Origin of the sequence: Sorangium sp. So ce281 (genome assembly GCF_051527395.1) — a bacterium.
In the GTDB taxonomy this organism is placed as follows: domain Bacteria; phylum Myxococcota_A; class Polyangia; order Polyangiales; family Polyangiaceae; genus Sorangium; species Sorangium cellulosum_B.
This window is the reverse complement of sequence record NZ_CP150322.1, coordinates 12,085,946-12,142,715: the sequence shown is the minus strand read 5'-3', so window position 1 is coordinate 12,142,715 and position 56,770 is coordinate 12,085,946. Positions and strand designations below refer to the sequence as shown.

At 71.1% G+C, this 56,770-nt stretch carries 51 protein-coding genes (2 of these 51 cut by a window edge); 27 read left to right on the top strand and 24 right to left on the bottom strand.

The window, feature by feature from the left end:
- From WMF27_RS46585 to WMF27_RS46565, 5 genes are all read right to left on the bottom strand, one after another.
- Positions 1-569 carry the 5' portion of an NAD(P)-dependent oxidoreductase gene (locus tag WMF27_RS46585; RefSeq protein ID WP_437762423.1) on the bottom strand. The gene continues 73 nt to the left of window position 1, outside the view, so the window shows 569 of its 642 coding nt (coding positions 1-569); its start codon is at positions 567-569; its stop codon lies off the left edge, out of view.
- A gap of 102 nt (positions 570-671) precedes the next feature.
- Positions 672-1,445, bottom strand: coding sequence for an endonuclease/exonuclease/phosphatase family protein (locus tag WMF27_RS46580; RefSeq protein ID WP_437762424.1), 774 nt, complete (start codon positions 1,443-1,445; stop codon positions 672-674).
- A gap of 194 nt (positions 1,446-1,639) precedes the next feature.
- Entirely contained in the window at positions 1,640-2,206 is a 567-nt protein-coding gene (locus WMF27_RS46575) for a cytochrome c maturation protein CcmE (RefSeq protein WP_437762425.1), read from the bottom strand.
- 288 nt (positions 2,207-2,494) lie between these two features.
- Positions 2,495-4,066 (bottom strand): RNA polymerase sigma factor, encoded by a 1,572-nt coding sequence (locus WMF27_RS46570; protein ID WP_437762426.1) that lies wholly within the window; start codon positions 4,064-4,066, stop codon positions 2,495-2,497.
- A gap of 106 nt (positions 4,067-4,172) precedes the next feature.
- Positions 4,173-4,826 carry a sigma-70 family RNA polymerase sigma factor gene (locus WMF27_RS46565; RefSeq protein ID WP_437762427.1) on the bottom strand — a complete coding sequence of 218 codons (654 nt, stop codon included), beginning with the start codon at positions 4,824-4,826 and terminating at the stop codon, positions 4,173-4,175.
- 481 nt (positions 4,827-5,307) lie between these two features.
- Here WMF27_RS46565 and WMF27_RS46560 point away from each other — a divergent pair, with 481 nt between their 5' ends.
- Entirely contained in the window at positions 5,308-6,396 is a 1,089-nt protein-coding gene (locus WMF27_RS46560) for a hypothetical protein (protein ID WP_437762428.1), read from the top strand.
- 157 nt (positions 6,397-6,553) lie between these two features.
- On the opposite strand, the gene WMF27_RS46555 is transcribed toward WMF27_RS46560, so the two are convergent.
- Positions 6,554-7,630 carry a hypothetical protein gene (locus WMF27_RS46555; RefSeq protein ID WP_437762429.1) on the bottom strand — a complete coding sequence of 359 codons (1,077 nt, stop codon included), beginning with the start codon at positions 7,628-7,630 and terminating at the stop codon, positions 6,554-6,556.
- Between the two features lie 250 nt (positions 7,631-7,880).
- The gene (locus tag WMF27_RS46550) at positions 7,881-8,654 is read right to left on the bottom strand and encodes a phosphoenolpyruvate--protein phosphotransferase (protein ID WP_437762430.1); all 774 of its coding nucleotides are present in this window, start codon (positions 8,652-8,654) and stop codon (positions 7,881-7,883) included.
- Between the two features lie 518 nt (positions 8,655-9,172).
- Between WMF27_RS46550 and WMF27_RS46545 the strand changes: the two genes are divergently transcribed.
- Positions 9,173-9,517: a hypothetical protein gene (locus tag WMF27_RS46545; RefSeq protein WP_437762431.1), complete on the top strand. Its 345-nt coding sequence runs from the start codon at positions 9,173-9,175 to the stop codon at positions 9,515-9,517.
- Here the strand turns inward: WMF27_RS46545 and WMF27_RS46540 are convergent.
- Complete coding sequence (locus WMF27_RS46540) at positions 9,508-10,056, bottom strand: DUF2726 domain-containing protein (protein WP_437762432.1); 549 nt, start codon at positions 10,054-10,056, stop codon at positions 9,508-9,510. The genes WMF27_RS46545 and WMF27_RS46540 overlap by 10 nt on opposite strands.
- Before the next feature lie 145 nt (positions 10,057-10,201).
- On the bottom strand, positions 10,202-10,471 hold the full coding sequence (locus WMF27_RS46535) for a hypothetical protein (protein ID WP_437762433.1): 270 nt from the start codon (positions 10,469-10,471) through the stop codon (positions 10,202-10,204).
- A gap of 229 nt (positions 10,472-10,700) precedes the next feature.
- On the opposite strand from WMF27_RS46535, the gene WMF27_RS46530 reads away from it, so the two are divergent.
- Positions 10,701-14,099: a hypothetical protein gene (locus tag WMF27_RS46530; RefSeq protein ID WP_437762434.1), complete on the top strand. Its 3,399-nt coding sequence runs from the start codon at positions 10,701-10,703 to the stop codon at positions 14,097-14,099.
- Here WMF27_RS46530 and WMF27_RS46525 read toward each other — a convergent pair.
- Positions 14,067-14,246 carry a hypothetical protein gene (locus tag WMF27_RS46525; RefSeq protein ID WP_437762435.1) on the bottom strand — a complete coding sequence of 60 codons (180 nt, stop codon included), beginning with the start codon at positions 14,244-14,246 and terminating at the stop codon, positions 14,067-14,069. The genes WMF27_RS46530 and WMF27_RS46525 overlap by 33 nt on opposite strands.
- A gap of 95 nt (positions 14,247-14,341) precedes the next feature.
- On the opposite strand from WMF27_RS46525, the gene WMF27_RS46520 reads away from it, so the two are divergent.
- Positions 14,342-15,505, top strand: coding sequence for an acyl-CoA dehydrogenase family protein (locus WMF27_RS46520; protein ID WP_437762436.1), 1,164 nt, complete (start codon positions 14,342-14,344; stop codon positions 15,503-15,505).
- Between the two features lie 235 nt (positions 15,506-15,740).
- A complete protein-coding gene (locus tag WMF27_RS46515; protein WP_437762437.1) occupies positions 15,741-16,931 on the top strand; it encodes a glycosyltransferase in 1,191 nt (396 codons plus the stop codon).
- A 105-nt stretch (positions 16,932-17,036) separates the two neighbouring features.
- Here WMF27_RS46515 and WMF27_RS46510 read toward each other — a convergent pair whose 3' ends face one another.
- Both WMF27_RS46510 and WMF27_RS46505 read right to left on the bottom strand, forming a co-directional pair.
- Positions 17,037-19,205: a VWA domain-containing protein gene (locus WMF27_RS46510; RefSeq protein ID WP_437762438.1), complete on the bottom strand. Its 2,169-nt coding sequence runs from the start codon at positions 19,203-19,205 to the stop codon at positions 17,037-17,039.
- A gap of 251 nt (positions 19,206-19,456) precedes the next feature.
- Complete coding sequence (locus WMF27_RS46505) at positions 19,457-19,651, bottom strand: DUF5522 domain-containing protein (RefSeq protein WP_437762439.1); 195 nt, start codon at positions 19,649-19,651, stop codon at positions 19,457-19,459.
- Positions 19,652-19,802: 151 nt separating this feature from the next.
- On the opposite strand from WMF27_RS46505, the gene WMF27_RS46500 reads away from it, so the two are divergent.
- A complete protein-coding gene (locus WMF27_RS46500) occupies positions 19,803-21,755 on the top strand; it encodes a hypothetical protein (RefSeq protein WP_437762440.1) in 1,953 nt (650 codons plus the stop codon).
- Between the two features lie 38 nt (positions 21,756-21,793).
- Here WMF27_RS46500 and efp read toward each other — a convergent pair whose 3' ends face one another.
- Complete coding sequence (gene efp, locus WMF27_RS46495) at positions 21,794-22,354, bottom strand: elongation factor P (protein ID WP_437762441.1); 561 nt, start codon at positions 22,352-22,354, stop codon at positions 21,794-21,796.
- A gap of 151 nt (positions 22,355-22,505) precedes the next feature.
- Here efp and WMF27_RS46490 point away from each other — a divergent pair, with 151 nt between their 5' ends.
- On the top strand, positions 22,506-23,366 hold the full coding sequence (locus WMF27_RS46490) for a tetratricopeptide repeat protein (RefSeq protein ID WP_437762442.1): 861 nt from the start codon (positions 22,506-22,508) through the stop codon (positions 23,364-23,366).
- A 67-nt stretch (positions 23,367-23,433) separates the two neighbouring features.
- Here the strand turns inward: WMF27_RS46490 and WMF27_RS46485 are convergent, their stop codons facing one another.
- Together WMF27_RS46485 and htpG are read right to left on the bottom strand one after the other, a co-directional pair.
- Positions 23,434-24,456: a hypothetical protein gene (locus WMF27_RS46485; protein ID WP_437762443.1), complete on the bottom strand. Its 1,023-nt coding sequence runs from the start codon at positions 24,454-24,456 to the stop codon at positions 23,434-23,436.
- Positions 24,457-24,540: 84 nt separating this feature from the next.
- Positions 24,541-26,529, bottom strand: a complete 1,989-nt coding sequence (gene htpG / locus WMF27_RS46480; RefSeq protein ID WP_437762444.1) for a molecular chaperone HtpG — start codon at positions 26,527-26,529, stop codon at positions 24,541-24,543.
- Positions 26,530-26,917: 388 nt separating this feature from the next.
- Here htpG and WMF27_RS46475 point away from each other — a divergent pair, with 388 nt between their 5' ends.
- The 3 genes from WMF27_RS46475 (at position 26,918) to hisN (ending at position 30,023) form a co-directional block, all read left to right on the top strand.
- Positions 26,918-28,003, top strand: a complete 1,086-nt coding sequence (locus WMF27_RS46475) for a hypothetical protein (RefSeq protein WP_437762445.1) — start codon at positions 26,918-26,920, stop codon at positions 28,001-28,003.
- A gap of 105 nt (positions 28,004-28,108) precedes the next feature.
- Positions 28,109-29,107, top strand: a complete 999-nt coding sequence (locus WMF27_RS46470; RefSeq protein ID WP_437762446.1) for an alpha/beta hydrolase — start codon at positions 28,109-28,111, stop codon at positions 29,105-29,107.
- Between the two features lie 118 nt (positions 29,108-29,225).
- Positions 29,226-30,023: a histidinol-phosphatase gene (hisN, locus tag WMF27_RS46465; protein ID WP_437762447.1), complete on the top strand. Its 798-nt coding sequence runs from the start codon at positions 29,226-29,228 to the stop codon at positions 30,021-30,023.
- An 18-nt stretch (positions 30,024-30,041) separates the two neighbouring features.
- On the opposite strand, the gene WMF27_RS46460 is transcribed toward hisN, so the two are convergent.
- On the bottom strand, positions 30,042-30,752 hold the full coding sequence (locus tag WMF27_RS46460) for a TetR/AcrR family transcriptional regulator (RefSeq protein WP_437762448.1): 711 nt from the start codon (positions 30,750-30,752) through the stop codon (positions 30,042-30,044).
- 129 nt (positions 30,753-30,881) lie between these two features.
- On the opposite strand from WMF27_RS46460, the gene WMF27_RS46455 reads away from it, so the two are divergent.
- Positions 30,882-31,517, top strand: a complete 636-nt coding sequence (locus WMF27_RS46455; RefSeq protein WP_437762449.1) for a hypothetical protein — start codon at positions 30,882-30,884, stop codon at positions 31,515-31,517.
- 377 nt (positions 31,518-31,894) lie between these two features.
- Positions 31,895-32,323, top strand: a complete 429-nt coding sequence (locus WMF27_RS46450; RefSeq protein WP_437762450.1) for a hypothetical protein — start codon at positions 31,895-31,897, stop codon at positions 32,321-32,323.
- A 25-nt stretch (positions 32,324-32,348) separates the two neighbouring features.
- Here the strand turns inward: WMF27_RS46450 and WMF27_RS46445 are convergent, their stop codons facing one another.
- From WMF27_RS46445 to WMF27_RS46410, 8 genes are all read right to left on the bottom strand, one after another.
- The gene (locus WMF27_RS46445; protein ID WP_437943690.1) at positions 32,349-33,095 is read right to left on the bottom strand and encodes a hypothetical protein; all 747 of its coding nucleotides are present in this window, start codon (positions 33,093-33,095) and stop codon (positions 32,349-32,351) included.
- Between the two features lie 10 nt (positions 33,096-33,105).
- Complete coding sequence (locus WMF27_RS46440) at positions 33,106-33,447, bottom strand: hypothetical protein (protein ID WP_437762452.1); 342 nt, start codon at positions 33,445-33,447, stop codon at positions 33,106-33,108.
- A gap of 226 nt (positions 33,448-33,673) precedes the next feature.
- Positions 33,674-35,731 carry a type VI secretion system Vgr family protein gene (locus tag WMF27_RS46435; RefSeq protein ID WP_437762453.1) on the bottom strand — a complete coding sequence of 686 codons (2,058 nt, stop codon included), beginning with the start codon at positions 35,729-35,731 and terminating at the stop codon, positions 33,674-33,676.
- A gap of 4 nt (positions 35,732-35,735) precedes the next feature.
- On the bottom strand, positions 35,736-36,665 hold the full coding sequence (locus WMF27_RS46430; protein WP_437762454.1) for a DUF4123 domain-containing protein: 930 nt from the start codon (positions 36,663-36,665) through the stop codon (positions 35,736-35,738).
- Positions 36,665-37,054, bottom strand: a complete 390-nt coding sequence (locus WMF27_RS46425; protein ID WP_437762455.1) for a PAAR domain-containing protein — start codon at positions 37,052-37,054, stop codon at positions 36,665-36,667. Before WMF27_RS46425 ends, WMF27_RS46430 begins: the two co-directional genes overlap by 1 nt.
- 58 nt (positions 37,055-37,112) lie before the next feature.
- Positions 37,113-39,191, bottom strand: coding sequence for a type VI secretion system Vgr family protein (locus WMF27_RS46420; protein ID WP_437762456.1), 2,079 nt, complete (start codon positions 39,189-39,191; stop codon positions 37,113-37,115).
- Between the two features lie 268 nt (positions 39,192-39,459).
- On the bottom strand, positions 39,460-40,071 hold the full coding sequence (locus WMF27_RS46415; protein ID WP_437762457.1) for a hypothetical protein: 612 nt from the start codon (positions 40,069-40,071) through the stop codon (positions 39,460-39,462).
- A gap of 37 nt (positions 40,072-40,108) precedes the next feature.
- Entirely contained in the window at positions 40,109-42,559 is a 2,451-nt protein-coding gene (locus tag WMF27_RS46410) for a DUF2169 domain-containing protein (protein ID WP_437762458.1), read from the bottom strand.
- 359 nt (positions 42,560-42,918) lie between these two features.
- On the opposite strand from WMF27_RS46410, the gene WMF27_RS46405 reads away from it, so the two are divergent.
- The 15 genes from WMF27_RS46405 to WMF27_RS46335 form a co-directional block, all read left to right on the top strand.
- Positions 42,919-43,302, top strand: a complete 384-nt coding sequence (locus tag WMF27_RS46405; protein WP_437762459.1) for a (2Fe-2S) ferredoxin domain-containing protein — start codon at positions 42,919-42,921, stop codon at positions 43,300-43,302.
- Positions 43,302-43,760: a hypothetical protein gene (locus tag WMF27_RS46400; protein ID WP_437762460.1), complete on the top strand. Its 459-nt coding sequence runs from the start codon at positions 43,302-43,304 to the stop codon at positions 43,758-43,760. The genes WMF27_RS46405 and WMF27_RS46400 overlap by 1 nt, the downstream gene beginning before the upstream one ends.
- A 5-nt stretch (positions 43,761-43,765) precedes the next feature.
- Positions 43,766-44,332 carry an isochorismatase family protein gene (locus WMF27_RS46395; RefSeq protein ID WP_437762461.1) on the top strand — a complete coding sequence of 189 codons (567 nt, stop codon included), beginning with the start codon at positions 43,766-43,768 and terminating at the stop codon, positions 44,330-44,332.
- A 130-nt stretch (positions 44,333-44,462) separates the two neighbouring features.
- Positions 44,463-45,869: a sigma-54-dependent transcriptional regulator gene (locus WMF27_RS46390; RefSeq protein WP_437762462.1), complete on the top strand. Its 1,407-nt coding sequence runs from the start codon at positions 44,463-44,465 to the stop codon at positions 45,867-45,869.
- Positions 45,870-46,074: 205 nt separating this feature from the next.
- The gene (gene gspC, locus WMF27_RS46385) at positions 46,075-47,049 is read left to right on the top strand and encodes a type II secretion system protein GspC (RefSeq protein ID WP_437762463.1); all 975 of its coding nucleotides are present in this window, start codon (positions 46,075-46,077) and stop codon (positions 47,047-47,049) included.
- A 41-nt stretch (positions 47,050-47,090) separates the two neighbouring features.
- Positions 47,091-47,390, top strand: coding sequence for a hypothetical protein (locus WMF27_RS46380; protein ID WP_437762464.1), 300 nt, complete (start codon positions 47,091-47,093; stop codon positions 47,388-47,390).
- An 82-nt stretch (positions 47,391-47,472) separates the two neighbouring features.
- Complete coding sequence (gene gspD, locus WMF27_RS46375; RefSeq protein WP_437762465.1) at positions 47,473-50,043, top strand: type II secretion system secretin GspD; 2,571 nt, start codon at positions 47,473-47,475, stop codon at positions 50,041-50,043.
- On the top strand, positions 50,040-51,815 hold the full coding sequence (gene gspE / locus WMF27_RS46370) for a type II secretion system ATPase GspE (RefSeq protein ID WP_437762466.1): 1,776 nt from the start codon (positions 50,040-50,042) through the stop codon (positions 51,813-51,815). The genes gspD and gspE overlap by 4 nt, the downstream gene beginning before the upstream one ends.
- Before the next feature lie 8 nt (positions 51,816-51,823).
- A complete protein-coding gene (gene gspF, locus WMF27_RS46365; protein ID WP_437762467.1) occupies positions 51,824-53,050 on the top strand; it encodes a type II secretion system inner membrane protein GspF in 1,227 nt (408 codons plus the stop codon).
- Positions 53,051-53,056: 6 nt separating this feature from the next.
- Positions 53,057-53,470, top strand: a complete 414-nt coding sequence (locus WMF27_RS46360) for a type II secretion system protein GspG (protein ID WP_437762468.1) — start codon at positions 53,057-53,059, stop codon at positions 53,468-53,470.
- Positions 53,471-53,473: 3 nt separating this feature from the next.
- Entirely contained in the window at positions 53,474-53,923 is a 450-nt protein-coding gene (locus tag WMF27_RS46355) for a type II secretion system protein (RefSeq protein ID WP_437762469.1), read from the top strand.
- A 24-nt stretch (positions 53,924-53,947) separates the two neighbouring features.
- On the top strand, positions 53,948-54,646 hold the full coding sequence (locus WMF27_RS46350; RefSeq protein ID WP_437762470.1) for a pilus assembly FimT family protein: 699 nt from the start codon (positions 53,948-53,950) through the stop codon (positions 54,644-54,646).
- A complete protein-coding gene (locus WMF27_RS46345; RefSeq protein WP_437762471.1) occupies positions 54,646-55,305 on the top strand; it encodes a type IV pilus modification PilV family protein in 660 nt (219 codons plus the stop codon). Before WMF27_RS46350 ends, WMF27_RS46345 begins: the two co-directional genes overlap by 1 nt.
- Positions 55,306-55,361: 56 nt before the next feature.
- Positions 55,362-56,027, top strand: a complete 666-nt coding sequence (locus WMF27_RS46340) for a type II secretion system protein GspJ (protein ID WP_437762472.1) — start codon at positions 55,362-55,364, stop codon at positions 56,025-56,027.
- Positions 56,024-56,770, top strand: partial view of a general secretion pathway protein GspK gene (locus WMF27_RS46335; RefSeq protein ID WP_437762473.1) — the 5' portion only. Its footprint extends 777 nt past the window's final position; 747 of the gene's 1,524 nt are visible here — the first part of the coding sequence; its start codon is at positions 56,024-56,026; its stop codon lies beyond the right edge, outside the window. Before WMF27_RS46340 ends, WMF27_RS46335 begins: the two co-directional genes overlap by 4 nt.

The window sequence follows — 56,770 nt, the reverse complement described above, 5'->3', positions numbered from 1 at the left end:
TCCTCGCGCGAGATCGTGGGGCCGCCGAAGAGGTAGCCCTCCGGCGGCGAGGGGTCGACTTCGGCGCGGCACTCCTTGGTGAGCCGCCCGTCGGTGAGCTTGGGGACGCGCACGACGGTCCAGGCCACATCGCTCCGGCGGAGGGCCTCTTCCATGCGCAGCATGTCGGAATACCTGTTGCGGAGCATCGGCTTGACCAGGAGCCGGAACCAGAGCGCAGGCTGCTGCTCCTCGCCGATGCCCGCGGCGGTGACGGCGATCAGGCGGCGGACGCCGTGCTCCTTCATCGCGCGCAGGACGTGGACGATGCCGTCCGAGTAGACGCGCGTCGGGCCCAGGCCGCGCGACCCCAGGGCCGAGAGGACGGCGTCGTGGCCGGACACGGCGCGCGACACCTGCTCGGCATCCATGATGTCGCCGCGGAGCGCGCGCAGCCGCTCGTGGTGCGGGACAGGGATGGTGGCGGGCGTGCGCGCGAATGCCGAGACCTCGTGTCCAGCCTCCAGCGCCTGACGGATCAACGCGGCGCCGGTGCCGCCGGTCGCCCCCAGGATCAGCAGCCTGCTCATGTGCCGCCAGCCTACCCGGTCCGCCGCAGCGGGTACAATTTGCGCGCGAATGCCTCACCCATCGAGATCTGCTGGAGATCCGGGCGAGCGGGGACTCGCCCTTCAGGCGCCGAGCCGCAGCCACGCGGCCACACCGTGGTGATCCGAGCCGGAGAACGGCGCCCGCTCGCAGCGCGTGATCGCCCACCCTTCGCCCGGTTGAACGAAGACATAATCGATGCGACGCAGCGGCAGGCCCGCGGGCCAGGTGCCGCCCGCCTTGCCGGGGTGCGCCTGTGTCCAGGCGTCGCGCCAGGAGCCGTTTCCGGCGCTCGCCTGGAGATAACAGACCGCCTCCTCGCTGGGGAGCGCGTTGAAGTCGCCCATCAGCACGGCGCCTTGGCTCCCCGACTTCTGGCGCTCGCGCGCGGCGAAGCCCACGAGCTCGCGCACGGTGCGCGCCCGCGCGCGCTTCGACAGCGAGAGGTGCGTGACGAGCACGTCGACCACCGCGCCGGCGTGGCGGATCGCGGCGCGCAAGACGACGCGCTGGCTGTCGCGCTCGAACGGATCGTCGCGATCGAGCGTGAGCGCCTCCACGGAGTGGTCGAGCACCTCGATGTCCTCCCGACAGAGCAGCGCGACCCCCTCGCACTCGCCGCTCGCGGCGACCCTGCCCGGCGCGAACCAGGCCCGGTATCCGCCGGCGAGCCGCGAGAGCTCCCCGGCCTGGCCGAGGTCGCCGCTCGCCGCCGGCGCGTGCACCTCCTGGAGCCCGAGGAGGCAAGGGCGCAGATCGCCGATGAGCCTGGCAAGCATCGTCCGGCGCCGCTCCCAGAGGGCGACTCCCCCCCAGATGTTCTGCGTCAGGACGACGAGATCGCGATCGTGGCTCAAATGCCTCCTCCTCGGGCGTCGGTCCGGGGATGTCTCTTAACCAGCTCGTCGAGGAGGCTCAAGGTCCCGCGAGCGAGCCAGTCGGCGGCCTGACGGGGAGCGGGGAGCGGGATCCGGGCGTGTCGGCGCCGCGCGCGGCGGCGCCTTCGGGCGTGTCGGCGCCGCGCGCGGCGGCGCCTTCGGGCGGGGAGCGCTCAGTTGAGCGAGAGCGGGCCCGCGCCGGGCTGGGCGCCGCCCTTCATCTCGTGCGAGTTGGGATCGTACTTCGAGGTGCACTTGGCCATCACGAGGCTCGCCTCGAAGTCGCCGCCCTGCGAGAGCGCGCCCTCGACGGTCACCTGGACGCCGCCGCTCGGGACGTCGCGGAAGGTGTCGGGGATGACGCACTGGGCGTAGCGCACGGGCAGCGCCGCCTGCGTGCCGTGGATCTGGAAGCGGTACTCGCAGGGCGAATCGCGCTTGACCAGCGTGCCGGGCACGAGCTCGCCCTCGACCCGGACCTTGCGGCCGGCGAGCTTGTCCTTCGACGCGAGCAGCTGGTCGACCGGCGTCGCGTAGACGGCCGCTTCCTTGAAGCCGACAAGGAACAGGGCGACGAGCGCGCCCACCATGACGAGCAGCGTCGCCAGCAGGCCGAGGCTGCGCGACGGGCGCGCCTTTGGCGCCGGGCTCGTCGCGGCCGGCTTCACCACCGCGGGCGTATCCTGCTGCTCTGCGAGAGACAGCGCCTGGGCCAACTCGTCGTCCAGCTTCTTGCTCATCGTGGATCCTTCACGCACAGGCTAGCCCGCGCCCCACGGCCGGTCGAGCACCACCTGCACGACCTCGGGCCCGGCCGGCGGCGTCCTCGGGCCGCGGCGGACAGCCCGACCGGAGATCTCCCTCGCGAGCGGACCCGACGAACCCGTGCGCCCGCTCGCGGAGGGTCGAAGCGTCGGCCGTGTCGTCGGACGCGAAGGCCATGCGCGGGCCGCCCGGCCCCCGACGCCCCTGCCGCGCGCGCCCAAGACGCCCCTGCCGCGCGCGCCCAAGAGGACGCTGCGTGGGCTTCATGGGCTGTTCAATGCCGCCTCGATGGCGGGGAGAAACACGGCGTGAGGGAACGCCGCGCGGAACCGCTCGGCCAGCGCGCGGGCGTCCGCTCGCCGCCCGGCCTGGACGAGGGCCTGGATGGCCAGCGCCTCGCGCAGCTCGGCTCTCGGGCTGCGCGGGTAATTCCGCTCGTGCAAAGCCAGCACGTCGAGCGCCTCTGTCGCCTTCCCTTCGCTGAGCGCAAGGCCGGCGCTGCTGAGCAAGGCGCTCTCCCCGGTCGTGTCGTGTTCGCTGGGCGGAGCCGCCTTGCGAGAGGGGGCGCGCGACGGCGCCGCGGCCGTCATCGCCACGGCCGTCGGGGGTCCAGCGTTCACGAGGGTGTCGGCCACGGCGAGCCCGCCTGCGGCGCTCTCACCGCGCCCGGCCCCGGCGCGCTCGGCTCGCTCGGACGCTGCGCCTTCGACCTCGGCGCGGACGGACACCACGGGCGCCACAGCAGGCGCCGGGAGCGTGGCATAGACCAGGCCGGCGCCCACCCCGGCTCCCCCGAGGAACAGCGCCGCGCATGCCTTGATGAGCCTCGATCGCGCGATCGTGATGACCGGCGGCGAGCGCCCCTCCCCGGTGGCGGCGGCGGCGGCCTCCACCGCGTTCCCGGGACGGCGCCGGTGGGGCGACGTAGCGCCTGCATCGGGCTGTGTTGCAGGGCTGCCGGAGAGGCTGTCCGCGCCGCGGGCCAGCCCTCCTGTCGAGGCGAGCGACCGCTGGAGCCGCGCCCAGAGCGGCCCGGCGAGGTCCTGCGAAAGGCGAAGCCGGATCCCGCCTGCGTCGAGCAGCAGGGGTCTGTCGGCCAGGGCGAACGGCGCCAGGGCGAAGCGCAGGCGACGAAGGCCGAGCGCGTCCGGGTCTTGCGCGGAGAGTCGTTTGACCGCAGCCGTGAACTCGCTGCGAGCGCGTCTCAGCCGATCCCATGCTGTGTTCACCGGGATCTGGAGGGCCTGCGCGATGTCGCGCATGTCGCTCCCCTCGAGGTCGTAGAGCACGAACACCGCGCGTCGTTCCCTCTCGATGCGCTGGATGAGCTCGCGGACGATACGCTGGGTCTCGGCCTGTGCGACCCGGCGCTCCGCGTCGAGCCCTGGGTCCGCGAGCTCGATGGGCTCGGAATCGTCGAGCGCCAGCAGCTCCCGCTGGTTCCGGGCGAGCTGCAGATGGCGAAGGGCGACATGCGCGCTGATACCCGCGACCCACGATTTGAGCGACAGGCGAGGATCCTGGTCCTCGAGGCGGCGGTGAACGACGAGAAACACCTCATGAGCGACATCGTGGAGATCCCGAGACGCGACGCCGACCCGCCAGAGCACCGCGAGGACGTAGGGGAGCAAGGTCTGGTAGACCTCCTCGAACGAGGGCTGCGGGGACGAGCCGGTGGCGGGCGCAGGATCCCGATCGGGCGCGGCAGCGGGCTCTGGGTCGGGTGCAGGCGTCCTCTCCGGGGCGGGCGCGGGCGCCGCCTCCGGGGCGGGTGCAGGCGCAAGCGCCGGGTCGGGCGCAGGAGGGGGCGCTGGGCGTGCTCGGGGCTCTTTCATGGATAGGTAGTCCGGCGACGCCGCCCGGCTCGTTGCGAAATCGTACACGGGCCTGGCGCGACCGGCCGAGCGGGTGCCGAGCGGAGGCCTCACCCCGGCAGCAGCGTCACCGAACAGCCCCCTCACCGAACGGCCGCCTCGGTGAGGCGAGCCTTTCAGCCAGCGCCCTCCTGGCGCGACGCAACCGGCTGGCGGCGGAATTGGGGTTCATGCGGCGTCTTCGTGCCCAGGCGACGAGGCTCAGGGGCCCGGCCCCTGCGAGGAGGACCTCGCGATGGCCGGCAGGGAGCGCGGCGATCTCGCGGAGCGCGGCGCGGGCGAGGAGCGCTCCCTCGATCTCCACAGGCGCCTGGCCGGCGGGCGAGAGGGGCGCGTCGAGCAGGATCTCGCAGCGGACGCAGGCGCTGTCCCGGTAATGGGACACATGGTGCCAGACGATGCCGCGCAACCACCCGCGCAGCGCCGCGCGCGGGTGCCGCCGTGGGTCCGGGCGGTACCTCCGCGCTCGGATGGCTTCCCAGGCGCCGAGGAGCACCGTCTGGAGGAGATCCTCCACGTCGCGAGCGGGAACGTGGAGGGAGCGGAGCAGCGGGGCGACGAACCGCCGCTCGGCCCAGAGGGCCTCGATCGAGGGCGAGACCGCCGGGTGGAGCGCCGCGTTCGGCGCGCTGCGCGCGCGACGGCGCGTCCGGGGTCCCGGCGCATCGGAGGACAGGCGGCGGGCCTCCCGCCGGGGAGGGATCGGCAACGAGGTCTTCATGGGAGCGGTGTCCGGGACTGCCCCGCTCCTCGTTGCACAATCGACCGGCCCGCCTAACCGTGGGGCGCCAGAGCGCTCGTTCTGGCGGCTGGTGGGGGACGGGCGCTCGACGACGGGGACAGGTCGAGCCCTCATGAAGGGCGACGCGGGCTGTCCCCCCGGGCGAAAGATGAGAAAAGGTCCGCGCTCTTCGTAATGCGATCGAGCCGGAGGTGGTCTACCCCGGGGTTGGTCTGGCGGCGCCCTGGGGTCCTCTGGTAGCGTGGCCGCGCTTACCGCGGCGCGCCCTCGACGACGCCGCAGATCATGAGGAGCAGCGATGGCGGCGCAGGCGCGACGTTGGCAGCGTGAGATCGTGGCGGTGTGCTGTGCGAGCACGCTCAGTCTCGGGGTCGGGGTCACTTCCGGCGGATGCGGGTCGTCGACTGGATACATATGCCCGTGGGATGAGGACCAGGGACCCAAGGGAACGCCTTGTGAGGTGCTCGAGCCCCCCGACGCCGGCGGAGCTGGCGGGTGCGGCGGCGATAACGGCGATGGCGGCGATGACTGCGCGGCCGAGGACGACACGGACGTCGCCATCGCGTCCGATTTCGGCGACCTGATCCCGGCAGCAGAGGTCTGCGCAGGGCAGTGCGTACCGAAGGAGCCGCTCGGGTGGTCCGAGCCCGCGCTGCTCTGGATCGGCTCCCCCGACGGCGTGCCGAGCTGCCCCGCGACCGCGCCGATCGTCGGCTACGAGGGCTACGCGGATTTCGCGGCTCCGGCCCCGCACCAGTGCCCCGCCTGCGCGTGCGACCCACCGGAGGCGACGTGCGAGGTGCCGACGGAATGGAGGGCCTACGCCAGCTTCCCGTGCGGCGGCCCCGAGGCTCCCGCGACCTCGTTCGTTGCCCCGGATGGGTGGGACGGGACCTGCTCCTCGGCGAATGCCGTCGAGGCCGGACGGACATGCGATGGCGCCCCGTGCGTGCAGTCGCTCGCGATCCAGGCGCCTCGCGTGGTCTCCGCAGGTTGCGCACCGAGGGTCGCGGAGGCGCCGGAGAGCCCCGACGAGCCCGCGACGGCGGGGAGCTTCGCGATCGTCGCCCGGGCGTGTACCGGCAACGCGTCCCCCCCGTGCGCGGATCCGGGCATGACCTGCACGCCGGCGCCGCCGATCGGCGACGCCGCGCCACCGGAGGGATTTCTCACGTGCATCCACCACGAGGGAGAGCGGGACTGCCCCGCCACGTACCCGGACCGGCACGTCTTCTACGCCGGTGTGGAGGACACACGCGGCTGCGCGCCTTGCGGCTGCGCCGAACCCACCGGAGCAACGTGCAGCGTCCTGGCCTCCGCGTTCAGCGACGAAGGGTGCTCGCAGCTCGTCGCGGGCCAGGTGATCACCTCCGAGGCCTCCGACTGCGGGACCGTCGCTTCCGGCACGGCGCTCGGAAGCAAGTCGGTCCGCGTCGTCAGCCTCGATCCCGGACGATGCGAACCATTCGGCGGCGAGCCGGTCGGCAACATCGCGCCGACCGCGGTGGCGACGTTCTGCTGTCACCGTACCAGCGCTGTACCGGCCTGAGTCGGCGGCTCGTTCCGCGCGCAACAGCCGCCTCTCCAGGGGGCGGCAGGCCACGAGGGGCGCGCCTATGCCCCCCGCGCTCCGCACGCGCTCGCAACCGCCTCGTGAGAATCGCTCCCGCAGGCGCGTCCGATGCTTCGTGAAACCGCACGGAGGCTCAGAAGAAAGCGACCAGGCGCAACGCCACCGTCTCCGAGACGGGCGCCACGGACCACCCATCGCCATGGAGCGGTCGAATGTGCGTCCGATGTATGTTGATCAAGACGTCGCCGCTGACCTGCCCAGCGAGGCGGGCCGAAAGCGGCACCTCCAGCCCTGCACGAAACCCGAGCCCTGCGTAGGGCATTGCGAACTCCCTGCCGGTGCTCTCCCTGACGTTCCACAGCCCGCCTGCCGTGGCGAGCGCGCAGCCGAAGAACCAGTCCGCGTGACCGCAGGGAACCACTGAGCCGCTCAGCCCCGACACGCCGATGGTCCAGCCGCGGTAAGGCTCGCCGTCGATCGGGAGATCCCCTCGGGCCTCCAGCGAGAGCGAGAACCTCTCCCAGCGGGCGCCGGCGAACCCCGAGAACCCGACCGCCACAGAGGGCGCCACGCCGGCGCCGAGCAGCACCCCGGCGCCCAGCTGGAGGCGCGGGCGATCCGGTGGCGGCCTCGGCCGCGGAACGGGTCGGGCTGGCGCCGCGACCGGGTGGGGCGGCTTCGACGCCGGCGCCTTGGGCGGCGCTTCCGGCGAAACGGGTGAAGCGGCGCCCCCCGGCCCCGACGGGGGCGGCGGCCCTGCTGAAGGCGAGGTGGGAGCGCTCCCCGGTGCGGGCCCTGGTGGCAGCAACGGGCGCATGAAGGCGCTGAGGGAGAGGCCGATGTCCCCCACGAGCACGCCGCAGATCGGGCTCGAATGCTCCTGGCGGCCGAGCGCCCGGCCATCGCGATCATGAAGCGCGATCTCTCCCTGGAACGCCGTCCCCTTGCGCCGGATGACCACCTCGATGTGCCACGCGCCGTCGCTCACGAACGGGTCGACCCCGCCGAGCTGGCTCGCGACGATCTGCCGGAGGCTCGGCTCCTCGGGGCACCCCTCCGTGCCAGGCCCCCGCGTGTAGGACAGGCGCGCGCCGCGCGGCGCGACCTGCGCGAACACCGAAGGCGCCGCCAGGACGAGCGCCGCGGCGAGCGACAGCGCGGCGCGTTTCATCCTCCGGATCCGGCCCCGGGCGAGGAGCGGTCCGGACATGAGCGGAGCTCCCTCATCCGTCGTCATCCGTACGATTTCCGGAAAGGTCCCCCGGATTGTTGCGAAATCGTGCGCCGGCGCCGAAATAAGAATGCACGGGGTTTACCGGCGACATTTCCCCCGAACCTGAGAGAGATGTCACCTGGGATCGGGACGGGAGCGGCGTTGCGAGGTGACCGGCGAACGGCGCCGTCCTCGCGCGATGGGTGGGATGGCCGGTCGCGCGCCGGCGGGCATGCGAGGAGCAGCGCTATCCGATCGGCTCAGGCTCGGGCTCAGCCTTCTTCCTGGCGCTGGCGGCGCGGGCCCGCTGGTCGGCGCGCCGCTCCTCTTCGGCCACGCCCTCGTATGGCGAGAGCAGCCGGTCGCGGAGGAGCGCGTGTGTCTCGTCCTTGTCGTCGTCGTACTCGGCGTGGGCCTGGACCAGGAGCGTGCCGTAGGCCTCGTGCCACGCCTCGAGCGCCTTGATGGCCGGATCCGCGGCTTTCGCCTCGGTGACGCCGAGCTTCTTGCCGTACAGCTCCGTCCAGCGCTGGAGGCGGCCTACCTCGGCCGAGAGGCCGAGACGCTCGACCGCCGCCTTCACCTCCTTGCCGTCGAGCGCCTTGATCATCGCGCTCATGCGCACCCACTGCTGGGAGTAGACGAGGCGGAGGAAGTCGGTGCCCGACGACAGCACCTCCGAGCGCACCAGCAGCGCATCGCGACGGCGCGCCGCCTCGTCATCGGTCAGCGGCAGGATGTCGTCGTGATCGAACGTGCGCTCGATGCTGGCGAGCTGGCTGCTGAACCCTCCGATGCACCGGTCGGTGCCGCGATCGATCTCCACCATCGTGGCGTCGAGGCTCCCCAGCGCCTCGAGGGCCTCGGTGGACGCGATGACGGACTGGACCGCTGCGTCGACCTTGGCAGCGAGCTTGATCTTCTTCGCCTTCAAGGCCTCCCGGTGAGCGGCGAGCTTCGTACCTGCAACAATACACCCGCTCTGCGTGAGCCGGCGGGCGAGAAATGCGGCTTTTCCCATCAGACCTGGCTATCGGCCTGGCGATGACCCGGCAAGGCGGCAGCACGGTATCGACGCACCGCAGCATGCCGGCCGGCGTCCCCCCACGCCCCGCCGCACGCCGGCTGGCGTCCCCCCACGCCCCGCCGCACGCCGGCCGGCGTCCCCCCACGCCCCGCCGCACGCCGGCCGGCGTCCCCCCACGCCCCGGCGCACGCCGGCCGGCGTCCCCCCACGCCCCGCCGCACGCCGGCGGGCGTCCCCCCCCACGTGCCGCCGGGTGGAGTCCGGCGTCGCTGGCCTTCCGAACCCCTGAGGCGCGGCCCCAATCGCACTGACCGTGGATTCTCAGGCGGCTCGGTCGGGAAGACTGGGATCCTGGCTGCTGCCATGTGGCCGCCGCTGGAGACGGATCTCTGATCAGCAAGCACGGCATTGCCCGCGGCTTCGACGGCTCCGAGATCGCCAAGAGGTCGGCAGGGCCAGTCGACAGGGGGTCGGACGGTTCAGGAACGCGAGGAGCACGCTCTGCCAACGCTATGCGAGCTCCGAAGCGCATACGTTGTCCTGAACGATCGGATCATCAGATCCACTCGCTTCATGTCGATGAGCCGAGCATCCCCGGAAAGCACGCGCTGAAGCTCGTGGTAGATGTCGAAGATGACGATCTGTTCGAGCGCATCGCCGAGCAATACCGGAAAACTCTGGTTACGCATGCCTGTTGTGACGCAAACCGCTCGGCCGTGAGTGACCTCCAGAAAGCAGATGGCATGATAATCGCCCTTGGAGTCGGCTCCGATGATGAAACTCGGTGCCGGATCAAGACACTTGCCGGCTTCCGACAACGCTCGTATTTCCTGCTGGATGTCGAGCGTCAGCCATAGGGGGAATCGTCGCTTATGATCCGACCATGTGACGAAAAAAAAACTGGCTCAAATGGCTCGTCCCATGGAACGAGCCCGTTCTCTTGAGCATCCTCAAACGCCTGGGCAGCAAACCAGACGTCCACGAACCAGCTCAGCAGATCCATGCCGCGGTACTTCTTGGTCAGGTGCCGGGAGTTGATGCGTAGGAGGGGAAACTGGAACCGCTCGCAGAGCGCGTTCTTCTTCACGTCCCGCCGCTTCTGTTCCTCGTACCGGTGAGAGGCGCCATCGAACTCAACCGCGAAGAGAGGGATGCTGGCGCGGTCAACAACCACGAAGTCGAAGTGGGCCTGGAGGGCATAACGGAAGAGCTCGAATGGCAGGCCGCTACCCTCGATGGGCAGGACCTCCTTCAGTCCGACCTTGGGGCACACGCGGGCGCCGAGCCTGCTGCACGCCTCTTGGAGCCTGGCGTCGGTGACCTTCTCGTAGTCGTCGACCAGGAGCCGCTTGAACGTCGGGGGCTTCGACGCGTCCTTGGGGAAGGGGTCGGACATCCCGGGCAAGCCTACCACGGGTACGGCCGGGCAGCCTGGACCTGCGGACGAAGCCAGAGGAACGTCTACGACCCGAGCCGCTGGTCGACAGCTTCACGACCCCACGCCGCAAGCTTCGGTCCGTCGAGCGGCTCATGTTCAGGAATCAGGGAGGTAGCGCGTCATAAGCGGCGCGAACGCGGTTCCCTTTCCTCTTGATGCTCAGGACTCGTATGGCGGAAATCTCGGACAGCGCTCGCACGTGGGTTCCACCGCAAGGTATCGGTGGGAAGTCCCCGATCTGGATCGCTCGCGAGCTGTACGGATCCCCCGTCACCTTGACTTCGATGGGTTTCGAGAGGAGCTCTCCCAGGCGCGTCGAGAGCTCTGTGGCCACTCGCACGACGGGGCACTCACCTGCGATGAGCTCGGTCACGACGACATTCCCTGTCGCATCGGCCCGCTCTAGATAGACCCTTTTGTAATAGACTCCATCTCCCCTGCACCTCGCCCCCTTGGCGTCCTCTTTGCCATTTCCGGACCAACCGCGAGCGTGCGGACGGCGTCCGCGCTAGGCTCGGCCGCCCCGGGCAGCCACGCGGACAAGGAGACCCGAGCGCGAGCGAAGGATGCGTCGTACCCGATACCCCCTCTCCCCCCGATCTGTGCTCTCTGTCCTGCTCGTACCGCTCGCCTGCGGCGCGGGTGCGTGCTCCGGCGGCTCCCTGCGGGACGCGCCCGCACAGGCCGGCACCGCGGCGCACGCGCCCGGCACCAGCCCGGCCCCGGCGCCGGCCTCGGAGAGCGCGCCGGCGACCAGCGCCGCCACGACCGCCCTGGCGAGCGAAGCTCCCCCCGGCCGCACGCCGCTCGGCACCGCGACGGTGCAGCCGCTCGCGTTCACGATCGAGCCGTCGCTCGACCACCGCTCGGTGCTGCTCCTCTCCAAGCTGTCGTCGGATCGCGCCGGCTGGGTCAGGCGGCTCGACGCTGCCACCGGCGAGCTCGGACCGCCGCACCTGCTCCTCGACGAGGACCTCGCCGGCGCCCACGCCTCCCCGGACGGGACCACCACGCTGCTCACCTCGCAGGACGGCGAGCTCTGCGTGACGGCCATCCTCCCCGGCGAGGCCTCGGCCGCGTCGCGCACGTGCGCCCCGATCCGCGCGCACGCGATGGCCGCCGTGGGCGAGCGCGTCGCGCTGCTCGAGCTCGCCGAGACCGCGCCGCGCGGCAGCGCCACGACATCGGCCCAGCGCGCCGCGCGCGAGCGCTCCGCCGCGGCGAAGCCCGCGCGCAAGGCCCCCGGCCGCAAGGCGACGGTGGCGAAGCCGAAGCAGCCGACAAAGACCTCCGGCGCGAGCGGCAAGGCCACGCGGAAGAAGCGCGGCGAGCACCGCGGGCGCGACGGTCGGCCCGCGAAGACCGCGCGCCCCGCGCCCCGGCCGAAGCGGCCGGACCCGCTGCCCGAGGTCGAGGTGCGGCTCCGCTGGGTCTCGCCGTCCGGAGGGATCGCGGCCACGTCGTCCCCCACCGGGCTGCGCTTCCGGCCGCCGCTCCACGGCATGGGGCTGATCGACGCAGGCGGGCGGCCAGGCGCGATCGACCTCCTGTTTTACGCGGCGAGCTCGAAGAAGACGAGCACGTCGTGGCTCGGGAGCGCGCAGATCGCCTTCGCCTCGCTCGGCGAGGACGGCAAGCTCGATCCGGGCCGGCGCGCCGTCGTGGTCGAGGGCGACCTCGAGTACGGCGCGCTGCGCGGACACCAGGATCCGCGCCTCGTGACGGCGAGCGCAGGCGCCGTGGTCGTCGACGTCACCGGCCGCAACGGGGCCTGCCAGGCGACGCGCGTCGCGCCCTCGCTCCAGCGGCGGGTCGCCGGCGCCGCGCCCAGGGCGGTCTGCGCCGTGGATCCGGCGCGCCTCGCGGACGCGACCCCGGTCACGCCGGCCGAGATCGGCGCGCTCGAGCGCATCGCCGCGAGCGGCGCCCGGCGCGCCCCGGGGCAGCCGGGGTACGATCCTGGCCTCGCCGCGTGGGCGGGAGATCGCGCGTACTTCCAGACGATCTCCGGCGGGCTCTTCTCGGCCTCGCGCGCCGACGGGCAGCCGCGCCGCGAGCCGGACCCGTTCCCGGCGCGGCGCGCGCGCATCGCGTGGGGCGCGCTCGCGACGGACGGCGAGGGGCTCGCCTTCGCCGCGGGGCAGCTCCACCGGCTCGACGCGCGCGCCCTGGTCACCGCGGCGGCGGCGCCGGAGAGCCTCGGCGCAGCGCCGGCAGGCGCCGCCGGCGGCGCGCCGGGCACGCCGATCGGCGAGCCGGAGCGCCCCACCGACAGGCGGCGCGCCGCGCGCATCGGGTCGTCCTGGTGGCTCGCGAGGACCGACGTGGCGCGGCTCCTGCCCGAGCCGCTCGTGGTGCCCGCGCTGCGGGGGCGCGCGCACGAGGACAGCACGGCGCTCGTCGGCGGGCACGAGCGCGGGCTCTTCCTCGAGGTGCTCGGCGACAGGCTCCAGGTCACCGGGATCGACGCCTCGGGCGCGCTCACCGGGCTCGGCGCTCAGGGCGGGCTCGCGCCCGGCGCGCCCGGCGCGCCCGACCCCGACGCCGCAGGCCGCGCGCCGCCCGCCCTCGCCGTCGCGTCGCCGGTGCGCGCGGGGTTCGACGCGTGCGAGCGCCGCGGCGGCGGGGCCATCGTCGCCGGCGTGAGCGCCGCGGATCCGCGCAAGGTCGTGGCGCTCTCGATCGACGCGCTCGGCCGGCCCGGCGCGGCGCGCGCGACCTCGCTGCCGATCGCCGAGGGCGAGCTCGCGGTGCGGCTCGTCGCCCTGCCGGAGGGGGGCGCGCTGCTCAGCGACGCGGCCCGGCGCCACGTGGTGTGGCTGGACGACGAAGGCGCCGAGCTCGCGTCGCGGCCCTGGCCGGCCGACGACACCGGCGCGCTCTGCGTCGACGGGCAGCCCGCGCGGCGCGCGGTCCCGGCCCCGGCGCCGGGCGCCTTCGTGACCGTCCCGGAGCTCGCGGCACCCGGCGCCTGCGTGGTGGGCGATGCGGTCTGGGCCTCCGACGGCAGCCTGCGGTGGTTCGGGAGCGCCGTGAGCGGCCTCGACGCGCAGGCCGAAGCCGGCGTCGCTCGCCCCGCGCTGCCCGCGAGCGCGGGCGCGGCGCGCCCGGCCGCAGGAGAGCCCGCGGAGGCGCCCGGCGCCGCGCTGCCGGGCGCGCCCGCGTGTCCGGCGGACATGGTGGCCGTCGACGGCGGCCGGTTCTGCGTCGATCGCTTCGAGGCGATGCTCGTCGACGGCGCCACCGGACAGGCGCTCTCGCCCGACTACCCGTCGACCCCGAACCTGCTCGAGCTCACCCTCGCCGACTGGTCGACCGGCCTGCGGCGGATCGGCGACGTCCACGCGCGCGCCTTCCCCCTGCCGCTGCTCGCCGCCTGGCAGCGCGGCCGGACGATCGCCGCCCTTGCCCGCTCGCGGTCCGGGGTGCGGCCGAGCGGCTACGTGACCGGCCTCGTGGCCGAGAGCGCCTGCGCCGCGGCGGGCAAGCGGCTCTGCTCGGTCGAGGAGTTCGTCACGGCGTGCCGCGGCGAGGACGACACGCTGTACCCGTACGGCGACACGTTCGAGGAGGGCGCGTGCAATGTCTACCGGCCGGCGCACCCCGCCGCGCTGCTCCACGGCAACGCGTCGATGGGCCACCTGGATCCCCGGCTGAACCGCGTGCGCAGCGCCCGGGAGCCGCTGCTCCGGGAGACGGGCGGGAGCCCGCGGTGCAGGAGCCGCTGGGGCAGCGACGCGGTCTACGATCTCGTGGGCAACCTCGATGAGTGGGTGAACGAGCCGGGCGGAGCGTTCGCCGGCGGCTTCTACGCGCGCTCGACCCGCGCAGGCTGCGAGGCGCTGATCACGGCCCACCCGAGGAGCTACCTCGATTACTCGACCGGTGTCCGCTGCTGCCAGGACGGGCCTTCGCCCCCGGCGACGGCGACGGACGCGCCGCCGGGCGCCCCGGCCGCTCCCGGCGGCTCAGAGCCGCGGCCGCCCGGGCATCTGCCGTAGCATCCCGGTCACGGCGAAGGCGGCGGCGATCACGAGGAGCACGGGGGTCCACGGATGCACGGCCAGCACACCGACCACGGCGAGCAGCCAGGTCAGCAGCGTGACCAGCACCACGCTCCAGAGCACCACATCGGTCCAGCTTCTCATTCGTGCCCCTTTCGATGAAGGTCCGTCCGGGGACGAGGCGAACGGCGTGCCACCCCATCGCTGATGCGCTGCCGCGCGTGCTACGTTGGGCCGCGATGAGCGCGTCATCCTCCGCAATGGCAGGCGATCTGGAAAACCCGACGGAAGAGCACCGGATGCTGCGGCAGATGGTGCGGGATTTCGCCCGTGAGGTCGTCGAGCCGCAGGCCGACGAGCACGACCGGAGCGCCACCCTGAACGTTCCCCTGATGCGGCGGCTCGGCGAGCTCGGCCTGCTCGGCGTGACCGTGCCCTCGGAGCACGGGGGCGCGGGCATGGACGCGGTCGCCGCGGTGATCGTCCACCACGAGCTCGCGAAGAGCGATCCCGGGTTCACGCTCGCGTATCTCGCCCACGCGATGTTGTTCGTGAACAACTTCTTTCACGCCGGCAATGACGAGCAGCGCGCGCGGTACCTGCCGAAGGTGCTGTCCGGCGAGTGGATCGGCGCGATGGGCATGACCGAGCCGACGAGCGGGACAGACGTCCTCGGCATGAAGACGTTCGCCCGGCGCGACGGGGATCGGTACATCCTGAAGGGGCGCAAAGCGCTCATCACGAACGCCCCGGAGGCCCAGATCTTCCTGGTCTATGCGACCATCGAGGGCCGGGTCACGACCTTCGTGGTGGAGCGGGGGTTCCCCGGGTTCTCGACCGACGAGAAGACCCCGAAGATGGGAATGCGGGGGAGCACGATGAGCGAGCTCCTCTTCGACGACTGCGTCGTGCCCGCCTGGAACGTCCTGGGCCAGGAGGGGGGCGGCATCCGCAACATGATGAGGAACCTGGAGCTGGAGCGCCTCACGCTCGCGGCCATGAGCCTGGGTATCGCGGACCGCTGTCTGGAGATCATGATCCAGTACGCCGGAGAGCGGAGGAGCTTCGGCAAGCCCATCGCCGAGCACGGGCAGATCCAGCGCTACATCGCGGAGAGCTACGCCAAGACCGAGGCGGCGCGCGCCCTCATCTACGCGGTGGCGCGCAACGTCACCCCCGAGCGGAGAAACCGGCTCGGGACCGACGCGGCGAAGCTCTTCGCCGCGCCGGTGGGCAAGGAGGTGGCCGACAACGCCATGCAGGTGCTCGGCGGCTGGGGCTACTGCACCGAGTACAAGGTGGAGCGGTTCTTCCGCGACGCCAAGCTGCTCGAGATCGGCGGCGGCACGCTCGAGTCGCACCAGAAGAACATCACCCGCGAGCTGATCGGCCGCATCAGCTGACGCTGCCCGGCCGCGCCGGCGCGCTCGGGCAGTGCGGTCATTTGAACATGAAGGCGGGAAGGCGGGAAGAAAACCCGAATGATCTTCCCGCCTTCCCGTCTTCATGTGGCCCCTCTCGGGGCAAATGACCGCACCACCGCGATGAGGGCCTGTCACGCCTCGGTCGCGAAAAGTCAGCGCTGGATTTGCGGTCCGGCCATCGAGACGCCACGCGCTTCGATCAGCATGGCCATCCATGGATTGGGGAGACCTGGCGACGGTCGCGCCGACGGCGCTGTCATCCATCATCTACGCGACGATCCAAACCTCCTTCCTCTGGAGGATGGCGCGGCACCGGCTCGTGGCGCCGGTCCAAGCGTCGCGGCCGTGCGGGGCGACCCCGTTCGTCAGCATCCTCAAGCCCGTCGCGGGCGTCGACGACGGGCTCGCCGACAACCTCGAATCCTTCGCCCGGCTCGATTACCCCTGTTACGAGATCGTCTTCGGCGTGGCCTCGCGAGAAGACCGGGCGGTGCCGGTGATCCAGGCCTTCATCGCGGCGCACCCCGAGCTGAAGGCGCGGCTCTGCCTGACGGATCCGAGCGAGGCGTTGAACCCGAAGGTGGCGCAGCTCCTCGAGCTCGAGCGCAGGGCCGAGGGCAGCGTCCTCGTCATCTCGGACGCGAACGTGTGTGTCCGTCCGGACTACCTCCGCTCGCTGCTGTCGATCTTGATGCGGCCGGGCGTGGGGCTCGTCTCGAGCGTCGTCGTGGGCACGGGGGAGCGGACGCTCGGCGCGGTGGTCGAGAACGCGCAGCTCGGGGCGTTCATCGCGCCCGGGGTCGTCGCCGCCGCCGAGCTCGCGGGGCGGTCGATCAGCGTGGGCAAATCGATGGCGATGCGGCGGGTCGATCTCGCGCGGGTGGGAGGGTTCGAGAGCGTGGCCCACGTGCTGGCGGAGGACGACATGCTCGGACAGCGCTTCAGCGCGTGCGGGTTCGTGGTCGATCTCTGCCTGGATCCGATCGAGAACCGCAACATGAGCTGCTCTCTCACGCGCATGCTGGATCGACACACCCGCTGGGCGAAGATGCGGCGCACGCTCGTTCCGCGCTGCTTCGCGGCGGAGCCGTTCAACTCGCCGCTGCTCATCGCGTGGCTCACGTTGCTTCTCAACCCGACGGGCCTCGCGCTGGAGATGTGGCTGTTCGCCTGGACGCTCCAGAGCCTGGGGACGTTCCTGGCCCTGAAGATGCTGCGCCCGGCGCGCTCCAACCTGGCGCTGGTGGCGGTGGAGCCGCTCCGGACGCTGTGCTGGTTCTTCTGCTGGCTGAACGCGTATTCGAACCGGCGGGTCTCCTGGCGGGGCAACGCGTTCCACATCGGGCCCGGGACGGCGCTGGTGGCCGCGGACGAGCCGTCTTCCCTGCGATCGCCCGCCAGGTAGCGGGGGCGAGGGATCCCGGGCTGCTCCCCGGGCGGCGGGCGCGGCGAGGAGGGGCCGGAGCAGCGCTCGCCGGGCGTCCAGGGAGCCGCGAGCGCCGGAGGCTCATCAGTCGATGGGGGGCACCGGGATCTCCGGCGGGACGAGGAAGAAGACCTTGCGGGTGCTGAGCGTGGTCACGCTGTCGCCGGTGACGACGATGTTCGCCGTGAACACCTGCGGCTCCGTCGTCGGAGGCACCGAGACGTTGGTCTTCGGAATCACGTCGAAGCAGACCGTGGGCCCGGGGAACACGTTGGTATAGGTATCCGCGACGCCATCGACGTTCTTGTCGATGACCCTGAAGCCGGCGGTGCAGGGCTCAGGAGCGCTGTTGTTCGCGATGATCCTGTCGATGAACGCGCTCGCGGCGTCGACCACGTCGGTCTCGCCCGCCACCGCCGCCGCCGAGATGTCGAGCGTTACATAGGTCGTGAGCACCTTGATCGCCCGCACGACGGCCAGGTTCAGCCCGTCGCCGCTGCTGGCGACCCGGAACACGAGCGGGCACTTGCCGCTCTCCACCGTCACGCCGCTCCCGTTCTCGCCGACGCAGCACTGTCCCACCGCGCACCGCGGCGGGCGCGTGCCCTCCGGCCCCCACGCCGCCGGCGGGACCACCGAGCCCGTCGCCACGACGCCGGCCGTCAGGTCGGCTTGCGCCTCGACCGAGCTGGAGGCGACCATGCCGATGAGCCGGCCTCCCACGCGGGTCACCGCCTGCAGCGCCTGCGAATAGGTCGGCGACTCCACCTTGGACTTGGCGTAGTTGTGCTGCACGAACGTCCCGTTGTGGCTCGGCGTGTCGGTGATCATCACCACGATGGGCAGCGAGCCGAAGCGGAAGCCCACGCCACCGATGGTCCCGACCGTCTCGCCCGCCGGGGTCATGCCCGGCGGAGCGCTCAGCGGATTGAACATGGGCACGTCGGCGCCGCCCTTGCTCGTGCCCGCCCCGGTGGCGATCTGATAAAGCGCCTCCCAGCCGCTCTCCGGGAGATCGCCGCCGGCCTCGGCCTTGAGGTAGTTCACCGCGTCCTGCACCGACTCGCGCCCCGCCGGCGTGAGGACGCTCATCACCCGGTGCTCCAGGTAGAACGGCTGGTCGTTGCGGCCCCCGTAGGAGTCGATCGGGAAGTCCTTGTACTGAGTCACCCCGATGCCGATGTTCGGGATCTCCTCGGCGAGCTGATCGATCATCTCCTGGAGCGCGCCCTTCAGATGATTGATCTGGCCGCCCATGGTCGCGGTGGTATCCATCGCGAACACCACGTCGGCCTGCGAGATGCTGGTCGAGAAATCCAGCGTGTCCTGCGCGGGATCCGGGCGGCTCTGATAAGGCACGATGAACACGAAATCCCCGCTGGCCCGCGGGTTGTCCAGGTCGTCGTTCGGGTCCGTGCCGGCGGCCTGCTCGATGAGGTCGTTCACGCCGTCCTCGTCCGTGTCCTCGCTCGCGGTGCTGGACTCGCCCGGGTCGAGCACGCCGTCGCAATTGAGGTCCTCGAGCTCGTCGAGCAGGCTGTCGTTGTCGCTGTCCAGGTCGAGGAAATCGCCCCCGCCGTCCATGTCGCTGTCCCTGGGCGGCCGCTCGGGATCGCCGTCGCCGCGCTCGATCGCGTCGGGCCGGCAGTCACCGTCCGAGTCGAGATCTCGAAACGCCGGGATCCCGTCGCCGTCGGCGTCGAACTCTCTCTCGAACCGATCCAGGATACCGTCGTCGTCGGAGTCCCTGTCACGGAAATCAGGCCACATGTCGCCGTCGGTGTTCACCGGATCGAGCGGGTCCAGCCCGAGCTCGACCACGTCCAGGAGGCCGTCGCCGTCATCGTCGGGATCCACGTAATTGGCGGTTTCATCGCGGTCGCGGTCGCCGTCGCCTTCGTCCTCGTCGGGTAGCCCGTTGTTGTCGGAGTCCTCGTCGCGGTAATCCGGCACCCCGTCGCCGTCGCTGTCACGCGGCTCCGCTTCCCCGGGGAAGGGAGCGCCCTCGAGCTTGTCGGACAGCCCGTCGCCATCGGAGTCGGTGTCCTCGAAATCCGGCTGACCGTCGCGATCCGTGTCGACCGCCTCGTCGCGCCCTTCCACCGCATCGCTGATCCCATCGCCATCCGTGTCCACGCTCGGCTGCTCCGCCGGCGTATCGTGGGACGGCGGTCTGTTCGCCGACGTGGCGTCGCAGCCGATCGGCACGGAGAGCAAGAGGCAGCAGAGCAGAGGGGGAAGACTGCGACGCATAGGAGCTCCCGCGCGGATGTGGGCGCGAAATCCTAGACGCTCCACGCAATCCGGATCAACCGGCATTCCATGGCGCGCCGGGGCTCTCCGCCCGTCATCGACCGCAGACGGATTGCCGCCACAGGCCGCCGCGGGACGCCGGCGCGCGCGTGCGCAGCGGCCTCCGCGATACCGTCACAGCGGCACGTCGCATGGCGCCGCTCGCCGCGATCCGCCGCGGAGGCTCGGCCGCTGCGCCGGCGTCACCGGCGTCAGGGGAGCTTCAGCCGAGGCAGCGCGACGGAGATCGACTCTGCCGGCGCCCTCTCCCGGTAAGGGCAATGGCGGCACTTGGAGTTACAGCAGTATCCCCGCTTCAGGTGATACGCCTCTGTGAAAACCACCCGGCCTCCCTCGAGGTAATAGTCTTCGCCTTCGACGGCCCTGGGAGGCTTCGGCCCGCTCATCTACCCTCGATCAAGCTACTCCGAAAGGCGCACCGGCGCCATCCGGCGCGCGGGCGGCTGGATGGCGCGCCGGCCCCACGACGCCCGCCCGGCGCCCGTGCTACGCCTGCTCCGCCCGCCGCACACCGGTGCGCCTGCGGATCCGCCCGCGATGCCCGATCGATCCTGCTCGAAGCTCCTCCGCGCCCTGCTCCCGCTCCTCGCCGCCGCCGGCTGCGATGGCTGCCCGAGCTCCAGACCCTACACGCCCTACACGCTCGGCTCGGCGGCGCCCTCCGGCTCCCCGCCCCCGCTGAGCGGCGTCGGCCCCGGCGCGGCGACCGCCGGCCCGGAGGCCGACGCCGGCGCACCGGACGCCGCCGCGCCTCGGTTCGCGGTCGTGCCGAGCGTCCCGGCGCCAGAGGGCGGCAAGCGATGGCCCCTCGAGGGCGGCCCCGTGGCCGCGGCGCCGACCGGGCGCACGTTCGAGACCGGGCTCCTGCTCGACGTCGACGGGGACGGTGCGCGCGATCTCGTCGCCTGGGCGCGGTCGCCCGACGGCCTGCGCGGCGAGCTCCTGCTCGCGCCCGCCGCGCGGCCACAGGCGCTGCGCACGCTCGCCGCGCTCCCCGGCGATCTCGACGCGCAGGGGTGCACCCCGCGCGTCGGCCTCAGCCAGATCGGCCCCTCCGCGCTCGCCTTCGATTTCGCCCCGCAGTGCGGCGGCGCTCGCCGCGGCGCCGCGGGCACCGGCGCCACGCGCTGGATCGCCGTGATCCGCCTCCCCGGGCCCGCCGCGGGCGCGGGCGCGCCGCCGGAGCTCGCCCTGGAGCTCCGCCTCCGCGCGCCGCCTGCGGAGGAAGCGCTCTCCGCCTCCCTCGAGGTCGCCGACCGCGACGCGGACGGCCGCGACGACCTCATCGTCTCGGTCGGAATCGAAGGCGCCCTGCGCCCGTTCCCTGCCCCGGCGGGCGCCGCGTCCGAGGTCCGCGCCCCGCTCGTCTTCCTGGATCGCCCCGCCGGCCTCTCGCGCGACGCGGCCCAGCCCGGCGAGGCGCTGCGCGCCCTCGCTGCCTCCCTGCTCCGGGACGCGCGCGGCAAGTCGACGGCGCCGGCCGTGCCCGCCGCCGCCCAGCGGCTGCGCCGGTTCCACGCCGCCCTCTGCGCCGACGCCGAAAGCGGCGCCGGGGCGACCACCGGCCGCGACGCCGCGCGCGCCGGCGAGGCGCTCGTCTGGACGGGCGCTGGCCCGGTGCGCTGCCGCGAGCCGGGGCTCGCGGCCGCCATCGACCACGCGGAGGCGGTCGCGGCGTCCACGCGGGGCGCGCCGATCGCGGCCATCGCGGCGCTCGACCGGGGCGGCGCCGGGGGGCGCGCCAAGGAGGACGGCAAGCTCGTCGCGAAGCTCGCGCCGCCGGCGACCGCCGCCGCCGTGTACCGCACCGCCGCCGCCCCGCAGCCGACCAGGACCGGCGCCTTCGGCCCGCTCGCGTTCGAGGCGAGCGGCGCCCTGCTCGTCCGGACCGCGCAGGGCGTCGTCCGCGTCGACACGGCGACCTCCACCGAGTCCGCGACGGACATCCCTCCGTGGCCCGCCGCCGTCCACGCCGGGCCCGCGGAGCTCGTCGCCGTCGAGCGGCGCTGCGACGCGCCCACCTTGCTCGCGCTCTTCCGCAGCTCGCCCGATGCCGTCGGCGAGATGGAGGTCCCGCTCCCGCTGCTCCGCGGCCAGGGGCCTCGCGCACGGCCCGGCGCCGCCGCGCCCGAGCGCTGCGCCGGGACGGAGCGCCTGCCCTTCGTCCCGCTCGCCGCGTCCGAGCGCGGCTTCGACATCGCCCTCGGCGCCGCGCTGATCTCGATCGACCTGCGCGCGGCCGCGCCGGCCTCGTCCGCGCTGTCGTTCCCGCTCACGACGCCCGCGCCTCAGGGCGCGGCGCGGTCGCCGGACGGCGCCACGCTGGCGATCCCCGCCGCCGGCGGGCTGCTCGTGGCGACCGCGGGCGGCGCCGCGCGCCTCTGGACGGGCGGCGACCTCGCGCAGGCGACGGCGTGCGCGCCGGCCAACGGAGGCGCCCGCGTCGCGTGCGTCGCCGGCGCGGCCGCCGTGATCTTCGAGGCGAAGTGACCTCCGTCGGCGCTTGGGCCCCGGAGGTCAGCCGGGGATCACCTGTTGACGCGCTCCAGGTACTTGCCGTCGGTCGTGTCGATCTTGATCCACTCGCCCTCCTTCACGAAGAGCGGGACGTTGACGGTCGCGCCGGTCGACACCGTGGCGGGCTTGGTGGCGCCGCTCGCGGTGTCGCCCTTGATGCCCGGCTCGCTGCTCACGATCTGGAGCACCACGTGCGGGGGCATGCTGACGCCGATCGGCAGCCCGTTGAACAGGGTCACGTCGATCGACATCCCGTCGCTCAGCCACTTGGAGTCATCGCCGATCTTGTCGCCCGGGACCGTGAGCTGCTCGCCGGTCGCCGGGTCCATGAAAACGAAGTCGGTGCCCTCCGGATAGATGTACTGGAGGCTGCGCTCCTCCACGTCCGCTGGCTCCAGCTTCTCGCCCGATTTGTACGTGCGCTCGAGCACCGCGCCCGTCGCCATGTTCCGGATCTTGACGCGGGTGAACGCCTGCCCCTTTCCCGGCTTGACGAACTGGAAGTCGATGACCGAGTAGGGCTGGCCGTCGACCATAAACTTGAGGCCTTTTCGGATGTCGCTTGTGTCCATGGGGAGAGCTTCCTGGTAGCGTAAGGGCGGCCTGTCGGCGAGGCCGGGGATCCGCGTCCGCGGCACCCTGGCGCGGCGCGGGGGTCCGCGTTCGCGGCCCCCTTAGCACGAGCACAGCCTCCTGCACAGGCCACGGTTTCAGGACCTGAAAATGCACGACTTCGACGACGAGCTCAGGGAGATCAAGCGTGAGATCGTGGAATCCCGTGGGCTCATCATCAAGACGAACAACCTCACGAACGCCCTCGCCGCGGATCTGAAGAGCATTTCCAAGCGCCAGATGGTGTACGAGCGGCGCGCCTTCTGGAACAGCGCGAGCGCGAACCTGCTCTTCGTGATCGTGGTGATCGGCGTGGTCAAGCTCGCCTGGGACGCACGCGTGGACGCCGTCCAGGCCGAGACCAAGGGCGCGCGCGACCGCATCGCGAAGCACGAGGCCGATCTCAAGGAGATGCAGCAGCGGAGCGACGCGCGCGCCAAGGCCGAGAGCGACGCAGCGGCGTTCTACGAGCTCATCCGGGCCGAGCGGCGACAGGAGGTGATCGAGGGCTTCGAGGCGCTGCGCAAGGCGCCGCTCACCCGGGCCGAGCTCGCGTTCTTCACGGACTCGGTCGACAAGTCGCGCTCCGAGCTCTCGATCAAATCGTACCAGACGGGCCTCGATCACATGCGGACGGGCCGCTGGCACGAGGCCGCGGTCGCCTTCGAGGACGCCATCCGGCAGAAGGAGACGGCGTCGCACACCCCCTCGGCCCGCCTCAACCTGGCGCGCGCCTACCGCAGGCTGAACCGGCAGCGCGACGCGATTCCGCTGCTCATGACGCTCTCCGAGGCGTCGCCCGACCGGGAGGTCATGGATGACGCGACCTTCCTCCTCGCCGAGTGCCTGCTCGACATCCAGGCCTGGAACGACGCGAAGACGACGTTGCGGTCGTTCATCCGCCGCTTCCCGGACAGCGCGTACGTCAACGACGCGCGCCTCGCGCTGGCCAACGTCTCGCTCCGGCACTGACGCGCGCGCCGCCACGACCGGCCGGCGCCCTCCCCTACGGCGCCGGCGCCGCGGCTGCGGGACGCCGTCAGGACCCGCGCCGCACGTCGATCCGGCGCGGCTCGTCCTTCTTCTTGAACCAGCTGGATCGGAGCTGCCGGCGGAGCCCCGACGCGAACAGGCAGTCGCGGAACGCGTTCTGCTCGAAGGTCACCGCGCTGTGCGCGAGCGGGACCTGGATGAAGATGGCGCGGCCGTCCAGGAGCTGCTTGCGCGTGAGCTCGCCCGGGCGGCGCTCGTGCAGGCAGGCGACGCCCTGCGCCTCGAGCGCGCGCGCGAGCTCGAGGTTGAGCCGCCGCACGTCGCCCGCGACGAAGTGGCTGATGAGCTTGTGCCTTTCCCGCCCCGTTCGGCCCTTCCGCTCGAGCACCCAGTCGCGGAACGCGTCGACCTCGCCGTACAGCGCGTCGAACAGGTACACCTCGTTCACCTCGCAGCCGCCGTGGCGCAGGCACGCGGCCGCGACGCGGTATCCGCCCGAGTGCGCCGACAGGCAGAGCGTCCCGAGCCTCGCCTGCCGCGGGATGGCGCGATCGCCGAGCGCCCGCCGCGCCGAGGGGCTCGCGAGCACCGACGCGAGCTCGCCGCACAGCCGCCGGAGGCCACCCTTTTGCCCCAGCTTGCCCGGGGGCGACTCCGCCGCGTTCACCGCGCACTGCGGCACCACGAGCACCGCGTTCTGCTTGCTCTCGTGGAGCTGCTCGCGGAGCTTGTGCGCCGCGATGGCCCGCTCCGCGGTCGTGACGTGGCCGTGGAAGTGGATCACGAGGTCGAGCGCATCGCTCTCCGGCGCGCGGTAATGGGCCGGCACGAAGACCATCGCCGTGGCGTCCTGGTAGGGAGCCCCGTCGCAGGGAAACGGCGCGTTCGACAGCTCGATCTTCAGCGTCACGCCGATGTCCGACGCCTCGACGGCCTTCACCCTGGAGGCCGCCCTGGCGAGCGCCGGCGCCGGCGCCCAGAGCCCCGGCGCGGCCAGGGCGCCGCCCGCCGCTCCGAGCGCACGAAGGAAGGCCCGGCGGCCGAGCGCCGGCGTTGCGGTTCGGGACATCCTGGCGACCTCGTCCCGCGCCTATCACCGCCGCCCGGCGCCGGCCAAGAAACTCCACCACGCCGAGCGGCGGTCACCCGCTGCTCAGCTTTGACTGACAGCCGCGGAGCTCACCTGCGCGAGCAGGTCCTGGATGCGCCGGACGAGCTTCGCCGGCTCCTGCACCACGCCCTCGACGAGGAGGGCCTGGTCGAGGAGGAGCTCGGACCACTGCTTCACCCGCTCCGAGCCGGGCTCTCGCCCCGCCAGGATGTTGAGGTTCTTCACCACCGGGTGGCCCGGGTTGATCTCCAGGATCCGCTTGGATTCCCCGGTATTCTGGTCGATGAGCTTCATGATCCGCTCGAAGTTCGCCCCTGGGTCCCCCTCGGCGGCGACGAGGCAGCTCGCGCTGTCGGTCAGGCGCCGCGAGACGCGCACGTCCTTCACCCGGTCGCCCAGCGCCGCCTTGACCGCCGCCACGGCCGCGTCCACCGACGCCTCCGGCTCGTCCTTCTTCTCCGGCTCGGCGCCGAGGTCGACATCGCCGTGCATCACGCTCTTGAGGCGGCGCTTGTCGAACTCGTTCAGCGACTGCACGAACCACTCGTCGACCGGATCCACGAGGAACAGCACGTCGTAGCCGCGCTTCCGGAACGCCTCGAGGTGCGGGCTCTGCTCGACCGCGTGGCGGCCGAGCCCCGTCACGTAATAGATCTCCTTCTGCGCCTCCGGCATCTTCGCCACGTAGTCGCGGAGCGAGATGACCTTGCCGGCCTCCGTGTTCATCGACTCGAACCGGCAGAGCTCGGCGATCGCGTCCTTGTTCTTCCAGTCGTTGGTGACCCCCTCCTTGATGACCCGGCCGAACTCCTTCCAGAAGGCCGCGTAGCGCTCGGGCTCCGACTCGGAGAGGTCCTTGAGCGACTTGAGCACCTGCTTGACGATCTGCTGCTCGATCTGGGAGAGCGTGCGGTTCTCCTGGAGCATCTCGCGAGAGACGTTCAGCGAGAGGTCCTCGGAGTCGACGACGCCGCGCAGGAAGCGCAGGTACATCGGCGTCAGCTTGTCGCAGTCCTCGACGATGAGGACCCGCTTCGCGTAGAGGCGCACGCCCCTGCGGTCCTTGTGGAACATGTCCGCCGGCGCCTTCTCGGGCACGTAGAGCAGGGCGTGGAACTGCACGGGCGCGTCGATCGACAGGTGCACGGTGAGCAGCGGCTTCTCCCCCTCGTGGCCGCCGGTCACGTGCCGGAAGAACTCCGCGTGCTGCTCCTCGGTGATCTGCGACTTGGGCAGCGTCCAGAGCGCGGCCGAGCGGTTTGCGACCTCGTCGTTCACCTTGATGGGGAAATGAACGAAATCCGAGTACTTGCGGATGATCTCCTTGACCCGCCACACCTTCGTGTACTCGCGCGCGTCCTCCTTGAGGTGGAGGACGATCTTCGTGCCCGGGTGCTCGCGATCGCCGGGGGCCACGGTGAAGGAGCCCGCGCCGGACGAGCGCCACAGGACGGGCTCCGCGCCCGGCAGCATCGAGCGGGTCTGCACGTCGACGCGCGAGGCGACCATGAACGCGGCGTAGAAGCCGACGCCGAACTGGCCGATGAGCTGGAGCTTGCCGCCGTCCTTCTTCTGCTTTGCGGCCTCGGCGTTGGCCTTCAGGAACTCCAGCGACCCTGAGCGGGCGATGGTGCCGAGGTTCTGCACCACCTCGTCCCGGGTCATCCCGATGCCGTTGTCCTCGATGGTGAGGGTGTGGGCGGCGTCGTCGAGCGTGATGAGGATCGCGGGCTCGCCGGCTTGTTCAGCGGCGCCCTCGCGCGTGAGGGCCAGGAAGCGGGCCTTGTCGAGCGCGTCCGACGCGTTCGAGATGAGCTCGCGGAGGAAGACCTCCTGGTTTGCGTAGAGCGAGTTGATGACCAGCGCGAGGACCTGCTGCACCTCGGCCTGGAAGGGGAGCTCGACCGCGCCGGCGGCCTTGGCCTCCTCGGACGGGGTCGACGCGGGCGTCTCCGGGCCCGGGGCCGCACCCGAAGGCTCGGCAGAGGGCGTGGAACCGCTGGTTTCGGGGTTCGGGCTTTCCGTGTTCATGTCGGCGACCAAATGGATCCGATTTTCGAAAGGGCAATCCCCCCGGCGCGCCGCGGTGCGTCCCAAGACGCGCCGCGGTGTGCCGCCTCGCTCCGAGCGCGCTCCGCGGCCAGCTCGCGGCCCCGCCGCCGCGACGCCCCCGGCCCCGGTGAGGGGCTCACCAGGCCGCGGGCCGACGTCTGCGTCGAGGTCGGGATCTGCGCGCCGGGTCGTCACGTTCGGGTCGCTGTGCGCGATCCCCGCATCCTTGCCCGGCTTTTCCGGTGGGTAAGGGTTTCTTCATCAGGTCGCCGGAGCTAGATTCACCGGCGTTGTACCCTCGCCGTCGTGGAGATCTGTTGTGGTAGCACTTCTCCGTGCAGTACTCCGTGTTCTCCCGGCAACCGGCGTGCTGGCCGGGGTGCTGGCGCTCGCGGGGTGCGGCGATCGGGGCAAGACGGCCGATCGGGACGTGAAGCGTCCACCCGCCGTGCTCCAGTTCGACGGCTATGTCTACGTCCCGACCGGGACGAGCGATTTCAAGATCCTCGAGCGCGTGCGGACGCAGACGCGTTCGGTGTTCACGGGGCTGCGGAGGTCCCGGGTGATGGTGAGCCGGCGCGAGGTCCAGGGCGCGACCACGGACAGCTTCGCCAAGGAGGCCGTGACCGTCGTCGACGCCGCGGGGCACCGCACCCTCGCGCTCCGCGTGCGGTACCGCTTCGTGGCCCGGCCGGAGGTCGCGAACGGCATCGACGATCGCAAGGAGATCCCGCTCGCGCTCCTGCACCGGGAGGACGACGAGGTCGCGGAGCGCATCCACGAGGAGTGCACGCCGCCCCGGGAGCGGAGGAAGGGGGGCGCCAGCGCCGTCGGCCTCGACTTCGATCCGTCCCTTCCGAGCTGCAAGGCCGCGATCGCCGCGGAGCAGGCGGCGATCGACGCGGCGCGCGCGAAGGTGCCCGAGCTCGCGGGCGGGCCGCCGGCCTCCGCCAAGGACACCGTGGTCCCGATCGAGGAGGCGCAGCGCCTGTACATCCCGACCCGGGTGACCGTCGAGCTCCGCGATCGGAAGCCGCGCGAGGTCGCGCCGCGCTTCGTCCCGGTGGATCGACCGGAGAAAGAGGACGCGCGGGTCGCGACAGCGGAGCCGGGCGGCGCCGAGCGCCCCGAGGGGCTCGAGCCGGCGGCGGTGCTCATCGACCCGGATCTCAGGATGGAGCGGACGGCCGAGGAGAAGGCGATCGCCGAGGGGACCCTGCTGCCGAAGATGCCCGCGGCCGGCGGCACGGGCGCCGTGAGCGGCGGGAGGCGGATCGAGGTCGTGAGCCCCGCGGTGGCGCAGGCGCAGCAGCGCAAGGTGGAGGCCGCGGCCGCGAGCGAGCGCTTCGAGATCCCGTTCGAGACGCTGACCGACCCGAAGTTCCTGGTGGTCTGGCTGAGCCTGCTGATGGCGTATCCCATCCTCCGGGGCGATCCGCGGAAGAAGCGCTGACGCGCGCCGCGGCGCACCTCGCCGAGAGGGGCGACGGCGCGGCGCTCGGACCGGCGCGGGCACAGGCCGCCGCGATCGCGGGAGGCGTCCGCTAGGATGGCCGGCATGAAGCTTCGCCTGCTGAAGATGTTCGGCCTCGCGTTCGTGGAGACCACGACCGAACGCGCCCGCCGGGGGCCCGCGCGCCCGAGCTGGAGCTTCGGCTTCGAGTGGGTGGTCCGCTTTCTCCGCCGCGATTTCATCGAGCTGTTTGATCGGCCCTACCCCGAAATCAGGGCCGAGCTCGACGCGCGCCCGTACTCCCAGAAGGCCGTCCGGCGCGTGAAGCGCACGGACGACACGCTGAAGGGCGTGCCCGCGGCCTGGTTCGAGCCTCCGGGCGCGGCGTCGCGCGGCGTCGTCCTCTACCTCCACGGCGGCTCGTACCTGTACGGCTCCACGAGGACGCACGCGGACCTCATGGCGCGGCTCGCGCTGGCGAGCGGCGCCCGCGTCGTGGGCATCGACTACCGGCTCGCGCCGGAGCACCGCTACCCCGCGCAGCTCGAGGACGCGCTCGCCGCCGTCGACGCGCTGGTCGAGCGCGGCCATGCGCCGGGGGAGATCGCGCTCGTCGGCGACTCCGCCGGCGGCAACCTCGCGCTCGTCACGCAGCTCGCGCTGCGCGACCGCGGCGCGCAGGCGCGCTGCGCCGCCCTCATCTCCCCCTGGCTCGACCTCACCGCGAGCAGCGCCTCGGCGCGCGCGAACGACGCGACCGATTACGGCACCCGGGAGGGTCTCCTGCGCCAGGCGCGCGATTTCGCGGGCGCGACCCCGCTGGACGATCCCCGGCTGTCGCCGCTCCACGCGCGCCTCGACGGGCTCGCCTCGCTGTTCATCCAGGTCGGCGGCGCCGAGCGCCTCCACGACGAGGGCCAGGAGCTCGCGCGGCGCGCCCGCGAGGCGGGCGTCGACGTGACGCTCGACGTGCTGGGGGACATGCCCCACAACGGGCCGGTGCTGGCCGACTTCCACCCGGAGGGCGCGCGGGGCACGGACACGCTGGGCGCGTATCTCCGAGCGAGCCTGTCGCCGGGCGCCCGCGCGGGCGACGCGGCCTGATGCGGCCCGATGCGGAGCTCGCTCCGGGGCGCTGCGAGGCGAGGTGGTTGCCGTGAGCGGGCGGCGCGCGTAGGGGATCGCGCCGTGAGGCTCGCCTCGAGGGCCCACGGAGGAGACGATGACCCCTTCCCAGGACCTGGTCGAGCTGGCAGAGCGGCTCGCGGACGCCAGCGGCGCCGTGATCCGGCGCTATTTTCGCAAGGGCATCGAGGCCGACGACAAGGCGGACGCGAGCCCTGTCACGGTCGCCGACCGCGAGGCCGAGGCGGCGATACGCGAGCTCCTCGCCGCGCGCGCCCCGGGCCACGGGATCGTGGGAGAGGAGTTCGGCCGCCAGGACGAGGGGGCGGAGCTCGTGTGGGTGCTCGATCCCATCGACGGGACGAAGGCGTTCATCACGGGCAAGCCGCTCTTCGGCACGCTCATCGCGCTGCTGCACCGGGGCCGGCCGGTGCTCGGCGTCATCGACCAGCCCGTCCTCGGCGATCGCTGGCTCGGCGTGCTGGGCCGGCCGACGCTCTGGAACGGCGAGCCGGCGCGCGTCCGCGCGTGCGCGGGGCTTTCGCTCGCGCGCCTCTCCACCACGGGCCCGCAGTACTTCCCCCCGGCGAAGACCCGCGCCTTCGGGGAGGTCGCGTCCCAGGCCAAGCTCGTGAGCTACGGCGGCGATTGTTACCAGTATGGCCTCGTGGCGAGCGGCAGCATCGATGTGGTCGTCGAGTACGGCCTCAAGCTCCACGATTTCGCGGCGCTCGTCCCGGTGATCACCGGCGCCGGCGGGGTCATGACGGACTGGGAAGGGCGCCCGCTCGACGCCGCGAGCGCCGGTGACGTCGTGGCCGCCGGCGACCCGCGCGTCCACGCCGAGGTGCTCGCCGCGCTCCGCGCCGGCGACCCCCGGTACGGCGCGCGCTGACGTTGGAGCGCCGGCGCCTCACGCCCGGAGCCCTCGGAGCTGGAGGGCGAGGGAGCTCTTCAGCACGGGATCCAGCGCCGCGCCGAGCGTCACGAAGCCGCTGAGCCAGGACAGGAGCGCCGCGAAGTAGAGGGCGAAGATGTTGTGCGCCGCGGCGAGCGGGTCGATGTCGCCCGCGACCTCGCCGCGCGCCTGCGCGTCGCGCACGAGGCCCGCGATGCGGTGCAGGAACGCGAACGTGAGCGCGTTCAGCCGCTCTCCGTTCGGGCCCGACGCGCCGGGGAACGCCTTCACGAACGCCTGCGACACGAGCGGCTGCTCGCCGTACATCGCGAACAGCCGCTGGAACACGTGGAGCAGCTGAGCGAGCAGGGGCTCTTTGCGCGGCAGCGCCTCGAACGCCGCGTCGACCGCGGCCGCGAGCCGGTCGTGCATCACCATCATGAGCAGGTCGGGCTTGTCGCGCGCGTGCACGAACACCGTCCCCGTCGCGACCTCCGCGCGCTCGGCCACCGCCTTGGTCGTCGTGCCGTCGTACCCGAGCTCGGTGAAGAGCGCCCACGCGGCGTCCCGGATCCGCCGCCGGGTATCGAGCTTCTGCTGGGCGCGCCCGCCGCGCTCGGGCGCCGGCGCGATCGGCGCCGACGCAGCCCGCGCCGGGGCGACCGGCGCCGCCGGCGCGGCGGCTCGCCTCCGGCGTTTCGTCGCGCCTTTACTGACCCTGCTCATCGACTGGGCACTCTGTTGCCGCGGATGCCTCCTCGTCAAGCGGCGATCTCCAGCGGCAACCTCCTTGACAGAACGAGCGCGAAGAATGACCATGGTCAGTGACTTAAGTCATCGAACGAGGGTGGTGCCATGGCTCTGGTGCATTACGACGAAGGCCTCACGATGCGGGAGGCGCGGGCGCTCTACTTCGAGGTGAACCGCTTCGGCGCGGATGGCGGGTACGGCGACGCGTGGGTCGACTTCAAGCTCGGTCCGCTCCCCGTCCCGTTCCCGAACACCAAGGCGCGCGTGCGCGCCGTGCGTTACCACGACCTGCACCACGTGCTGACGGGCTACGACACGAACGCGATCGGCGAGTTCGAGATCTCGGCCTGGGAGCTCGGCGCCGGCTGCAAGGGCTTCGTGGCGGCCTGGCAGCTCAACCTGGGCGGCCTCTTCGCGGGGCTGCTCTCGGCCCCGCGCCGGACGGTCCGCGCGTTCTTCCGCGGCCGCCGCAGCGAGAGCCTGTACGGCCGGCCGTTCGAGGCGCTGCTCGATCGAGAGGTCGGCGAGCTGCGCAGGGAGATGCGCGTCGACGAGCGCTCTTCGCCCGGTTCCAGCCCGGCGCCGCTCGACGTGCTCTGGCTCGCGCTCGCGAGCCTCGCGGGGCTCGCGGTGGCGGCATTCGGTCTGGCGGTGGCGCTCGTCGTGGCGCCGATCGGGATCGTGACCCTGGCGCGCCGCCGACAGCGCGCGCAGCACGCGCAGGGCGCCGCCGCGACCTGAGGACCGAGACGGCCCAGCTTGCGCCGACGTCGGAGGCCGAGAGGTGGGCCTCGAGGCAGCCCCACCGAGCGCGACCCATCGACGTGAGCGGATGAGCTCGATGAGCCGCGCAGGCCGGCAGGTCGCGGCGAGAGCTCAGGTGAACACAACGAAAACGGCTGCCTCGGACGAGCCATTCGGACCGTTGCGACGAGTCCGGAAAGACCGTAGCGTGGCAGGCTGCATGATCGGTGCGCTCGCCAAGGGGGAGTATCGGCTCGAGCGCCGTCTCGCGCCGCATGAGCACGGCGTGGGTCTTCCCCGAGGTCGTTCGCCTGAGACGTGAGCACACGCCACGTGATCCCCGGCAAGCCCATGACCATCTCTGAATCAATCAGATGTCACGCAAGCTCGTCTACCTAGCGCTGCCGCTCGTCCTCGCCGCGACCGTGCTTGTCCTCCTGAAAGGGATCGGCGCGCTCGAGGGGATGGCGGCCAGCCCGTATGCCGCGGACGACATCTGCTTCGTCGAGGAGCGGCTGGGCGCGGCGCAGCGCTTCACCGCGTTCACCCCCGTCCGATGCTCCGACGAATCCGTCAAGATCGGCGACAGCTTTGGCGCCGACTACGCGAGCCTGGACTTCGAGGACGTCGACGACGATGGGCGCCCAGAGGCGATCATCTCTTCCTCGTCGTTTCGGTGCAAGTACGGTCCTGGCCCGTGTTACGACGCGTGGCGCATCGTGGTGCGGGTCCACCCCGGCTCGGACACGGTGTTTACCGTCATCGAGCGGCGCTACCTCAAAGAGCTCACCCCGGGAGTATGAGAAACGCCATGGAGGACGGCCGGCGCTACCTCTCGTAGAAGTAGAGCGGCTCAATACCCGTGGATGCGTTCTCGAAGCGTTTCATCGCGTCCTGTCCGTACTTCTGGGCCAGCGGGCCGGATCCGTTGTACGCAGCCGCGACCGCCTCCACCTCCTGTGGCGTCAAGGCACCTCGATGACACAGCCTCCCAGTAACCCTGTCGATGAGCTGCCGCAGATGACCCGTCATGTAGTACAAGTCGGCCTTGACATCATCTCCGGCGATCCTCGAGTCCTGATTCCAGCCCAGCAGTCGCCTCCTCGCAGATTCGGGGATGATCGGGCGGCAGTAGGTGGTCTCTATATACCTGACCGCGTCCCGCAGCGTTGCTCTGGAGAGGTTGGCGATCCCCGACGAGCTCCCAGCCACTTTATCGGGGACGACGTCGAACAGCACCTCGTCGACGATCGCCGAGAAGGTGGTCAGCGAGCGCTCCCCGAACTGGAGCACCTTCTGGACACCCGTCGCGTTCGGGCCGTTCTCCTGCTGCAAGATGACGGCGGCGAGCTCGTGAGGAACTCCGTTGTACGCCGACGCCTCACGAACCCAGCTCCTGAGCCTTGTATTGGTGATGACGAATATTTCCTCCACGTCCGAAGGAGCCGCCCAGACGACCCCGAACGGAGAGGGGATCTCCCCGGAGTACGACGGGATCGCCCCGAGGCCCTCGATGTGTGAAGTGTAGCTCCCTGCGCACGGACACTCTCTGCACGCGCTGGTCGGCTCGTTCACGCCGTCGCTGTTACACATAGGGTTCACCTTTTTTGCTACGGCCCTCGATTCGATCGACCAGCATCCTCAGAGCGATCAGCTTGTGATCACGATCGAGATCAGCGGCGCCTGCCACCCTCTGCAGCTTGACGACATCGAACCCGCGGCGCTCCAGCCTCAGGCAGCAATCGACGTACATTCGCACGGACTCCTCGTCGACGAGCCCGAACGACATGGCTTCTTCCGTTCGGATCCGCGCGTTCTCCTCGTCGATGAAGCACCCATCGCGCGCGAGATCCTCGATCATCCTGGACAGGAATTGCCGAAGCATCGCCTCACGCATCATCGCTACCTGCTGCGAGCTGATCTTCATGGCTGGCATCCCAATCCAGGTCGGGTGGTCTGATCCCTCGAGACGGAGGAGACTGGTCCTAGGACACCAATCATGTTGAAACCCGGAGAATTTTCACAGGGAGGCGAGGAGGCGGGGAGGAAGAGAGAGAGAAAAAAATTCTTCTTCTCGCCGTCTCTCGCTCCCCGCCTCCTCGCCTCCCTGTGAAACTCCCGCTTTTTCTCGGGGTTTCAACCCGTTTGTCGCTCTAAGGTTCATCGGAGTCCACCCCCACCGGCTCCTCCGGCGCCCCCGGGTGCGCTCCCCCACCCTTCCCGGGTGAGCCGCTCACGTTGATCTTGACGAGCGTCCCCTTGATGGTGACCCCCGCCGTATCCAGCCGGATGAACCCGCCCGGCCCGCGGATCGTCACGTCGTCCGCGCCTTCACCCACGAAGTCCTCACCGACGACGTGGATCTTCTTCGCCGCGCGCAGCGCATGGCGGCCGCCAACGCGCTCCTGTTGACCTTGCTCAACGGTGCACGACTGCGTTCCTCGAACCTCCTCCCGGTAGCTCGCGCGCACTTCCAGGTGGCAGCTCCCCTCGATCCGCTCCCGCCTGTCGCCCCCCGTGACGGCATCCACGTCCTTGCTCACCGCTCGCTTGGCGTGGCCGTCGACCCGCTCGGACTCATCGTTCTTGACGAGCTTCTGCCGGTCATGACCCACCGTGCCCTGCTCGTCGTTCTTGACCAGCCGCTTCCGGTCTCTCTGCGCCTGCTGCCAGACGAGCTCCTTGCCCTTCAGGTCCTCGAGCATCACCTCGTTGAACCCTCCCGCTCCCGGCGAGGAGTCGCTCTTCCATGTGCTCCGGGTGCGGTGCTCGGGCAGCGCGTACGGGGCGCTCTGGACCGCGTTGTAGGTGCGGCCGATGACGACGGGCTGATCGGGGTCGCCCTGAAGGAACGTGACGAGGATCTCCTGTCCAACGCGCGGAAGCGCGATCATGCCCCAGCCGGCGCCGCCCCACCCTTGATGCACGCGCATCCAGCAGGAGCTGTGCTCGTCCTTCTGCCCTTCGCGGTCCCACGCGAGCTGCACGCGGACGCGGCCGAACTCGTCCGTGTGGATCTCCTGGCCACGCGGCCCCACGACCACGGCGCTCTGGAAGCCATGGACGACCGGCTTCGGAGCGCGCCGCGGCGGGCGATACGGTGAATCGGCGAAGACCGCCTGGCCGGAGAGCGTCCACTCGCCGTCAGGTGTGCCCTCGAAAGCGCTCTCGACGACGAGGAGCCGGCGGGCCGCGGGCAGCTCGGGATGCGGGTGGCCGTCGACCGAGAAGACGACGCCGGGGATGATGTCGAAGGCGTTCGTTTCATAGCCGATACCGTGGACGCCCACGCGCTCGCCGTGGAGCTCGCGCTGTACGAGCTCGTCTCCAACTCCGGCGTCATGGCGGGCGAACCCCTGGTCGTCGGCGACCGGGCTGCCAGCCGGCTTGCCGGTCTCCACGAGAAACGCGCCGGGCCGGTACCGGTATTGCTCGTAGCGATCTTCAGCAGAGGCCGTCCTGGCGCTCGCCGCCAGCGAGAACATCGGACGCCGGAAATCATGGTCTCGTACGCTCACGGCACCAGGACGGACCTCGCGGCCGAGACGCACGCCAGTGACGAACTCCCGTCCGGCGCCCTCGCTCACGTCGCCAAGATAGAGGATCGGGGGCGCCGACCGGGGTGGGTTCGCCTCCAGGCGGTCGCTGAAGATCGGCGCGGCGGCATGCCCCTCGTCGTCCGCGAACGTGAAGGCGATCCCCGCTTCCTCGAGCAGGCGGCTCAGGAACAGGTAATCGGTCTCGGCGTACTGAACCTTGGTTTCAAGCTTCGGATAGCGCCCGCGATCGATCCTCCACACCGCTTGGATACGCCACTCGCCGAGGAGGCGGTCGATGATGTCGGGAATGGAAAGGTGCTGGTAAATGCGCTGGTTGCGCCGCTGCGTGAGCTGCCAGAGGGCCGGGACCAGGCGGAAATGGTACGTGGAGACGTTCAGCTGGCCGGCCGCGGTCTTGACGGCGTGGACCTGCTCGGCGCGGCTTACCAGGCCGCTCCACGTGCGGCCGCCCGGCCGGTGCGCGAAGCCGTAGCCGGCGTCGGCGTGGAAGGTCCCCGGACGGCCGACGATGCCCCCGAGGTCCACGGCTGGATCCGGCGAGCGGGCCCAGACCGAGATCGAGAACGGCATCGAGACGGCCTCGTGGACCGCAAACCGATGCACGACCAGCGAGTCTTCTCGGGAAGAGAGGGTCAGCTTGAGGGTGGGCATCTGGTCATCCCTCGGGCGGCGCGTCCGCCGTCTCCGCCGCCCTGGCGGACCGCTTGGCCGTCGCGAGCTCGGCGTCGATGCTCGCGAGGCCGTGATCGGGGACCTCGTAGAGGATGCGCTCGCTCTCGCCCAGCATCTCCTCGATCTGCCGCGGCGTGCACGTGGGCGCGAAGACGCCCATCACGCCGGGATCGTAAAACCTGAAGTACACGCGCTCGCCCGACGTCTCCAGCTCCACCATCAGGAACCGGCGGAAGTGCCGTCGGACCTCGCGAAAGGGCGCTCGGCTCGTGCAGTAGATCCCCCAGCGCCTCCCCCAGCCCTCGAGCACCAGCCGCGACAGCAGCGTCGAGCTCGAATCCATGGGGCCGGCCAGGTACGGCGCAACGTCCTCCAGAGGCTCGCCGGGAGTCCCCTCGTAGAGCGACTGGTGGCGCTCCACCGACTCTCGCAAGAGCTCCAGGATCCGGTCGTCACGGGCGGCGTCGAGGACCGCGTACAGAGGGACACGCGAGGACTCGTCCCGCAGCCTCTCCAGCGCTCGTTCCGCGAGCCCCCGGCGCCTCGCTCGACGGCGCCGCTCGTCCTCGTCGACCGCGTCTTCTTCCTCGTCCGGCGGCGGCGTATGCGCCTCGAAATGGACCATGAAATCGGCTTCGCCAGCGCGGATCCAGGCCCCGTGCTCCACCTCGGCTTCGGCCACCGGCTCGCCGTTCAGCTGCGTGCCCGTCGCGCTCCGCAGGTCCCGGAGCGCGCAGCGCGCGCCGTCCCAGGCCAGCTCGAAGTGCACCGCCGAGAGCTTGGGGTCGTGCCGCACCGCGAGCTGCGCCATGTCCCCGCGCCCGACCCGGAGCGTATCGCCGGGGTCGATGGGAACCTTCGTGCCCGCGAGCTTCCCCCACCGGACCTCGACGATGCAGCGCGGCGCCGGCATCAGCGTTTCCCCCGCTTGCGGCGTGCCTCGCGCTCCTTGCGCTTGCGCTCGCAGTCCTCGCAGAACGGCTTGTCGGTCCTCAATGTCTCCGCCTGAGGGCTCGAGCCGATGAGCACCGTCGGACACCCCTTCACGATCACCCCGCCGTGCGACGTGGGATCCCCCATCCGCGCCGCATCCTTGTGGCCGATGAGCACCGTGGGCTCGCCCGACGAGATGCTGTCGATCGCAGGGACGCACTTGACGCTGTCGCCGACACGCGCGGCGGGCTGGAAGCCGATCAGGACGGTCCCCTCCCCCCTCAGGACCGGGCCGCCGACGTGCGGGACCGGTCCGGGCTCGACCATCGGGCAAGTGTGCATGTCGGTGATCCGTGCTGCCGGAGGCATCTCTCCCCTCCTCTCCTCTCGTCTCGCGAACGTTCGATCGTGGACCATCCAGCGCCGATCACTGCCCTATCAGCGTCCGGCTCACGTCGTCCGTGATGGCATCCGTCGCCTCGGCCGGCTCCTCGGGGCTCGCGCCCTTGCCGCTGCCGGGCGAGCCGCCGCTGTTGATGCGCACGACGTTGCCCCGGATGGTGATGCCGCTCGCGTCGATGCGAATGAACCCGCCCGGGCCCTTGAGCGTCAGGTCCCTCGACGCCTCGATGACCAGCGCCGTACCGGCGGCGACGTGGATCTCCTCGGCCGCCGCGAGGGCGTGGCTCTTGCCCACCACCTCATGGCGATCTCCGCCCACGATCAGCGAGTGTGATCCGTCGATCTTCTGGTTGCGCTTCCCCGAGACGCGAAGGTGGCTGTTGCCCTCCACGCGCTCGCGCTTCTCCTGCTTGATGACGATGTCTTGATCCTTGCCGACATGGACCTTCAGGTTGCCGAGCGTGCGCGCGTGCTCGTCGTTCTTCACCAGCAGCTGGCGATCGTGACCGATGGTGATCGTCTCGTCGTTCTTGACGAGCCGGCGGCGATTCTTCTCGGCCTGCTCCCAGACGAGCTCCTGCCCCTTCTGGTCCTCGAACATGATCTCGTTGAATCCGCCGCCGCCCTGCGACGAGTCGCTCTTCCAGGTGCTCCTCGTCTTGTGCTCCGGGAGCTTGTAAGGGACCTGCTGGGTGGCGTTGAAGACGCGCCCGACGACGATCGGCTGATCGGGATCCCCCTCCAGGAAGCCGACGAGGACCTCCTGGCCGACGCGGGGGATGACGATCATCCCGTAGCCCGTGCCGGCCCAGCCCTGGCTCACGCGGATCCAGCACGAGCTCGCGTCGTCGTGACGCCCCTCGCGGTCCCAGGGAAATTGGACGCGGACCCGACCGAACTCGTCGGTGTGTATCTCCTGCCCCGCGCGGCCCACGACCGTGGCGCACTGCGCGCCTTCGACGCGAGGCCTGGGGGTGCGGAACGGAGGCAGGTAGGGGGCATCGGTGAAGAGGGCGCGGCCCGACATCGACCACTCCTCGCCAGGGGTGCCGTCGATCGAGAATTCGGTGACGAGCAGCCGCGTACCGTCGGCGATCTCGGGGTGCGGATGGCCATCGACGCTGAAGACGACGCCGGGCCAGAGGTCGATCGTGTTCGTCTCGAAGGAGATCGCGCGGCGATCGACGCGCTCGGCGCCGAGCGCCCGCTCGGCCAGCCGCGCGCCGTAGGCCTGCTCGTGACGCGTGGCCCCCTTGTCGTCCGCGGCCGGCGTGCCGCCGCCCTTGTCCGCGTGGATCAAGAAGGCGCCCGGCTGGTAGTGGTACTGCTCGTACTTGTCCTCGGGCGCGGGCGCGCTCTGAGCCTCGCCGAGGAGGGGAAACGCCGGGCGGCGAAGATCATGGTCGCGGATCGTGTAAGCCCCCGGGCGGACCTCGTGCGAGAGCTGAACGTTGGCGACGAACTGCTGGTCGAGGGGTTGGCTGGGGTTGTCCGCGTAGGTCAGCGGCGCCCCCTCGCGCAGCGGATTCTGGTGCAATTGATCGCTCAGCGTCAGCCGAGAGCCTGCGCCCTCGTCATCGGGGAAGGTGAACGCTATCCCGGCCTCCTCCCAGAGGCGGCACAGGAAGGCGTAGTCGCTCTCGCCGTACTGGACCCTGTACTCGAGCTTGGGATAGCGGCCTCGATCGATCTGCCAGACGGGCGAAAGCTTCCACTCTGCGAGCAGCCTGTCGGAGATGTCCGGGATCGTGAGGTGCTGGTAAATACGATAGTTGCGACGCTGGGTGAGCAGCCAGAGATCCGGAACGATGCGCACGTGGTAGCTGGATATGGCCGTCTGACCGCTGGTCGGCTGTACCGCGTGGACCTGCTCGACATAGCTGCATATGCCTGTCCAGAGGCGGGCACCTGCGCCAGCATGAGACACGCCGCCGATCACGCGCAAGCGCGCCGGCCTGCCGATGAGCGCCTCCAGGTCGATGGCGGGGTTCTCGGATCCTGCGAGGACCGAGACGGTGAACAGGCTCGATACCGCCTCCTGCACCGAGAAACGGCGCACGGAGAGCGGGCCCTCGCCACACGCAAAGGTCACCTCGAGGCTCATCGGCGGGCTCTCCTTCGTTCAGCTGGCGAGGACCTCCCTCACCCCGTGCCAGGCTCACCGGCGCGATCGAATGGTATGCGATCCGCCGCCGCCATCGAAACAAGAAAACGGGTGTGCGCAACGAGAACCGATGCAGCGGCCGCCCCGATTTCCATGAGGGAATCATCGCCCGCGGCTCGGTGGATGGAACAGCGCGGGCAGGCCGAGCCCGGATCGGCTCCCTGTCGAGGTGACGCAGCGCTCTGCGGCCGGCCGCGCGGTGACGCGATTAGCTCCTGGGCAGCCGCAGGAGCTCCGCGGCCGCCGTCCTGAAGATGCGTTCGCAGGCTCCCCACGCCGACTCCAGCCGCGCGCGGACGGTCTGGACGGCCGCCTCCACCCTCGCCCGCTCTCGCGCGTTTCCCTGGGTCTGCTCGAGCAACCTCCGGAGCGCGCCAGGGTCCTCCGCCGCGCGTGTCATATGAAAGAACGCCCTCCGGATGCGCGTGATGTCGGGCGTGAGGTCGCCCTCGCTGGCATAGGATCGAGTGCGCGCGATCTTCGCGAACAGGCGGACCACGGCGTCCTGGAACTCCTGCGCGTACATCGAGTAGGTGTCGTTGTTGGCGTCTCCGCCGAGATAGGTCGCCGTCTGAAGCGATTCTCTCAAGTCCCTCAGGGCCGCATCCTCGAGGAACGCCGTCAGGAGGCTCGAAGTCCGCCGCATGTGTCGGCGCATCCAGTCGTCCCGCGCCGCTCTACTATGGATGAGGGCGCCGAGCTGAGCCGTGCCGGCCGAGCCGCTGGCGAGCTTGTCGCGCGCATAGACGATGAACCCGGCCTCGAACGCGCCGTTCATCTTGGAAACGATGTTGTTGAAGACATGATCCCCCTTCGACATACCGGCCTCCAGATCGCTACGGCTGCACGCCCGCCCGTCACGCTCGCGGCGCCGCCATCAACCTCCCCAGCGCCGTCACCCTCAGCGCCGCCGGGTGCATCTCGTACTGATCCTCCTGCAGCTCGAGCGTCGCGATCAGCTTTGCCCTGAACCGCGCCTGCATCGGCAGCTTCTTCGCCAGATCCTCGGGCAGGTACGCCGGCACGGGTCTCGACGAGCCGTCCACCTGCAGCAGCGCGCGGAGATGCACCGCCCCGAACACCGCGCGCTGCTGGTAGCATCGCCTCTCCAGGAGCACCCGCTCTGCCTGCTCCCCGAGGTATCCCTGCGGCACCGAGCGCTTCACCCGCGCGAAGGCGTCCTCGATCCGCTTGGTGAACCCCTCGGTCACCGCCGACGGGCTCAGCAGGTGCGGCATGCTGAGGAAGCCCCTCGCCTCCTCGACGGCGGCGCTCAGCACCTCGTCCCCGGCCGCGAACGTGGCCGCCGTCGTCATCGTCGCCTTCAGCCGCTCGAGCTCGTCGAACGGGAAGTGCAGCTCGCCAGCGAGCAAGGCCAGCGGCGGCACGAACTTCCCGTCCTCGCGGACCGCCCGCTCCAGCGCTCTGCTCAGCTCCGCCTCTTCCGCCGCCTCCCCGCGCGTGAGCACCTCGAAGACCTCGCGCCGGTCCTCGACCGCCATCGGATCCCTGACGATCGCCGGATCGTCGACCTCCGCATCGAGCGGCTTGTCCTCGAGCCCGCGCAGGATCTGCTGAAACGCAGGCTTCCGCCGTATCCGCGGCACCTCCTCGGGGTCGTACCAGATGAACTGCAGCGCTGTGCCCACCTCGAGGCGCGACATCGCTGCCGGCGCTGAGCGCGCAGCCGACGCTGGCTCGACCTTGCTGACCTCGGGGCTCACCACGTGCGCTGCGAGCTGCCCTACCGTCATGGGGGGAGCCGGGTGGCCGCTGCGCTGCTCGGCGGCCCATGGGTTGCTCTCGCGCGCCGGAGCGATCGCGTCCACCGGCACAGGAGCCACGACCCTCGGTGGCGGTGGTGGCGTCGGAGCAAAGAAGACGTCCGAATCCTCGCTGCCCGTGCGCGTTCGGCGGGACGGAGGCGGCGGCGGGGCGGGTTGAGCTCCCATCGCCCATGACGGCGACGACTGGCTGAGCGACGGCGCGGAACCCGGCGGCGCGGAACCCGGCGGCACGGAACCCGGCGGCACGGAGCCCGGCGGCGCGGACACGGCAGGCGGCGCAGCGCCGCCCCAGCCGGACGAGGACTGGGATAGCGGCCGCGGCGAGCTCTGCGCCGGAGGTGCCCCGAAGCTCGGCGCATGCGGCGCATGACCTGATGGCGCAAACGGGAGCACCATGTCGGCCGGCGGGACAATTCCCGGAGCCATCGTCCCCTCGACGCTCTCCGCCTCGGGCGACGGCGCCAGCGGAACGGCCGTCTCGGCGACCTCGCCCCCCCGCGGCTGCGACGCCACCGGTGCGCGCCCCATCGCTCCCCCGGGCCAGCCGGCGCCCGCCCCCTCCGGCGCGAGCTCGACGAGCACTCGCCCCCGCTCCTGCGGGTGCTCGATCGGAACCTGTGCGCGCCACGTCAACATGCACACGGACCTATCCGTGTCGATCCGCAGCGTATCGCAGCGAAACGTGAGCGGCTGCGCCGCCCCCATGGCGCGCTCGAGCACCGCGCGCGGCCGGACGCCGGGCAGGCTCGTGACGAGGCGCGGGTGCTCTGCGTGGAGGTTCTCGAGCGCGATCCGCGCGTCCTCGCGCAGCTCCTTGATCTGCTGGTCCTGCGGCGCGTGATTGAAGCACGAGAAGTCGACGTCTTCCGGAAGCGGCTGCTTGTACCAGTCTCGCAGCGATCCCGGTGCCCCCTTGCGGCCCAGCTTCTCGCGCCTCGACGGCCACGTCGGCGCCAGCGGACCAAAGCCGATCGGAGCAATGAAATCAGAACGGGATGTGACCTTCACGCCGGGGGGCTGGAGGTTCGGAACCATGAACCTCCCCTGCGCGTCCTGCATCCCAGGGCGTAACCCGACAGGATTGACCGTATCTGGCCCCCCCGCGGCGCGCTCGTAGAGCAGCGGCATCCTCGAGAATTTTTGCCCCTCATAGATCGTGCCGTCATGACCAAACGCGCGATCACAGAACACCGCGATCGACTTGTCCACCTCGCCCACGCTGAGCCGGGCGATCAGCGAACGCATGGGTTCCCCACCGGGCGCGAACGCGTGCCCGACCAGCACGACGTCTGCCCAGGGCTTGACGGGGATGAGATCGCAGGCGGCACGAAGGCTCCGGCGAGCATCGTTGTGCCAGTACTGATCGTCCTCGTGCGGCGGCTCCTGCTCTCTTGCCAGCGCAGCCTCGCCCGGGCGCAGCAGGAATGTCGCTTTGCAGACGACGGTGAGCATCCACATGGCGGGGCGTGGCTGCCAGACGACCGAAGCAACCGGCAACGCGCAGTTTGAGACGACATCCATGGCGACGGTCACCATATACGCTGCGGTCTGCGCCGCACACATCCGCCAAATCGCCGCGCTGCCGCCGAGAAACGCGATGTTCCCGCGGCACACCGCGTTCCGAACCGCTCCCGCCGCCCTCCGCCACGGGCGAATCGCGTCCGGAGCCGTCCGAACCTCCCCCGCAGCCGCATCACCGCCTTCCGGTGCGCTCCCCGGCGCTGTTGCCGCCGGAGCATGGCCTTCCGAGGGCCTCGTCGCGCCCCTTGCATCTCCAGAGCAGCTCCGCGGCTCGCTCCCCTCCCCCGCCTCGCCTCCCCCTCCCCCTCCTCCCCCTCCCCAGCTTGACCTGGCCCCCGCGACGCACGAGGATCCGCCTCGTGCCCCAGCGAAAGCGCTACCTCTTCGTCTGCGTCAACCGCCGCCCCGACGGCGTTCCCAAGGGCTCCTGCGCTCAGCGCGGCGCCGAGGGCATCCACGTGCAGCTCAAGGCCGCGCTCGCCGAGCGGGGCCTCGCGAAGGTCGAGGCGCGCGCCTGCTCCGCGAGCTGCCTCGACGTCTGCTGGGCGGGCCCCGTCATCGCCGTGGAGCCGGACGGCTACTTCTACGGCCGCGTGACCCCCGCCGACGTCCCGGAGATCGTCGACGCCCTCGCCTCGGGCCGCCGGGTCGAGCGGCTCGTGCTCCCGCCGGAGGACTTCACCGAGGCGACCGCCGCCCCGCCGCTGCCGGCGCCGCCCCGCGGCGCGCCCCCGGGGGCGTGATGGGCGGGGGCGTGATGCGCGGCTTCGAGTTCTGCGAGACCATGGCCGGGAGCTTCCACCTGGTCGACTCGCCCTCCGACGAGCGGCCCATGTCGTTCACGATCCGCGCGCGCTCGCGCGGCCTCCTCGCCTTCCTGCGCAAGCCCGAGGTCGAGATCGAGGGCGAGATCGACGCCGAGGGCTTCGCCGACCACCGCTACCTCTCGGGGCGGCTCGGCCTCGACGTCGCGCGCACCGGCACCCTGCCCTACTCCTTCGAGTTCACCGCCAACGACGGCCGCCGCTGCGCGTTCGCCGGCCGGAAGACCGTGCGCCCCGGCGATCTCATGACGTCGATGACCGTCCTGCCCGGCGTGCTCGTCGGCGACGGCGGCGCGCTGATCGGCGAGGCGCTCCTCCGCTTCGACCTGCGGAGCGACCTGCTCCGGTTCCTCCGGAGCTTCCGGGCCACGAGGTAGCCACCATGCAAAGGATCGAGCCCGCAGACAGCGCGGTCATCGTCGTCGACGTGCAAGAGAAGCTCGCCGCCGCGATGCCGGCGCCCCAGATGGACGCGCTCACCCGCGCGGCCACGGTGCTGATCGAGGCGGCGCGGCGGCTCGGCGCGGCGGTCATCGCCACCGAGCAGTACCCCGCGGGCCTCGGCCCGACCATCGCGCCCATCGCCGAGCGGCTCGCCCAGGCGGGCGCGCCCGTCGTCCCCAAGATGGAGTTCTCCGCCTGCGGCTCCCCCGAGTTCGAGCGCGTGCTGCGCACGTCGACCGGGCGCGCGCCCCGCGCCGCCATCGTCGTCGGCGTGGAGGCGCACGTCTGCGTCTTCCAGACCGTGCGCGACCTCGCCGCGCGCGGCGTCCTCGTCCAGGTGCCGCTCGACGGCGTCGCCTCCCGCCGCGACGACCACCGGCTCGCCGGCCTCGATCTCTGCCGCGCCGCAGGCGCCACCATCACCACCGCGGAGACCGTCGTCTTCGACTGGCTCAAGATCGCCGGGACGGACGACTTCAAGCAGCTGTCGAAGCTCATCCGCTGACCGATCCCGCGATCTTCGCGGGCGGCGCGCGGGAACCACGGCGGCGTGTCAGTTTGTCAGGCGCCGGATCGGACTTTGTCAGACCCGTGCTCTCCTGGACATGCCGCTGGTGCCTGTGACACAGTGGCGCATGGCTGACGATCTGGCACAAGTCCCCCCGAGCGCGCCGCCCGCTGGCCCCGCCGCGCCGCCGCCCGGCGCGCCGACGGTCCTCGTGGTCGATGACGAGCCGTCGAACGTCGCCTCCATCGAGAAGATCTTCCAGCGCGACGGCATGCGCGTCATCACGGCGGACAGCGCGAAGGCGGCGCTGGAGATCGTGCGCAGCCGCCGCGTCGAGGTCGTCCTGACCGACCTGATGATGCCGGGCGTCAGCGGCCTCGAGCTGCTCCGCGCGCTGAAGCAGCTCGCCCCCGACACCGAGGTCGTGATGATGACGGCCTACGGGACCGTCGAGACCGCGGTCCAGGCCATGCGCGAGGGCGCCTACGACTTCGTGGAGAAGCCGCTCAAGCGGATGACGATCATCAAGAGCGTGCGCAAGGCCGCCGAGCGCCAGTCGCTCGTCGCCGAGAACCGCTCGCTCCGGCAGGAGATCAAGCTGCTCACGAAGCGCGAGATCGTCGGATCGAGCCCGACGCTCCGCCGCGTGCTCGACATCGCGACCCAGGCGGCGCCCTCGAGCGCCACGGTGCTCGTGCTCGGCGAGAGCGGCACCGGCAAGGAGCTGCTCGCGCGCTTCATCCACGAGCGCAGCGCGCGATCGCGGGGGCCGTTCGTCGCGGTCAACTGCGCGGCCATCCCGGAGACCATCCTCGAGGCCGAGCTCTTCGGCCACGAGCGCGGCGCGTTCACCGGCGCCCTGGCGAAGCGCGACGGCCGCTTCGCCAAGGCGGCCGGCGGCACGCTGTTCCTCGACGAGATCGGCGAGCTCTCGCCCGCCGTGCAGGTGAAGCTCCTCCGCGTGCTGCAGGAGGGCGAGTACGAGCCCGTCGGCGGCGACACGGTGCGCGCCGACGTGCGCGTGGTCGCGGCCACCAACAAGGACCTCCGCGCCGAGGTCGCCGCCGGGCGCTTCCGCGAGGACCTGTTCTACCGGCTCAACGTGATCGCGATCACGGCGCCCCCGCTCCGGACCCGCCGCGAGGACATCCCGCTCCTCGTCGACCACTTCCTCGGCGTCTACTGCACGAAGAACAACCGCCCCCGCCTGGAGGCGCCGCGCGACGTGCTCGCGCGCCTGACCGACTACACGTGGCCGGGCAACGTCCGCGAGCTCGAGAACGTGATCGAGCGCGCCGTGGTGCTCTGCCGCGGCGACCAGCTCTCCGTCGACGACCTGCCCGACTTCATCCGCGAGGCCGCCCCCGCCGAGCCGAGCTCGCTCACCTTCTCGGTCGGCACGCCCCTCGACGAGGTCGAGCGCAGGCTCATCCGCGAGACGCTCCGCCACGCCCGCGGGGACAAATCCGTGGCCGCGCAGTTGCTCGGCATCTCCACGCGCACCATCTACCGAAAGCTCGGCGAGCTGGAGTGACGCCGCGCGCGCCGTCCCGCGGACACGGCGCGCTCCCGTGCGCCGGCGCCCCGCGAAGATCCATTTGTCACTTTGGCAACGAAGGCCGTCCGACGCGGCTGGGGCGCGTCACCTTGGCGGGACAGCTCCCGAAATTTCGTGAAGACGAGGGAAACCACCGGCGGTTGACCGCTGGCATGAAACTCGCCTAGAGGAGGATGGGCGCATGGGCATCGACGCGATCCTGAAGCGGTATTTTCCCTGGGTGCTGGGCGCGCTGATCGCGCTCGCCGCCTACTTCCAGGCGTCGGGCATGGGCCAGCTCGTGCTCTCGAGCGTCGCGATCGACGCGCCGCCGGCGCCGCCCAGCCCTCCGACGCGCCCGGCGTCGTTCGGGTCGACCGCGAGCAGCACGGACCACACGACGAGCGCCGCGGCGATCCTCTCGCGCAACCCGTTCGACTCGGTGACGGGGCCGCTCGACGGCAAGCCGGTCGAGATCCCGAGCGCCCCGCACGAGCTGCCCAACAAGGACCCGTACGCGGACCCCTCCTGCGACGGCGCCCGCGTCCTGCTCATCACGCAGGCCGACGATCCCGCGTGGTCGTTCGCGGCCATGGCCGGCTCGGACGGCAAGGCGATCTTGCGCCGGCAAGGGGATGAGATCAGCGGGCAGACCGTTTACTACGTGGGGTGGGATCGGGTCTGGCTGACGTCCGGCAGCTCGCGTTGCCAGGCCGTCGTGGGCCGCAACAGCACCGTCGCCCGCGCCGCGCCGGCGCCGGCGCCCCCGACGACGTCGACGAGCGCGGCGCCGAAGCCCGCCCGCGGCGGCAAGAAGATCCCGCCGGAGCTCGCCGCGAAGATCCAGCGCGTGAGCGAGAACGAGTTCAACGTGGAGCGCAGCGCCGTCGACCACATCCTGGAGAACCAGGGCGAGCTGATGCGCTCCGCGCGTATCGTCCCCGAGAAGGAGGGAGACAAGGTGGTGGGCATCCGTCTCTTCGGGATTCGCCCGGACTCTCTGCTAGGGACGCTCGGGCTGGAGAACGGAGATCGGCTGTCCAGCATCAACGGGTTTGAGATGAGCGATCCGCAGAAGGCCCTCGAGGCCTACGCGCGGCTCCGGACGGCGGACCGGCTCACGGTGAGCATCAACCGCAAGGGCAAGCCGATGAACATCGACTTCAACATCAAGTGAGCGCTCCGGACTGAATTCAGGGACGAAGGCAGGGTAGCGGCATGGCGCGATGGATACGGACGCTGAACGAGGGGAGCCTGCTCCGGCGGACGCTGATGGTGATCGGCACGTTCGTCCTCGGCTCGCTCACGTTCGTCGGAGTCATGAGCCTCGTCCTCGTGTCGGTCGCCAAGGCCGTCCTGCCGCCCCACGACAAAGAGTCCGCGACGGACGCGACGGAGGAGGCCGACAGCGAGGCCGCCGCCGGCGCGAGCAAGACCGCCCTGGGCAAGACCCCTCGCTCGAAGCGGCCGCGGCCCCCCTCGCCGGCCGCGCGCGAAAGCGCGCCGAACGCCGACTGAACGCCGACCGAACGCCGACCGAACGCCGACTGAACGGCGCCGCCTCCCCTACCCACCAACGCAGAGAATATCGAGTCGACTGATGGTGATGACGACCCTCGAGCGATCCTGCTGCCTCCGGAGGAGGCTCCTCGCCGCGCCGGTGGCGGCGCTCGTGCTCGCCGCCGCGGCGCCGCCCGCCGCAGCGCAGCCCGCGAACCGCGGCGCCCCCGTGCTGCGGACCCCCGGCCAGGTCCCGCCGCCCGCCCGCCCCGCGCCGGGCGCGCCGGCCGCAGGCGCTCCGCCGGCCGGCGCGCCGGGCGCAGCCGCGCCGGGCGACGCCGGGGACGACCCGCTCGCCGCGGTCAAGCAAGGGGTCCAGGAGATCGAGTTCAAGCCGAAGCCCGGCGGCTACAAGGTCAGCTTCAACCTCGACGAGGCCGACCTCCCCGAGCTCGTGAAGGCCATCAGCAACATCACGGGGCGCCGCTTCATCTACGGCGGCAAGCTCCGGCAGATCAAGGCCACGGTGTACGCGCCGGAGAAGGTGACCGTCGCCGAGGCGTACAGCGCGTTCCTGTCGATCCTCGCGTCGAACGATCTCACCGTCATCCCCCACGGCCGCTTCCTCAAGATCGTGGAGACGCCGGGCGCGGTGTCCGAGACGACGCCCGTGTTCGGGACCGCCGCGCCCGTGCCCGCGGAGGACCGGTTCGTCACCCGCATGTACCGGCTGTCCCATATCGACGCCAACGAGGCGGGCGGCGTCCTGAGCAAGTTCAAATCGAAGGACGGCGACGTCACCGTCTACCCGCCCGGCAACCTGCTCATCATCACGGACACCGGGACGAACATCCAGCGCATGCTCCGGATCGTCGAGGAGATCGACGTCGGCGGCGCCGGCGATCAGCTCTGGGTGCAGCCCGTTCATTACGGCTCCGCGGCGGAGGTCGCGACCAAGCTGAACGAGATCGTCGACCCGAGCAGGGGCGCGGCGGGCGGCGGCAGGCCCGGCAGGGGCGGCGCCGGCGGCACCAGCGCCCGCATCATCGCGGACGACAGGACCAACTCCCTCGTCATCACCGCCACCGAGCCGGACTACCTGCGCGTCCTCGGCATCCTGAAGCGCCTCGACGTGCCGCAGACGGGCGAGGGGCAGGTCCACGTGCTCTCGCTCCAGCACGCCGGCTGCAAGGAGCTGTCGGCGACGCTGAACCAGATCCTCGGCGGGACCGGCGGCGGCGCGCCCGTGGGCGGCAGGCCGGGCGCGCGCGCCGCCCCCCCGGTGCCGGGCTCGACCGACGACATCTTCGAGGGGCAGGTCAAGGTCACCTGCGACGAGGCGAGCAACAAGCTCCTCATCACGTCGTCGCCCCACGATTACGCCCAGCTGCGCACCGTGATCGACCAGCTCGACGAGCCCCGGCGGCAGGTGTTCATCGAGGCCGTGATCATGGACGTGAACGTCAGCCGCTCGCTCGACTTCGGCATCGGCTACCACGCCGGCGCGCCGTTCGACGGCCTCGACCCGAACGACAGCGTCGTCTACGGCGGCAACAACATCCGCCAGTCCGTCATCGGCCTGCCGGCGCAGCTCGGCGCGCTCGCGCTGGGCATCAAGGGCCCCGCGATCACGGGCTCGAACAACATCCTCGGGACGGGCATCTCGATCCCCGCGTTCGGCGTCGTCCTCCACGCGCTGGCCCAGGACGGCGACTCCAACGTCCTCGCGACGCCGCACATCCTCGCGACCGACAACGTGCCGGCCGAGATCTCGATCGGCCAGAACATCCCGCTCCAGACCAACGTGGGCGGCGGCGGGCTCAACCAGCTCGCGAGCCTGGCCGGCGGCGCGGGCGCCGCGGCGGGCGGGCTCGGCGGGCTCGCCGGCCTGCTCGGCGGCCTCGGCGGCGTCGGCGGCACCGCCGCGCGCCAGGACGTCGGCACGAAGATCAAGGTCGTCCCCCACGTCAACGACTCGGACCAGGTGCGGCTGGAGCTCTCCGAGGAGATCTCCGACGCCGGCGCCCCCCTCGAGGGCGCGCTCGGGGCGATCCCCATCAACAAGCGCACCGCGAGCACCACGCTCGTCGTCCGGGACCAGCAGACCGTCGTGATCGGCGGCCTCATGCGCGACGGGATGACCACCTCGGAGACGAAGATCCCCGTGCTGGGCGACATCCCGGTGCTCGGGTTCCTCTTCCGGCAGCGGGTCAAGACCAAGACGAAGACGAACCTCCTCCTCGTGCTGACGCCCTACGTGATCCGCGATCAGGACGACCTCCGGACCATCTTCGAGCGCAAGATGCAGGAGCGGCAGGAGTTCATCGACCGCTACTTCGTCTTCAGCGAGAGCGCCGCGTGGGAGCCGCCGCGCGACTTCGGCCGCGCGAACGGGCTCCTCGAGGACATCCGCCAGTCGATGCTGGCCGAGGAGGAGCGGGCGCGCCTCGAGGAGGAGGCGCGCCCGAAGGGGCCGCGCGAGCACGCGCCGGTGGATCCGGTCGGCCTGCCGACGTTCGGCGGCAGGCCGACCGGCGCCGCGTCGATGCAGCCCGGCGCGGCCGACATGGAGGGCGAGCCGGCCCAGCTGCCGCCGCCGCCGAACGGCGCCCCGCCGTCGCGGCCCACGCGGCGGCCGCCGGGCGGACGGCAGATGGAGCGCGTGGAATGAGCCTGCAGCAGCAGTACCTCGGCGAGATCCTGGTCCGGCGGGGCGTCGTCCCCGCGGAGCGGCTCGTGCCGCTCTACGACACCGTCCGCGAGCGCGGTCAGTCGCTCGTGGAGCTCATCGTCTCGTCCAACATCGCCGACGAGGCGAGCATCGCCAAGGCGCTCGCGGAGGAGTGCGAGCTCGGCCTCCTCCCGCGCATCGACATCGACGCGGTGCCGCTCGAGCTCGCGAGCCGGGTGCCGATCACCTACGCCAAGCAGCACAAGATCCTGCCGCTCGCCGAGCACGACGGGGTCGTCTACTGCGCCGTCGCCGACCCCCTCGACACGACGGCGATCGACGACGTGCGGGCGCTGTTCGGCAAGCCCGTCGAGATCGCGGTCGCCACGACCGACGCGGTGCTGAACGCGATCAACCGCATCTGGGAGCGCAAGGAGGACGGCGGCGCGAAGCTCGAGGGCGACACGGCGCTCGAGGAGGACAACCTCGTCGACATCATCGACTCGGACGACGACGCCCCGATCATCGCCTGGGTCAACGGCCTCTTCGCGCAGGCGGTCCGCGAGCGGGCGAGCGACATCCACATCGAGCCCGAGGAGCGCGACGTCGTCGTCCGCTACCGGATCGACGGCGAGCTCTACGTCGCGAAGCGCGCCTCGAAGCAGTTCATGGCGCCGATCATCGCCCGCGTGAAGATCATGGCGGCGCTCAACATCGCCGAGAAGCGGCTCCCGCAGGACGGCCGCATCACGCTGAAGATCGCGGGCAAGAGCGTCGACATCCGCGTCTCGACCGTGCCGACGAGCCGCGGCTTCGAGCGGATCGTGATGCGCATCCTGCACAAGGCGTCGGTCCTGCTCGGGCTCGACGACCTCGGCTTCGCGCCGCGCGAGTACGCCATCATGGACGCGCTCATCCAGCGGCCGGACGGCATCATCCTCGTCACGGGCCCGACCGGCAGCGGCAAGACGACGACGCTCTACGCCTGCCTCAACCGGATCAACGAGCCCAGCCGCAACATCCTCACGGCCGAGGACCCGGTCGAGTACGAGATCGGCGGCATCCACCAGATCCACGTCCACCCCGGGATCGGGCTCACCTTCGCCTCGGCGCTCCGCGCGTTCCTCCGCCAGGATCCGGACGTGATCATGGTCGGCGAGATCCGCGACAAGGAGACCGCCGAGATCGCCATCCACGCGTCGCTGACCGGCCACCTGGTGCTCTCGACCCTCCACACGAACGACGCGGCCGCCGCCGTGACCCGCCTCGTCGAGATGGAGATCGAGCCGTTCCTCGTGCGGAGCAGCGTGATCGGCATCCTCGCCCAGCGCCTCGTGCGCCTGCTGTGCCCGGCGTGCAAGGTCGCCTACCGCCCCTCCGATTACGAGCTCCAGCAGCTCGGCCTCGACGAGGACCGGCTCGCCTGGAAGGCGCGGCGGAAGCTCTCGGTCCGCTACAGCGTGCACGGACAGAAATACGGCTACATCGGTCAGGACATCGACCGGGCCGTGTTCTACAAGCCCGGGGGCTGCGACGCCTGCAACCAGAAGGGCTTCATCGGCCGGCGGGGCATCTACGAGCTGATGGTCGTCGATGACGCCGTGGGTCCGCACATCCTGAAGAGCGCGGACGCGCAGACCATCAAGCGGGTCGCCATCTCCCAGGGGATGGATACGCTCCGGGATGACGGGGCGCGCAAGGTGCTCAAGGGCATCACCACCGTCGAGGAGGTCCTCGCGGCGACGCAGGAAGACGTCATCGTCGACGAGTAGGGAAGGCCGTGGCGGTATTCGAATACAGAGGCATCCTCGTCGGCACCGGCAAGCCGGTCAAAGGGGTCCGCGACGCGGAGAACGCGAAGGCCCTCCGGGCCGCCCTGCGCAAGGACGGCATCATGCTCACCGGCGCGACCGAGGAGCAGGCCGCGAAGGCGAAGGCGAAGCGCGATCTCAAGATCTTCGCCTTCGCGGGCCGCCCCTCGACGTCGGACGTCGCCGTGACGACCCGCCAGCTCGCGACGCTCATCGGCGCCGGCATCCCGCTCTTCGAGTCGCTCAACGCGCTCATCGAGCAGGTCGAGAAGGAGTCGCTGAAGAGGGTGCTCACGCAGGTGCGCGAGCAGGTGCGCGAAGGCACGAGCTTCGCCAAGGCCCTCGAGGCGCACCCCTCGGTCTTCCCGCCGCTCTACGTGAGCATGGTGCGCGCCGGCGAGGCGTCCGGCACGCTCGAGGGCGTGCTGACCCGCCTGACCGTCTTCATGGAGAACCAGGCGAAGCTCGTCGGCAAGGTGACCGCCGCCCTCGCCTACCCCGCGCTGATGGCGCTCATCGGCATCGGGCTCATCTCGGTCCTCATGGTCGCGGTCGTGCCGAACGTGACCGGCATCTTCGCCTCCATGGACCAGGCGCTGCCCTGGTACACGGCGGCGCTCATCGGCACGTCGGCGTTCGCCTCGAGCTACTGGTGGCTCGTCCTCCTCGCGCTCGTGGGCGCGGTGTACGGGTTCCGCCGCTGGGTGCGGACGCCGAAGGGCCGCCTCGCGTGGGACACGTTCGTGCTGCAGGCGCCCATCTTCGGCAAGCTCATCCAGATGCTGTCCATCGCGCGCTTCGCGCGGACCCTCGCGACCCTGCTGTCGTCGGGCGTCGCGCTCCTCAGCGCGATGGACATCGTTCGGAGCGTGCTCGGCAACGCCGCCCTGGAGAAGGTCATCATCGACGCCATCGCGTCGATCCGCGAGGGCCAGAGCATCGCCGAGCCGCTGAAGCGGAGCGGCCGGTTCCCGCCGATCGTCACCCACATGATCGCCATCGGCGAGAGGAGCGGGCAGCTGGAGGCGATGCTGGAGAACGTCGCCAATGCCTACGACTCCGCCGTGGAGACCCGCGTCCAGGTGCTCACGAGCCTGCTCGAGCCGCTGATGATCGTCATCATGGGCGGCGCGGTCGCGTTCATCGCGATATCCATCCTCATGCCGCTCATCCAGATGTCGAGCTTCGTCGGGTAGGCGGCTATGGGGCGGCGCAGGAAGCGAGAGAGCACGATCTTCTTCCCCTGGGAGCGCGGCGGCGGGCTCTTCCGGCGGACCGGCATGGCGCGGGTGAGGCCCTTCGCCGCGGGCCTCGCGATGGTGGTCCTCCTGCTGCTCCTCGGCGCGCGCGAGCGGCGCCTCGTGGGAATTCGGTCGACCCGCGCTACGTTGTCCGTCGTCCACGGGGCGATCACCCTGTACCGCGCCGATCACGAGCGGCGGTGCCCGGGTTCCCTGGAAGAGCTGAAGCGCGAGGGATACCTCGCGATCGACCCGGTCGACGCGTGGGGCAGGCCGCTCCGGCTCACCTGTCCCGGAAGGAAGGATCCGGACGGATACGATCTTCTGAGCGACGGACCGGACGGCGAAATAGGTGGCCTTGACAGGGTGGAGTGAGAGATGGAGACGAACAGAGCAAGCAGCGCAAGAAGGATTCGACGGCTGAGCCGGAAGCTCTCGCGGGGCGTGACCCTGGTCGAGGTGCTCATCGTCGTGACGATCATGGCGATCATCGCCGGCGGCGCCACGCTCGTGGTGTGGCCGAAGCTGAAGCAGTCGCGCGTCAAGAGCGCCTATACCGGGGCGACGATCATCAAGAGCGCCGCCGAGCAGTACCAGCAGCTCGGGGCGGGCGGCGAAGGGTGCCCGACGATCCAGACGCTGGTCAGCGCGAAGCAGATCGACGGCAACAAGACGGACGATCCCTGGGGCCAGCCCTACAAGATCAAGTGTGACGAGAACAACGACGTCCATGTCGTCTCGTCCGGCGACGACAGGAAAGAGAACACCCCGGACGACATCCGGGATGACATGAAACAGTCGGATCTCAACAAGATCGCGGAGATGTAGCGCCGCGCGGGAGCAGGAGCGCCCATGGCACGCCGTCGCACGAGGGGACTCACGCTGGTCGAGGTGCTGATCACCGTCACGGTGATCGCGCTCATCAGCGGCTCGGTCATGCTCGGCATGGGCGCTGTCACGAGCGCGCGGCTGAAGCGCAGCGCGGCGCTGCTCGCGGGCGCCGTCCGGGTCGCCTACGCCCACGCGAACGCGAAGTCGAAGCCGGTGCGGCTGGTCTTCGATTTCGAGGAGCGGATGATCGTGCTCGAGGAATCCGCGGGTGAGCTGCTCGTCGAGCGGAACGATCGGGCCGGCGGCGCCGCCGCGGCGACGGAGGCCGAGAAGGCGGCCACGGCGGAGGCCGAGGCGATCCTGAAGGGGCCGCGCGCGCCGCGGCCCTCGTTCGAGCCGGCGAAGGCGTACGGCTTCAACCCCGAGAAGGACAGGCCCGGCAAGGAGCTGTCGAGCGGCGTGCGCTTCCTCCAGGTGGAGACCGGACACCAGGACGAGCCCGTGACGGAGGGGCGGGCGTATCTCTACTTCTGGCCCGGAGGCCAGACCGAGCACGCCGCGATCCAGCTCAGCCTGGGCAGCGGGGAGACCGCGGACGCGGTGATGACGGTGCTCGTCTCGCCGCTGACCGGCAAGACGGACATCAGGAAGGGCAAGGCGAGCATGCCCAGGCCGCGCGACGACGCCGAGGCGTCGGAGCGCGAGGACACGGGGCCCTGATGCGCGCCCGCGGCTTCACCCTGCTCGAGGTGATGGTGGCGGTCGCCATCCTCGGCCTCGGGCTGACGGCGATCCTCTCCGCGCAGGCGGGCGCCTTCTCGGCCGCGGCGCACGCGCGGAACCTCAGCCTCGCGAACGGGCTCGCGCGCTGCAAGATGACCGAGCTCGAGGAGCGGCTCGCCAAGGACGGCCTGCCGGCGCTCGACGAGGCCGACAGCGGGCCGTGCTGCGAGGGCGACGAGTCGCCGAACATCAAGTGCAGCTGGCGCATCGAGAAGCCCGAGATGCCCGAGCCCAAGTACGGCGATCTGGACCTCGACACCAACCTCGAGGGGCTCGGGGCGCTCGGCAGGCCGGGCGAGTCGAGCGGCACCGCGGCCCCGAGCGGCGACATCAACGATCTCGCGCAGTCGCTGGTCGGCGGCGGCGCGGGGGGCGGCGAGTCGGGCGGCGGGATCTCGGGGATCCTGCAGCCGTTCGTCGACATGCTCGCGCCGACGCTCCAGCCCATCTTCGAGGCGAGCGCGCGGCGGGTGACGGTCAAGCTGACCTGGAAGCAAGGGTCCCGGGAGCACGCGTTCGAGCTCGTGCAGTGGGTGACGATCCCCCAGATGGGCCAGCCCGACGAGGGCGCGGGCGGTCAGGGAGGAGGGAGTTGACCGTGGCGACGCGAAGTCCAAGCTCTCCCTGCAGGCGCCGCGGCCGCTCGCGCGCGGTGACCCTCCTCGAGGTCCTCGTCTCGGTCGGCATCCTGGCGCTCATCGGGACGCTCATCTACGGCGCGTTCGACGGCATGAGCCGCGCGCGCTCGGGCATCGCGCGGATGGGCGACCGCTACCACCAGGGCCGCGCGGCGATCGCCCGCATCTCGCGCGAGCTCCAGACGGCCTTCCTGTCCAGGCACCAGCCGGCCGACAAGAACATCGTCGTGCGGCTCACCGCCTTCGCGGGGGACGACTCGTCCCCCGCCGACCGCGTCGATTTCACCGCGTTCGCGCACCGGAGGCTCCTCCGGAACGCGCACGAGTCCGATCAGTGCGAGATCGGCTATTTCGGCGCGCGCGACCCGGAGCGCGACAGGCTCGATCTCGTGCGGCGAGAAGCGAGGACCATCGACACCGAGCCGACGAGGGGCGGAGTCGTCAACGTGCTCGCCGAGGACATCGAGAGCTTCAATCTGCAGTACCTCGACCCGATCACCGGGGAGTGGGTCGACTCGTGGGACTCGACGCAGCCGGCGGCGCAGCTCGACCGGCTCCCCTCGCAGGTGTGGGTGACGCTGGTCCTGAAGGGCGGGCCGGGCGGGGAGCCGATCAAGTTCGAGTCGAAGGTGCCACTCCCGATGCAGGTCCCCATCGCCTTCGGGAACTCGACGCCATGAGCCGGCCGAGGCGCCGCAGCGAGAGGGAGCGCGCGTCCCCCGCCATGCAGGGCGGGCGCGGCCTCCGCCGCCTCCGGAGGCGGCGCGACCGGCGCGGCGTGGCGCTGGTCATGGTGCTCGGCGCGATCACGGTGCTCACCGTGTTCCTGACCGAGCTCCAGGAGGAGACCTCGACCGAGCTCTCCGCGGCGCTCGCCGATCGCGACGCGCTGCGGGCCGAGTACTACGCGAAGAGCGCCGTGAACCTGTCGCGGATGCTCATCGCCTCCGAGCGGAGCGTCAGCACGGCGATCGGGCCGATGCTCGCGATCGTCGGGATCAGGGGGAATTTCCAGGTGCCGGTCTGGAAATTCACCGACATGTTCCTCGGCCCCTTCAACGCGCAGCTCGCCGGGGCCGCAGGCGAGGGCAGCGCGGCGCCGCCCCCCGAGGCCGCGGGCGAGGGCAGCGCGACGGGCAAGAACCTGGGGCTCACCGGCGGCGGCCGCTTCGAGCTCAAGATCGTCGACGAGGACTCGAAGATCAACGTCAACCGCGCCGCCGACGACGTGGGCGGCATCTCCGATCAGATCGCCATAGGGAACCAGCTGCTCAGCCTGATGAGCGACCCGCAGTACAACACGCTCTTCGAGGAGCGCGACGGCGACGGCCAGTTCTCCGACCGCGCGACCATCTGCAGCGCGCTCATCGACTGGGCCGACCCCGGCGACCAGACGTTCGCCTGCGACGCGACGCCGAACGCC

Excerpts from the sequence above, each read along its gene's own strand:
- WMF27_RS46575 (WP_437762425.1), bottom strand. The coding sequence starts at position 2,206 with ATGAGCAAGAAGCTGGACGACGAGTTGGCCCAGGCGCTGTCTCTCGCA.
- WMF27_RS46570 (WP_437762426.1), bottom strand. The coding sequence starts at position 4,066 with ATGAAAGAGCCCCGAGCACGCCCAGCGCCCCCTCCTGCGCCCGACCCG.
- WMF27_RS46565 (WP_437762427.1), bottom strand. The coding sequence starts at position 4,826 with ATGAAGACCTCGTTGCCGATCCCTCCCCGGCGGGAGGCCCGCCGCCTG.
- WMF27_RS46555 (WP_437762429.1), bottom strand. The coding sequence starts at position 7,630 with ATGTCCGGACCGCTCCTCGCCCGGGGCCGGATCCGGAGGATGAAACGC.
- WMF27_RS46550 (WP_437762430.1), bottom strand. The coding sequence starts at position 8,654 with ATGGGAAAAGCCGCATTTCTCGCCCGCCGGCTCACGCAGAGCGGGTGT.
- WMF27_RS46545 (WP_437762431.1), top strand. The coding sequence starts at position 9,173 with ATGCGAGCTCCGAAGCGCATACGTTGTCCTGAACGATCGGATCATCAG.
- WMF27_RS46540 (WP_437762432.1), bottom strand. The coding sequence starts at position 10,056 with ATGTCCGACCCCTTCCCCAAGGACGCGTCGAAGCCCCCGACGTTCAAG.
- WMF27_RS46525 (WP_437762435.1), bottom strand. The coding sequence starts at position 14,246 with ATGAGAAGCTGGACCGATGTGGTGCTCTGGAGCGTGGTGCTGGTCACG.
- WMF27_RS46520 (WP_437762436.1), top strand. The coding sequence starts at position 14,342 with ATGAGCGCGTCATCCTCCGCAATGGCAGGCGATCTGGAAAACCCGACG.
- WMF27_RS46515 (WP_437762437.1), top strand. The coding sequence starts at position 15,741 with ATGGATTGGGGAGACCTGGCGACGGTCGCGCCGACGGCGCTGTCATCC.
- WMF27_RS46510 (WP_437762438.1), bottom strand. The coding sequence starts at position 19,205 with ATGCGTCGCAGTCTTCCCCCTCTGCTCTGCTGCCTCTTGCTCTCCGTG.
- WMF27_RS46505 (WP_437762439.1), bottom strand. The coding sequence starts at position 19,651 with ATGAGCGGGCCGAAGCCTCCCAGGGCCGTCGAAGGCGAAGACTATTAC.
- WMF27_RS46500 (WP_437762440.1), top strand. The coding sequence starts at position 19,803 with ATGCCCGATCGATCCTGCTCGAAGCTCCTCCGCGCCCTGCTCCCGCTC.
- efp (WP_437762441.1), bottom strand. The coding sequence starts at position 22,354 with ATGGACACAAGCGACATCCGAAAAGGCCTCAAGTTTATGGTCGACGGC.
- WMF27_RS46490 (WP_437762442.1), top strand. The coding sequence starts at position 22,506 with ATGCACGACTTCGACGACGAGCTCAGGGAGATCAAGCGTGAGATCGTG.
- WMF27_RS46485 (WP_437762443.1), bottom strand. The coding sequence starts at position 24,456 with ATGTCCCGAACCGCAACGCCGGCGCTCGGCCGCCGGGCCTTCCTTCGT.
- htpG (WP_437762444.1), bottom strand. The coding sequence starts at position 26,529 with ATGAACACGGAAAGCCCGAACCCCGAAACCAGCGGTTCCACGCCCTCT.
- WMF27_RS46470 (WP_437762446.1), top strand. The coding sequence starts at position 28,109 with ATGAAGCTTCGCCTGCTGAAGATGTTCGGCCTCGCGTTCGTGGAGACC.
- hisN (WP_437762447.1), top strand. The coding sequence starts at position 29,226 with ATGACCCCTTCCCAGGACCTGGTCGAGCTGGCAGAGCGGCTCGCGGAC.
- WMF27_RS46460 (WP_437762448.1), bottom strand. The coding sequence starts at position 30,752 with ATGAGCAGGGTCAGTAAAGGCGCGACGAAACGCCGGAGGCGAGCCGCC.
- WMF27_RS46455 (WP_437762449.1), top strand. The coding sequence starts at position 30,882 with ATGGCTCTGGTGCATTACGACGAAGGCCTCACGATGCGGGAGGCGCGG.
- WMF27_RS46450 (WP_437762450.1), top strand. The coding sequence starts at position 31,895 with ATGTCACGCAAGCTCGTCTACCTAGCGCTGCCGCTCGTCCTCGCCGCG.
- WMF27_RS46440 (WP_437762452.1), bottom strand. The coding sequence starts at position 33,447 with ATGAAGATCAGCTCGCAGCAGGTAGCGATGATGCGTGAGGCGATGCTT.
- WMF27_RS46435 (WP_437762453.1), bottom strand. The coding sequence starts at position 35,731 with ATGCCCACCCTCAAGCTGACCCTCTCTTCCCGAGAAGACTCGCTGGTC.
- WMF27_RS46430 (WP_437762454.1), bottom strand. The coding sequence starts at position 36,665 with ATGCCGGCGCCGCGCTGCATCGTCGAGGTCCGGTGGGGGAAGCTCGCG.
- WMF27_RS46425 (WP_437762455.1), bottom strand. The coding sequence starts at position 37,054 with ATGCCTCCGGCAGCACGGATCACCGACATGCACACTTGCCCGATGGTC.
- WMF27_RS46420 (WP_437762456.1), bottom strand. The coding sequence starts at position 39,191 with ATGAGCCTCGAGGTGACCTTTGCGTGTGGCGAGGGCCCGCTCTCCGTG.
- WMF27_RS46415 (WP_437762457.1), bottom strand. The coding sequence starts at position 40,071 with ATGTCGAAGGGGGATCATGTCTTCAACAACATCGTTTCCAAGATGAAC.
- WMF27_RS46410 (WP_437762458.1), bottom strand. The coding sequence starts at position 42,559 with ATGGATGTCGTCTCAAACTGCGCGTTGCCGGTTGCTTCGGTCGTCTGG.
- WMF27_RS46400 (WP_437762460.1), top strand. The coding sequence starts at position 43,302 with ATGGGCGGGGGCGTGATGCGCGGCTTCGAGTTCTGCGAGACCATGGCC.
- WMF27_RS46395 (WP_437762461.1), top strand. The coding sequence starts at position 43,766 with ATGCAAAGGATCGAGCCCGCAGACAGCGCGGTCATCGTCGTCGACGTG.
- WMF27_RS46390 (WP_437762462.1), top strand. The coding sequence starts at position 44,463 with ATGGCTGACGATCTGGCACAAGTCCCCCCGAGCGCGCCGCCCGCTGGC.
- gspC (WP_437762463.1), top strand. The coding sequence starts at position 46,075 with ATGGGCATCGACGCGATCCTGAAGCGGTATTTTCCCTGGGTGCTGGGC.
- WMF27_RS46380 (WP_437762464.1), top strand. The coding sequence starts at position 47,091 with ATGGCGCGATGGATACGGACGCTGAACGAGGGGAGCCTGCTCCGGCGG.
- gspD (WP_437762465.1), top strand. The coding sequence starts at position 47,473 with ATGGTGATGACGACCCTCGAGCGATCCTGCTGCCTCCGGAGGAGGCTC.
- gspE (WP_437762466.1), top strand. The coding sequence starts at position 50,040 with ATGAGCCTGCAGCAGCAGTACCTCGGCGAGATCCTGGTCCGGCGGGGC.
- WMF27_RS46360 (WP_437762468.1), top strand. The coding sequence starts at position 53,057 with ATGGGGCGGCGCAGGAAGCGAGAGAGCACGATCTTCTTCCCCTGGGAG.
- WMF27_RS46355 (WP_437762469.1), top strand. The coding sequence starts at position 53,474 with ATGGAGACGAACAGAGCAAGCAGCGCAAGAAGGATTCGACGGCTGAGC.
- WMF27_RS46350 (WP_437762470.1), top strand. The coding sequence starts at position 53,948 with ATGGCACGCCGTCGCACGAGGGGACTCACGCTGGTCGAGGTGCTGATC.
- WMF27_RS46345 (WP_437762471.1), top strand. The coding sequence starts at position 54,646 with ATGCGCGCCCGCGGCTTCACCCTGCTCGAGGTGATGGTGGCGGTCGCC.